58 protein-coding genes (2 of these 58 cut by a window edge) are annotated in these 55,561 nt (G+C 57.1%); 33 read left to right on the forward strand and 25 right to left on the reverse strand.

All coding sequences use genetic code 11. The features are described 5' to 3' along the window. Both JAO77_RS14085 and JAO77_RS14090 read right to left on the reverse strand, forming a co-directional pair. Positions 1–101: the start of a sensor histidine kinase gene (locus JAO77_RS14085; RefSeq protein ID WP_198990986.1), read on the reverse strand. The gene continues 1,288 nt to the left of window position 1, outside the view; only the first 101 of its 1,389 coding nucleotides appear in the window; its start codon is at positions 99–101; its stop codon lies off the left edge, out of view. Between the two features lie 30 nt (positions 102–131). Continuing rightward, positions 132–806 carry a response regulator transcription factor gene (locus JAO77_RS14090; protein WP_198990987.1) on the reverse strand — a complete coding sequence of 225 codons (675 nt, stop codon included), beginning with the start codon at positions 804–806 and terminating at the stop codon, positions 132–134. 323 nt (positions 807–1,129) lie between these two features. Here JAO77_RS14090 and rpsH point away from each other — a divergent pair, with 323 nt between their 5' ends. From rpsH to JAO77_RS14205, 23 genes are all read left to right on the forward strand, one after another. Next, on the forward strand, positions 1,130–1,528 hold the full coding sequence (gene rpsH, locus JAO77_RS14095; RefSeq protein WP_144846899.1) for a 30S ribosomal protein S8: 399 nt from the start codon (positions 1,130–1,132) through the stop codon (positions 1,526–1,528). A 23-nt stretch (positions 1,529–1,551) separates the two neighbouring features. After that, positions 1,552–2,109: a 50S ribosomal protein L6 gene (rplF, locus tag JAO77_RS14100; RefSeq protein ID WP_198990988.1), complete on the forward strand. Its 558-nt coding sequence runs from the start codon at positions 1,552–1,554 to the stop codon at positions 2,107–2,109. Between the two features lie 9 nt (positions 2,110–2,118). Continuing rightward, a complete protein-coding gene (rplR, locus tag JAO77_RS14105; RefSeq protein WP_144846905.1) occupies positions 2,119–2,469 on the forward strand; it encodes a 50S ribosomal protein L18 in 351 nt (116 codons plus the stop codon). A 6-nt stretch (positions 2,470–2,475) separates the two neighbouring features. Next, entirely contained in the window at positions 2,476–3,093 is a 618-nt protein-coding gene (gene rpsE, locus JAO77_RS14110; RefSeq protein ID WP_144846908.1) for a 30S ribosomal protein S5, read from the forward strand. Positions 3,094–3,099: 6 nt separating this feature from the next. Further along, the gene (gene rpmD / locus JAO77_RS14115; RefSeq protein WP_144846911.1) at positions 3,100–3,279 is read left to right on the forward strand and encodes a 50S ribosomal protein L30; all 180 of its coding nucleotides are present in this window, start codon (positions 3,100–3,102) and stop codon (positions 3,277–3,279) included. Between the two features lie 15 nt (positions 3,280–3,294). Beyond that, entirely contained in the window at positions 3,295–3,741 is a 447-nt protein-coding gene (gene rplO / locus JAO77_RS14120; protein ID WP_198990989.1) for a 50S ribosomal protein L15, read from the forward strand. A gap of 22 nt (positions 3,742–3,763) precedes the next feature. Next, positions 3,764–5,080, forward strand: coding sequence for a preprotein translocase subunit SecY (gene secY, locus JAO77_RS14125; protein WP_198990990.1), 1,317 nt, complete (start codon positions 3,764–3,766; stop codon positions 5,078–5,080). Between the two features lie 9 nt (positions 5,081–5,089). Beyond that, positions 5,090–5,872 (forward strand): type I methionyl aminopeptidase, encoded by a 783-nt coding sequence (map, locus tag JAO77_RS14130; protein ID WP_198990991.1) that lies wholly within the window; start codon positions 5,090–5,092, stop codon positions 5,870–5,872. Between the two features lie 5 nt (positions 5,873–5,877). After that, entirely contained in the window at positions 5,878–6,096 is a 219-nt protein-coding gene (infA, locus tag JAO77_RS14135) for a translation initiation factor IF-1 (RefSeq protein WP_035567874.1), read from the forward strand. 23 nt (positions 6,097–6,119) lie between these two features. Then, entirely contained in the window at positions 6,120–6,236 is a 117-nt protein-coding gene (gene rpmJ / locus JAO77_RS14140; protein WP_068340511.1) for a 50S ribosomal protein L36, read from the forward strand. 113 nt (positions 6,237–6,349) lie between these two features. After that, positions 6,350–6,727, forward strand: coding sequence for a 30S ribosomal protein S13 (gene rpsM, locus JAO77_RS14145; protein ID WP_144846922.1), 378 nt, complete (start codon positions 6,350–6,352; stop codon positions 6,725–6,727). An 84-nt stretch (positions 6,728–6,811) separates the two neighbouring features. Beyond that, the gene (gene rpsK / locus JAO77_RS14150) at positions 6,812–7,204 is read left to right on the forward strand and encodes a 30S ribosomal protein S11 (RefSeq protein ID WP_144846925.1); all 393 of its coding nucleotides are present in this window, start codon (positions 6,812–6,814) and stop codon (positions 7,202–7,204) included. Positions 7,205–7,230: 26 nt separating this feature from the next. After that, positions 7,231–7,836 carry a 30S ribosomal protein S4 gene (gene rpsD / locus JAO77_RS14155; protein ID WP_198990992.1) on the forward strand — a complete coding sequence of 202 codons (606 nt, stop codon included), beginning with the start codon at positions 7,231–7,233 and terminating at the stop codon, positions 7,834–7,836. A 183-nt stretch (positions 7,837–8,019) separates the two neighbouring features. Further along, positions 8,020–9,009 (forward strand): DNA-directed RNA polymerase subunit alpha, encoded by a 990-nt coding sequence (locus JAO77_RS14160; RefSeq protein WP_144846931.1) that lies wholly within the window; start codon positions 8,020–8,022, stop codon positions 9,007–9,009. A gap of 183 nt (positions 9,010–9,192) precedes the next feature. Further along, complete coding sequence (gene rplQ, locus JAO77_RS14165; RefSeq protein ID WP_198990993.1) at positions 9,193–9,771, forward strand: 50S ribosomal protein L17; 579 nt, start codon at positions 9,193–9,195, stop codon at positions 9,769–9,771. Positions 9,772–9,962: 191 nt separating this feature from the next. Continuing rightward, positions 9,963–10,538, forward strand: a complete 576-nt coding sequence (locus JAO77_RS14170) for an RNA polymerase sigma factor (protein WP_198990994.1) — start codon at positions 9,963–9,965, stop codon at positions 10,536–10,538. A gap of 141 nt (positions 10,539–10,679) precedes the next feature. Continuing rightward, the gene (locus JAO77_RS14175) at positions 10,680–11,480 is read left to right on the forward strand and encodes a hypothetical protein (RefSeq protein ID WP_198990995.1); all 801 of its coding nucleotides are present in this window, start codon (positions 10,680–10,682) and stop codon (positions 11,478–11,480) included. Next, positions 11,470–12,693: a hypothetical protein gene (locus JAO77_RS14180; protein ID WP_198990996.1), complete on the forward strand. Its 1,224-nt coding sequence runs from the start codon at positions 11,470–11,472 to the stop codon at positions 12,691–12,693. The genes JAO77_RS14175 and JAO77_RS14180 overlap by 11 nt, the downstream gene beginning before the upstream one ends. Positions 12,694–12,803: 110 nt before the next feature. Next, the gene (locus tag JAO77_RS14185) at positions 12,804–16,118 is read left to right on the forward strand and encodes a tetratricopeptide repeat protein (RefSeq protein WP_198990997.1); all 3,315 of its coding nucleotides are present in this window, start codon (positions 12,804–12,806) and stop codon (positions 16,116–16,118) included. 92 nt (positions 16,119–16,210) lie between these two features. Further along, positions 16,211–18,160 (forward strand): DUF3857 domain-containing protein, encoded by a 1,950-nt coding sequence (locus JAO77_RS14190; RefSeq protein ID WP_198990998.1) that lies wholly within the window; start codon positions 16,211–16,213, stop codon positions 18,158–18,160. Positions 18,161–18,210: 50 nt separating this feature from the next. Continuing rightward, on the forward strand, positions 18,211–20,217 hold the full coding sequence (locus JAO77_RS14195) for a DUF3857 domain-containing protein (protein WP_198990999.1): 2,007 nt from the start codon (positions 18,211–18,213) through the stop codon (positions 20,215–20,217). A gap of 65 nt (positions 20,218–20,282) precedes the next feature. Continuing rightward, positions 20,283–20,726 (forward strand): PPC domain-containing DNA-binding protein, encoded by a 444-nt coding sequence (locus JAO77_RS14200; RefSeq protein WP_235998412.1) that lies wholly within the window; start codon positions 20,283–20,285, stop codon positions 20,724–20,726. A gap of 112 nt (positions 20,727–20,838) precedes the next feature. Beyond that, positions 20,839–21,327, forward strand: a complete 489-nt coding sequence (locus tag JAO77_RS14205; protein WP_235998413.1) for a DUF4442 domain-containing protein — start codon at positions 20,839–20,841, stop codon at positions 21,325–21,327. Positions 21,328–21,346: 19 nt separating this feature from the next. On the opposite strand, the gene JAO77_RS14210 is transcribed toward JAO77_RS14205, so the two are convergent. Both JAO77_RS14210 and JAO77_RS14215 read right to left on the reverse strand, forming a co-directional pair. Then, entirely contained in the window at positions 21,347–22,924 is a 1,578-nt protein-coding gene (locus JAO77_RS14210) for a diadenylate cyclase (RefSeq protein ID WP_198991000.1), read from the reverse strand. Positions 22,925–23,017: 93 nt separating this feature from the next. Next, positions 23,018–23,869, reverse strand: a complete 852-nt coding sequence (locus JAO77_RS14215) for an energy transducer TonB (RefSeq protein ID WP_198991001.1) — start codon at positions 23,867–23,869, stop codon at positions 23,018–23,020. Positions 23,870–24,064: 195 nt separating this feature from the next. Here JAO77_RS14215 and JAO77_RS14220 point away from each other — a divergent pair, with 195 nt between their 5' ends. Next, entirely contained in the window at positions 24,065–25,027 is a 963-nt protein-coding gene (locus tag JAO77_RS14220; protein ID WP_198991002.1) for a bestrophin family protein, read from the forward strand. Between the two features lie 130 nt (positions 25,028–25,157). Then, the gene (locus JAO77_RS14225; RefSeq protein ID WP_198991003.1) at positions 25,158–25,907 is read left to right on the forward strand and encodes an MlaE family ABC transporter permease; all 750 of its coding nucleotides are present in this window, start codon (positions 25,158–25,160) and stop codon (positions 25,905–25,907) included. A 104-nt stretch (positions 25,908–26,011) separates the two neighbouring features. On the opposite strand, the gene JAO77_RS14230 is transcribed toward JAO77_RS14225, so the two are convergent. Genes JAO77_RS14230 through JAO77_RS14240 form a run of 3 tightly spaced genes read right to left on the reverse strand, consistent with a single transcriptional unit; the run spans position 26,012 to position 29,258 of the window. After that, the gene (locus JAO77_RS14230) at positions 26,012–27,406 is read right to left on the reverse strand and encodes an ammonium transporter (RefSeq protein WP_198991004.1); all 1,395 of its coding nucleotides are present in this window, start codon (positions 27,404–27,406) and stop codon (positions 26,012–26,014) included. 58 nt (positions 27,407–27,464) lie between these two features. Continuing rightward, positions 27,465–28,028 carry a DUF4468 domain-containing protein gene (locus JAO77_RS14235; RefSeq protein ID WP_198991005.1) on the reverse strand — a complete coding sequence of 188 codons (564 nt, stop codon included), beginning with the start codon at positions 28,026–28,028 and terminating at the stop codon, positions 27,465–27,467. Between the two features lie 30 nt (positions 28,029–28,058). Beyond that, positions 28,059–29,258, reverse strand: coding sequence for an outer membrane beta-barrel protein (locus tag JAO77_RS14240; RefSeq protein WP_198991006.1), 1,200 nt, complete (start codon positions 29,256–29,258; stop codon positions 28,059–28,061). A 682-nt stretch (positions 29,259–29,940) separates the two neighbouring features. On the opposite strand from JAO77_RS14240, the gene JAO77_RS14245 reads away from it, so the two are divergent. The 3 genes from JAO77_RS14245 to JAO77_RS14255 all read left to right on the forward strand — a co-directional run bounded on the left by JAO77_RS14245 (position 29,941) and on the right by JAO77_RS14255 (position 35,870). After that, complete coding sequence (locus JAO77_RS14245; RefSeq protein WP_198991007.1) at positions 29,941–32,130, forward strand: glutamine synthetase III family protein; 2,190 nt, start codon at positions 29,941–29,943, stop codon at positions 32,128–32,130. Positions 32,131–32,262: 132 nt separating this feature from the next. Next, on the forward strand, positions 32,263–34,431 hold the full coding sequence (locus JAO77_RS14250; protein ID WP_198991008.1) for an FUSC family protein: 2,169 nt from the start codon (positions 32,263–32,265) through the stop codon (positions 34,429–34,431). Between the two features lie 119 nt (positions 34,432–34,550). Further along, positions 34,551–35,870 (forward strand): MFS transporter, encoded by a 1,320-nt coding sequence (locus tag JAO77_RS14255; protein ID WP_235998414.1) that lies wholly within the window; start codon positions 34,551–34,553, stop codon positions 35,868–35,870. Positions 35,871–35,888: 18 nt separating this feature from the next. Here the strand turns inward: JAO77_RS14255 and JAO77_RS14260 are convergent, their stop codons facing one another. Continuing rightward, a complete protein-coding gene (locus JAO77_RS14260; protein ID WP_198991009.1) occupies positions 35,889–36,068 on the reverse strand; it encodes a hypothetical protein in 180 nt (59 codons plus the stop codon). A 173-nt stretch (positions 36,069–36,241) separates the two neighbouring features. Here JAO77_RS14260 and JAO77_RS14265 point away from each other — a divergent pair, with 173 nt between their 5' ends. The 3 genes from JAO77_RS14265 to JAO77_RS14275 are packed head-to-tail and all read left to right on the forward strand — an operon-like array spanning position 36,242 to position 38,014. Next, positions 36,242–36,502 carry a hypothetical protein gene (locus JAO77_RS14265; RefSeq protein WP_198991010.1) on the forward strand — a complete coding sequence of 87 codons (261 nt, stop codon included), beginning with the start codon at positions 36,242–36,244 and terminating at the stop codon, positions 36,500–36,502. Between the two features lie 43 nt (positions 36,503–36,545). After that, a complete protein-coding gene (locus tag JAO77_RS14270; protein ID WP_198991011.1) occupies positions 36,546–37,277 on the forward strand; it encodes a hypothetical protein in 732 nt (243 codons plus the stop codon). A 29-nt stretch (positions 37,278–37,306) separates the two neighbouring features. Beyond that, positions 37,307–38,014: an SHOCT domain-containing protein gene (locus JAO77_RS14275; protein WP_198991012.1), complete on the forward strand. Its 708-nt coding sequence runs from the start codon at positions 37,307–37,309 to the stop codon at positions 38,012–38,014. Between the two features lie 98 nt (positions 38,015–38,112). On the opposite strand, the gene tsf is transcribed toward JAO77_RS14275, so the two are convergent. The 9 genes from tsf to recA form a co-directional block, all read right to left on the reverse strand. Next, on the reverse strand, positions 38,113–38,949 hold the full coding sequence (gene tsf, locus JAO77_RS14280) for a translation elongation factor Ts (protein ID WP_144846981.1): 837 nt from the start codon (positions 38,947–38,949) through the stop codon (positions 38,113–38,115). A 158-nt stretch (positions 38,950–39,107) separates the two neighbouring features. Next, positions 39,108–39,881, reverse strand: coding sequence for a 30S ribosomal protein S2 (rpsB, locus tag JAO77_RS14285; RefSeq protein ID WP_144846983.1), 774 nt, complete (start codon positions 39,879–39,881; stop codon positions 39,108–39,110). A gap of 21 nt (positions 39,882–39,902) precedes the next feature. After that, positions 39,903–40,289, reverse strand: a complete 387-nt coding sequence (gene rpsI / locus JAO77_RS14290) for a 30S ribosomal protein S9 (protein WP_198991013.1) — start codon at positions 40,287–40,289, stop codon at positions 39,903–39,905. 45 nt (positions 40,290–40,334) lie between these two features. Beyond that, positions 40,335–40,787, reverse strand: a complete 453-nt coding sequence (gene rplM, locus JAO77_RS14295) for a 50S ribosomal protein L13 (RefSeq protein WP_144846987.1) — start codon at positions 40,785–40,787, stop codon at positions 40,335–40,337. A 130-nt stretch (positions 40,788–40,917) separates the two neighbouring features. Then, positions 40,918–41,631 carry an RluA family pseudouridine synthase gene (locus JAO77_RS14300; RefSeq protein ID WP_198991014.1) on the reverse strand — a complete coding sequence of 238 codons (714 nt, stop codon included), beginning with the start codon at positions 41,629–41,631 and terminating at the stop codon, positions 40,918–40,920. A gap of 36 nt (positions 41,632–41,667) precedes the next feature. Continuing rightward, positions 41,668–42,735, reverse strand: coding sequence for a sensor histidine kinase (locus tag JAO77_RS14305; protein ID WP_198991015.1), 1,068 nt, complete (start codon positions 42,733–42,735; stop codon positions 41,668–41,670). 126 nt (positions 42,736–42,861) lie between these two features. Next, entirely contained in the window at positions 42,862–43,581 is a 720-nt protein-coding gene (locus tag JAO77_RS14310) for a response regulator (protein WP_198991016.1), read from the reverse strand. Positions 43,582–43,692: 111 nt separating this feature from the next. After that, positions 43,693–44,514, reverse strand: coding sequence for a DUF3108 domain-containing protein (locus tag JAO77_RS14315; RefSeq protein WP_198991017.1), 822 nt, complete (start codon positions 44,512–44,514; stop codon positions 43,693–43,695). Positions 44,515–44,665: 151 nt separating this feature from the next. Then, positions 44,666–45,754: a recombinase RecA gene (gene recA / locus JAO77_RS14320; RefSeq protein ID WP_198991018.1), complete on the reverse strand. Its 1,089-nt coding sequence runs from the start codon at positions 45,752–45,754 to the stop codon at positions 44,666–44,668. A gap of 293 nt (positions 45,755–46,047) precedes the next feature. On the opposite strand from recA, the gene JAO77_RS14325 reads away from it, so the two are divergent. Further along, positions 46,048–47,166 carry a lipid A deacylase gene (locus JAO77_RS14325; protein WP_502213820.1) on the forward strand — a complete coding sequence of 373 codons (1,119 nt, stop codon included), beginning with the start codon at positions 46,048–46,050 and terminating at the stop codon, positions 47,164–47,166. Positions 47,167–47,175: 9 nt separating this feature from the next. Here the strand turns inward: JAO77_RS14325 and JAO77_RS14330 are convergent, their stop codons facing one another. Continuing rightward, positions 47,176–47,778 (reverse strand): GNAT family N-acetyltransferase, encoded by a 603-nt coding sequence (locus JAO77_RS14330; protein WP_198991020.1) that lies wholly within the window; start codon positions 47,776–47,778, stop codon positions 47,176–47,178. A 70-nt stretch (positions 47,779–47,848) separates the two neighbouring features. Here JAO77_RS14330 and JAO77_RS14335 point away from each other — a divergent pair, with 70 nt between their 5' ends. Next, positions 47,849–48,736, forward strand: a complete 888-nt coding sequence (locus JAO77_RS14335) for an SDR family NAD(P)-dependent oxidoreductase (RefSeq protein ID WP_198991021.1) — start codon at positions 47,849–47,851, stop codon at positions 48,734–48,736. A 115-nt stretch (positions 48,737–48,851) separates the two neighbouring features. Here the strand turns inward: JAO77_RS14335 and JAO77_RS14340 are convergent, their stop codons facing one another. The 7 genes from JAO77_RS14340 to JAO77_RS14370 all read right to left on the reverse strand — a co-directional run. Further along, on the reverse strand, positions 48,852–49,268 hold the full coding sequence (locus JAO77_RS14340; RefSeq protein WP_144847003.1) for a hypothetical protein: 417 nt from the start codon (positions 49,266–49,268) through the stop codon (positions 48,852–48,854). 82 nt (positions 49,269–49,350) lie between these two features. Continuing rightward, the gene (locus JAO77_RS14345) at positions 49,351–50,316 is read right to left on the reverse strand and encodes an AAA family ATPase (protein WP_198991022.1); all 966 of its coding nucleotides are present in this window, start codon (positions 50,314–50,316) and stop codon (positions 49,351–49,353) included. Between the two features lie 85 nt (positions 50,317–50,401). Beyond that, positions 50,402–51,772 (reverse strand): peptidylprolyl isomerase, encoded by a 1,371-nt coding sequence (locus tag JAO77_RS14350; RefSeq protein ID WP_235998415.1) that lies wholly within the window; start codon positions 51,770–51,772, stop codon positions 50,402–50,404. Positions 51,773–51,915: 143 nt separating this feature from the next. Further along, positions 51,916–54,291 carry a peptidylprolyl isomerase gene (locus JAO77_RS14355; RefSeq protein WP_198991024.1) on the reverse strand — a complete coding sequence of 792 codons (2,376 nt, stop codon included), beginning with the start codon at positions 54,289–54,291 and terminating at the stop codon, positions 51,916–51,918. A 192-nt stretch (positions 54,292–54,483) separates the two neighbouring features. Beyond that, entirely contained in the window at positions 54,484–54,900 is a 417-nt protein-coding gene (locus tag JAO77_RS14360; RefSeq protein WP_198991025.1) for an ATP-binding protein, read from the reverse strand. A gap of 89 nt (positions 54,901–54,989) precedes the next feature. Further along, positions 54,990–55,319 carry an STAS domain-containing protein gene (locus tag JAO77_RS14365; protein ID WP_198991026.1) on the reverse strand — a complete coding sequence of 110 codons (330 nt, stop codon included), beginning with the start codon at positions 55,317–55,319 and terminating at the stop codon, positions 54,990–54,992. A 21-nt stretch (positions 55,320–55,340) separates the two neighbouring features. Continuing rightward, positions 55,341–55,561, reverse strand: partial view of a PP2C family protein-serine/threonine phosphatase gene (locus JAO77_RS14370; RefSeq protein WP_198991027.1) — the end only. The gene runs 1,888 nt beyond the window's last position; 221 of the gene's 2,109 nt are visible here — the last part of the coding sequence; its start codon lies off the right edge, out of view — the gene reads right to left on this strand; it ends in the stop codon at positions 55,341–55,343.

Consider the following 55,561-nt stretch of genomic DNA (forward strand, 5'->3'; position numbering starts at 1 on the left):
CGAAACTCAGCATAGCTTACATACACGTAGGCTGAAAACGCCAGCAGCAGCACGCTCACCAACCCCGCAAACCAAAGAAGTAGCTTATGGCGAATCTGCATGGTAAGTCACTGTAAGATTTGAGCAGTCGTCTAGCCTTGTAGCATATAGCCCCGCCCCACTATAGTATGCAGCAGCTTAGGCTCAAATTTTTTGTCAATCTTATTGCGTAGATAGTTGATGTACACGTCGATAACATTAGTATTCGTGTCAAAGTGCAAGTCCCAAACCTTCTCAGCAATGTCAATCCGGCTGACGCTTCGGCCCTTATTAACCAATAAGTACTCTAGTAGCGCGTATTCGCGGGTAGTCAACTCGATGCGTTGGCCTGCCCGGTGCACCAGCCGCGTATCAGTATCCATCTCTAAGTCGGCCGCACGTAGCACAGTATGTTGGCCTGCGTAGGCATTGCTACGCCGGGCCAGCGCCCGAATCCGCAGCAGCAATTCTCGAAACTCGAACGGCTTAACTAAGTAATCATCAGCCCCCGCTCCAAAGCCGCTTTCCTTGTCCTGCAGGCCATCAAGCGCTGTCAGTAGCAGCACCGCTTGGTGTGCCGAATGCTGCTTAATGTAGCGGCACAATTCAAAGCCGTTCATGCCAGGCAGGTTTACATCGAGCACCACCACATCAAAGGGCTGCTGGTCAAATAGTCGCTGTCCCATCGTGCCGTCGTAGGCCACGCGCAGCTCGTAGCCCTCAGCCGCCATGCCTTTTTGAATAAATGAGGCTAAGCTAGCCTCATCCTCTACCAATAGAATCTTCATGTGAAAGGTGAAATAACAGCGCACTGGTTGGTAGCAGCTGAGTTAATTACGGACTGCGGAATACTAATTGTTTACTACGTCTATAAAATTTTACGTTTGGTCAGTTGCATAAGTCTCAGACCTCGACGTACCTTTGCAGCCCGAAACAGAATACCTGTGGGCTTGCCCACCCGATATTTGGCAGGTTGCCGAAAGAAACCATGGGCCGCGCTCTGAAAGCCGAGCCCAGTAGTCTTAACTGAAATTTCGCTGTAGGGCTGCTAGCTACTGCTGCGAAATTTTCTTGTCTTTGCGGCCCCAAGTTGTGGGCCAATTACAACCAAATGAATACTGACCCGATTGCTGATTACCTGACCCGGTTGCGCAACGCCATCAAGGCGAACCACCGGGTGGTGGAAATCCCGGCCAGCAACATCAAAAAGGAAATCACGAAAGTGCTCTATCACAAGGGCTACATTCAGAGCTACCGTTTTGATGATACCTCGGCACAAGGCGTGATTAAAATCGCCCTTAAGTACAACCCCACCACCAAAGCCCCGGCTATCACTAAGCTGGAGCGGGTGAGCACTCCCGGCCTGCGCCAGTATCGGCACGTCGAGAACCTGCCCCGCGTGCTGAGCGGCCTAGGTGTTGCCATCCTGTCGACTTCGAAAGGGGTAATGACCGAAAAGGAGGCTAAAAACGAGAACGTGGGCGGCGAGGTGCTGTGCTACGTGTACTAACCTGCTAAGCACTAGTATTCTATATGTCCCGCATTGGTAAACTGCCGATTAGCCTGCCCAGCGGTGTGCAGGTTTCGGTTGACAACGACAACACCGTAACGGTGAAAGGCCCCAAGGGCACGCTGACCCAGCAAGTAGACCGTGACATCACGGTAGCTACCGAAGATGGCAGCGTAGTAGTAACCCGCCCCACCGAGCAGAAGCGCCACAAGGCCATGCACGGCCTCTATCGCGCCCTCATCAACAACATGATTACCGGCGTAAGCGCTGGCTACGAGCACAAGCTCGAGCTAGTAGGCGTAGGTTACAAAGCTGCCCTCAACGGCAAGGCTTTGGAACTGTCGCTTGGCTACTCGCACAACGTGTACCTGGCCATGCCGCCCGAAGTATCGGCTACTGCCGTTACCGAAAAAGGTAAGAACCCCATCGTTACCCTAACCAGCATCGATAAGCAGCTTATCGGCCAGGTAGCAGCCAAAATCCGCTCGTTGCGGAAAGTAGAGCCCTACAAAGGCAAAGGTGTTCGCTTCGTGGGTGAAATCGTTCGTCGTAAAGCCGGCAAGACTGCCGCTAAAAAGTAATCTAGTATCATGGCTTTCGATAAAGCATCTCGCCGGAAGCGCATTCAGCGCATCATCCGCACGAAAGTGTCCGGCACGCCGGAGCGCCCGCGCCTGTCGGTGTTCCGCTCCAACACGGGCATCTACGCCCAGATTATCGACGACACGGCTGGCCGCACGCTGGCTGCCGCTTCGTCGAAGAAGGTAACTGCCGAAGGTGGTAACGGTGTGGCCCTGGCTGCTGCCGTAGGCCGCGAAATTGCTGCTAAGGCACAAGAGGCTGGCATTACCAAAGTAGTGTTCGACCGCTCGGGTTATCTCTATCACGGTCGCGTTAAATCATTGGCAGAAGGAGCCCGCGAAGGCGGCCTCAATTTCTAAGGCATCATGGCAGAGTATAACAACAACAACCGTGGTGGCGGTGCCGGTGGCAACGACCGTGGGGGTAACAACCGGGGCGGCAACGACCGTCGCGGTAACGACCGCGGTGGCCGCGGCAACAACGATAACGCTGTACAAGGCGATTCGGATTTCAAAGAGAAAGTAGTAGCCATCAACCGTGTAGCCAAAGTGGTGAAAGGTGGTCGTCGCTTCAGCTTCTCGGCTATCGTAGTAGTAGGCGACGGCAAAGGCAACGTAGGCTACGGCCTGGGCAAAGCCAATGAGGTAACCGACGCTATTGCCAAGGGCATTGACGACGCTCGCAAAAACGTAGTGAAAGTGCCGCTGTACAAGCACACTGTTCCCCACGTAATGGAAGGCCGCTACGGTGGAGGTTTCGTACTCGTGCAGCCTGCTGCTGCTGGTACGGGCGTAATTGCCGGCGGCGCTATGCGCGCCGTGTTCGAATCTGCTGGTATCAAAGACGTACTGGCTAAATCGAAAGGCTCTTCGAACCCCCACAACGTAGTAAAGGCTACCTTTGCTGCCCTCGCCAAAATGCGCGACCCGATGCAAATCGCTCAGGCGCGTGGCATTTCTCTCGCTCGCGTTTTTAACGGTTAATTGACCATGCCACAGATTCAAGTAAAGCTCGTGCGCAGCGCCATCGACCGCCCCGAGCGTCAGAAGCGCACCGTACAGGCCCTCGGCCTGAATAAATTGAACAGCACCGCTACTCACGAAGCCAACCCCAGCGTATTGGGAATGGTGAACGCAGTGAAGCACCTGCTGGAAGTAACCGAACTGTAAGCGTTTATCCCAGTCATGAATCTCTCTAATCTCAGACCCGCCGCTGGCTCCACGCGCAATAACAAGCGCCTAGGTCGTGGTGAAGGTTCGGGCGGCGGTGGTACCGCTACCCGTGGCCACAAGGGTGCCAAGTCGCGCTCGGGCTACTCGCGCAAGTCGGGCTTCGAAGGCGGTCAAATGCCGCTTCAGCGCCGCGTGCCTAAATTTGGTTTCAAGAACATCAACCGCATTGAGTACAAAGGCATCAACCTAGACGTACTTCAAGGTCTGTTCGAAGCCAACAACTCAGCTACGATGGCTGCTGGCTACTTTACTGAAGCCGGTTTGGTGTCGAAGAATGCTAAAATCAAAGTGCTCGGCCGTGGCGAACTCAGCGCTGCTATCGAGGTACACGCTCACGCTTTCTCGAAATCGGCCGTTGAGGCTATCGAAAAAGCTGGTGGCAAAGTAGTTACGCTGTAGCTTATATTGTTATCAATTAGCAATGAATAAGTTTATCAACACGATAAAGAATATTTTTGCGATTGAGGATTTGCGTACGCGAATCCTCAATACGCTATTTTTCATTGCTATCTACCGGCTGGGCTGCTATGTAGTCCTGCCCGGTGTAGACCCTACCCAACTAAAGCAAGGTACTGGCGGCGTATTCGGTATTCTGGATACGCTGCTCGGTGGGGCTTTCAGCCACGCGTCGATTTTCGCGCTGGGTATTATGCCCTACATTTCGGCTTCTATCGTGTTGCAGCTGCTCACGATTGCCGTGCCTTACTTCCAGAAGCTGCAAAAAGAGGGAGAGTCGGGTCGGAAAAAAATCAACCAGTATACCCGCGTGCTCACCATTCCAATTGTGATGGCGCAGTCCGTGGGCTTTCTGGCAACAATTAATGCCGAGGCCATCGTGACTCCCGGCACGTTTTTCACCATCTCCACGATGCTCATCATCACGGCTGGAACGCTGTTTTGCATGTGGCTAGGGGAGAAAATCACCGATAAAGGCATCGGCAACGGTATCTCCATGATTATCATGATTGGTATCGTATCGCGCCTTCCTGGTGCTCTCATTGGCGAAGCTGCTGCGAAGGGCGTCAATAAGTCGCTGATTTTCTTGCTAGAATTGGTGGTGCTGTTCCTAGTAGTAATGGCCGTTATCGTGCTTACACAAGCTGTTCGCCGCATTCCGGTGCAGTATGCTAAGCAGGTAGGTGGTGCTACGCAACTTGACGCCCAGCGTCAATTTATTCCCCTAAAAGTTAACGCTGCTGGCGTTATGCCCATCATCTTCGCTCAGTCGCTGATGTTCGTTCCGAGCATCGCTGCTTCGGCTTGGGATAAGAACAGCGACCTAGCAGCTACTATCGCGGCATATTTCTCACCCGAGCACTGGGTGTACAACACGGTATTTGCACTACTGATTGTCGTCTTTACGTACTTCTACACCGCTATCAGCGTCAACCCCAATCAGATTGCGGACGACCTGAAGCGCAGTGGTGGTTTCGTGCCGGGCGTGAAGCCAGGCCGCGATACATCGGAGTTTATAGATGAAATATTGACCCGTGTAACCCTGCCAGGTGCCGTGGCGCTGGCTCTAATTGCCATCTTCCCGACACTTGCTCTGCTACTCGGTGTTACCCGTCCGTTGTCGCTGTTCTACGGTGGTACTTCGCTCATCATTATGGTAGGCGTGGTGCTGGATACGCTCAACCAAGTAGAGAGCTACTTGCTGATGCGCCACTACGACGGCATGATGAAATCGGGCAAATTGCGCGGTCGGCCTTCGCAGCCGATTGCTATTGCCTCCTAAGTAGCACGAATGGCAACTGGTGTTATTCAGTATAAAACTGAAGAAGAAATAGACTTAATGCGCGCCGCTGGGCAACTGTTGGCGCGCGCACACGGCGAGGTAGCTGCGCTGGTGCGCGAGGGAGTCACGACGCGAGAGCTAGATCGCCGCGCCGAGGAATTCATCCGCGACCACGGAGCTACCCCTTCGTTCAAAGGATTGTACGGTTTTCCGCACAGCTGCTGTCTGAGCCCAAACTCGGTAGTAGTGCACGGGTTCGCCACTGATGAGCCGCTCAAAAGCGGCGATATTCTAACGGTAGACTGTGGGGTTTTCCTTAATGGCTACCATGCTGACAGCGCTTATACTTACCCAATAGGGGAAGTAGCGCCGGAAGTGCAGAGACTGCTGGATGAAACCAAAACATCGCTGTATAAAGGTATCGAGCAGGCTGTAGCAGGCAACCGCGTGGGTGATATTAGCTACGCCATCCAAAACTATGTGTCGCCAAAAGGCTACGGCGTAGTGCGCGAGCTGGTTGGCCATGGGGTAGGGGCCAAGCTACACGAGAAGCCCGAAGTACCGAACTATGGCAAACGGGGCTCGGGACCGCTGCTGCAAACTGGCATGACCCTCGCTATCGAGCCGATGATTACCCTCGGCAAGAAGGATGTGGTGCAGGAGAAGGACGGCTGGACCATCCGAACCCGTGATAAAAAGCCAGCAGCGCACTTTGAGCACACAGTTGTTGTTCGGAAAGACAAGGCAGAAATTCTGACCTCCTTTGACTACATAGAAAAAGCACTGCAATAGCCCTTATGGCAAAACAAGCCTCCATCGAGCAGGACGGTACCATCCTCGAAGCCCTTTCCAACGCCATGTTTCGCGTGGAATTGGAAAATGGCCACCAGCTGATTGCCCACATCTCGGGCAAGATGCGGATGCACTATATCAAGATTCTGCCCGGCGACAAGGTAAAGCTCGAAATGTCGCCCTACGACTTGTCGAAAGGTCGCATTAAGTATCGTTACAAGTAAATTTTTTCGTTCTTTTCAAGGTCATGAAAGTAAAAACCTCGGTGAAGAAACGTAGCGTTGATTGCAAAATCATCCGTCGCAACGGCAAGCTCTACGTTATCAACAAGAAGAACCCCCGCTTCAAACAGCGTCAGGGCTAAATCAATTTTCAGAAACCCGGAGCCTTGGGTACTGGCAGTTTGAACTTTTCTTCAGCTAGCCGCCTTCCAAGCCGCTGCCGGGCTTTCTGGTCCGCAAACATCTCACAACCACTATGGCTCGTATCGCAGGGGTAGACATCCCGGACAACAAGCGCGGCGAAATCGCCCTGACTTACATTTTCGGCATTGGCCGGAGCAACTCGGTTAAAATCCTCACCAAAGCTGGCATCGATGTCAACAAAAAGGTGAAAGACTGGACCGAGGCTGAAGCTGGCGAAATCCGCGCCATTATCGCCGCTGAGCATAAGACTGAAGGCGTACTGCGCTCTGAAATTCAGCTCAACATTAAGCGTCTGATGGACATTGGCTGCTACCGTGGCCTCCGTCACCGCAAAGGTCTTCCCGTTCGTGGTCAGCGCACCAAGAACAACTCGCGCACCCGCAAGGGCAAGCGTAAGACCGTGGCCGGCAAGAAGAAAGCAACGAAATAACCCGTAGCGGCAATCGGCTCTGCTTGATGCTCCTTGTGAGTGTGAGGCGGAGCCAACACCTGCCGCGTTTATAGCGATAACCAAATGGCACAAAAAAGAAAAGACAAAGCCAAGAAGCGGCTTGTCGTGGTGGAGCAGGTGGGCCAAGTCCACATCCGCGCCTCCTTCAACAACATCATCATCTCGGTAACCAACTCGAACGGCCAAGTTATTTCCTGGGCTTCGGCGGGTAAAATGGGTTTCCGTGGTTCGAAGAAAAACACGCCTTATGCTGCCCAAATGGCAGCTAGCGACTGCGGCAAAGTAGCCCACGACCTGGGTATGCGCAAAGCCGAAGTGTTCGTGAAAGGCCCAGGTGCTGGCCGTGAGTCGGCCATCCGTGCCCTCGGCAACATTGGTATCGAAGTGACGACCATCCGCGACGTGACGCCGCTGCCGCACAACGGCTGCCGCCCGCCTAAGCGTCGCCGCGTTTGATTTTTTACTTCTGATATTTTTCTAAAATGGCACGTTATACTGGCCCTACCGCCAAAATCGCCCGTCGCTTTTCGGAGCCGATTTTCGGCCCGAGCAAAGCGCTCAATAAAAAGAACTACCCCCCCGGTCAACACGGCCGTGGCCGCCGCAAGAAGCAGTCGGAATATGCTGTCCAGCTGATGGAAAAGCAAAAGGTGAAATACCTGTACGGCGTGCTTGAGAAGCAGTTCGAAAACCTGTTCCACAAGGCTGCAGTACTGCCCGGCATCACCGGCGACAACCTGCTCGGTCTGTTGGAGTCGCGCCTCGACAACGTGGTTTACCGCCTTGGTATCGCCGGCACGCGCCGCGCTGCTCGCCAGCTGGTGTCGCACAAGCACATCACGGTAAACGGTGAGGTAGTAAACATCCCTTCGTACAAACTGCGTCCCGGCGACCTCGTTGGTGTGCGTGAGAAATCTAAGTCGCTCGAAGCTATCACCACTTCGCTAACTGTACGCAACTCGCGTCAGTTCTCGTGGCTGGAGTGGGACGGCAAAGAGATGGTGGGTAAATTCACCAACATGCCGTCGCGTGACCTGATTCCGGAGAAAATCACGGAGCAGCTCATCGTCGAACTGTATTCGAAGTAATAGTGGCACTTAGTGCGGCCCGGACGCTGTTCGGGCCGCACTTATGCTAAGCCGGTGCTACTATCCTGCTGCTATTGAGCGCGGAAGGGCACCAAAACTACTAAATGGTGGTTTTGGGTGGCTACCCAAAATTGAGCAAGCCTAGGCTTGCTTTTCCTGTTACATAAATTAACTGCCCCACATATGTCAATCTTAGCTTTTCAGATGCCGGAGAAAGTGGTAATGGAGAAATCCGACGACTTCACCGGGACGTTTGAATTCAAGCCTCTGGAGAAGGGCTACGGCGTAACGATTGGGAACGCGCTGCGGCGTATTCTGCTCTCGTCGCTGGAGGGCTTCGCCATTACGTCGGTGCGTACAACTTCGGTGCTGCACGAGTTTTCGACGATTGAGGGGGTGATTGAGGACATGTCCGAAATCATCCTGAACCTCAAGCAGGTGCGTTTCAAGAAAATTAGCGACGCCATTGAGGACAAGATTACGGTGCGCGTGAGCGGGCAGGATTCCTTCACTGCTGGCGACATTGGCAAGTTTGCCGTAGGCTTCCAGATTTTGAATCCGAAGCTGGTTATCTGCAACCTCGACCCGGCAAAAGAACTCGAGTTTGAGTTAACGGTAGCACGTGGCCGCGGCTACGTGCCCGCTGATGAAAACAAGCCTGCCGACCAAGTGTTCGGTCAGATTGCTATCGATGCTATTTACACGCCTATCAAGAACGTGAAATACAGCATCGAGAACACGCGCGTAGAGCAGAAAACTGACTACGAGCGTTTGCTGATTGAAATCTCGACTGACGGCTCTATTCACCCGGAGGAGGCTCTGAAAGGTGCTGCTAACATCCTTATTCAGCACTTCATGTTGTTCTCGGACAGCACGATGCAGCTAAGCGGTAACCGCCCTGCGGCGGCTGAGCCTATCGATGAGGAAACCCTCGCTATGCGCAAAGTCCTGAAGACTTCGCTTGGCGAGATGGACCTTTCGGTGCGGGCATACAACTGCTTGAAAGCAGCTGACATCAAGACCCTAGGCGAGCTAGTACAGCTTGATATGGCCGACATGATGAAGTTCCGCAACTTCGGCAAGAAGAGCCTCACCGAGTTGGAAAATCTGGTAGAAGAAAAGGGCCTGCACTTTGGCATGGACCTAAGCAAATACCGCCTAGACGAAGACTAGTATAGCGTGCTTAGTTGTTAGTACTTAGTGCATAGGTTTTAAATAGCCGGGCACAAAGCACTAACAACTAAGCACTATTTTTTTATTCACCCGCTACGCCCTAGGGATTAGGGTTCTAATGAGGTTCCTCGTGACCCGCCGTGGTCCTGGTCCGCAAGTGTAGCATTTACCCAAAACTGTCCGATGCGACACGGTAAAAAAATCAACCACTTGGGCCGCACTGCCGCCCACCGCAACGCGATGCTGTCGAACATGGCTTCGTCGCTCATCATCTCGAAGCGCGTAACTACTACTGTTGCTAAGGCTAAGGCTCTGCGTCAGTTTGTAGAGCCGCTGCTGACCAAAGCTAAGGATGATACCACGCACTCGCGCCGTACCGTATTTGCTACCCTGCAAAACAAGGAAAGCGTGAAAGAGTTGTATGGCTCGATAGCTGAGAAAATTGCTAACCGCCCCGGTGGCTATACCCGCATTCTGAAGCTGAGCGCTAGCCGCGCCGGTGACAATGCTGATATGTGCATCATCGAGCTAGTTGACTTCAACGAAACGCTGCTCGAAGCCAAAAACGCTTCGGAGGCCAAAGCCACTACTACCCGTCGTTCGCGTCGCCGCGGTGGCAAGGGCGGTGCCGAGGCTACTGGCAACGAGGCCGGCACGTCGGCTGCTGTAGTAGCTGAAGATGCTCCGGCTACTTCGGCTACCGAAGCTGAAGCTACTACGCTGGATGCTCCGGCTGACGAAAAGCAGACGCCTGAGGCTTAGTTGTTCTAGGCACTCTTAAAGGGGGCTGCACCTATTGGTGCGGCCCCCTTTTTTTGTGTTCACGGTATCTTGACCTAATGGTAAAGAAGCTTTCCTAGTAGGGAGTGCAACCTAGGTAGCTCAGGTGTTGTCTGTTGGGTTGTAAGCGGAAAGCTATTGACCTTTGCGTCTTATCCCAGCTGTGTGAGCCTATGGAAGCCGTTGCGTATATCGATATCAATGCCCCGCTAGTAGAGCGGTGTCGCCTCAACGACCGGCAAGCGCAGGCCGAGCTATACCGACGCTATTCGAAGGCCATGTTTAATGCGGCCCTGCGTATTACGGGCGACTATGCTGAAGCCGAGGACGTGCTGCAAGAATCTTTTCTGAGTGCGTTTCGGGAGCTGAGTGGCTACAAGGGGGATTCTTCTTTTGGGGCCTGGCTCAAGCGTATTGTGATTAATAAGAGTATCAATTGCTTGCGGCAGCGGCGATTGGCGCTTGTGCCATTGGAGGATTTTCATCACGAGGCCGCACCGACGGAATCCGCTACGCAGCCTACTGAGGAGGAAGCAGAGGAACTTCAATACCGAGCCGACGTATTGCGGCGTTGTATTCAGGAGTTGCCCGATGGCTACAGAGTAGTGTTATCGTTGTACTTGCTGGAGGGCTACGACCATCTGGAGATAGCTGGCATCCTAGGTATTACCGAATCAACATCTAAGTCGCAATACAGTCGCGCGCGGCAACGGCTACGTGAGCTGGCGATGCAGCGAGGCCTCAGCTAGCTGAGCGCACATTGCTGATTACCACAGGTTTTCTCTTTATATTCTTCTTTTCCCGCACATTTCTGCTGGCTTTCGCTATTCAGCACCGTATTAGCAACGGGTAGCGGCATTAGGGCCAACAGCTTTTTAGAGCTATTTACCATGAACTATAGTAAGCAAGACCAGCTTGAGGCGTGCATAGAGCGGCACCGGGCTGATTTCGACCTGCACGAACCCCGCCCCGAGCTATGGGCGGCCTTGGAAAAGCAATTGCATGACTCAGGCACCGGCCTAGCGGAGCCAGTAATGAGCGTAGTAGCAGATACTGCGGCTACTACCAGCCAAGCAGCTCCGACTGCGCCAGTTATGGCGCAGCTCGCTCCCCGCAAGCGCTGGGCTTGGGCCGAGCACTACAGCATCGCGGCTGCGCTTGCGGTGCTGATACTAGCTGCTGGCCTAGGGGAAGCCTGGAAGTCGGGCCAAGTAACAAAAGAGCGCACAGCTGCCAATGTAGCTACCGAGATGCCGGCGAGCAACGTAGCCGATGCGGCACTCTACCTAGGTGCATCGGGCGAGCTGATGGCCAGCGAAGTGAGCCACAGCACGAATGCCCGGCTAGATACAGCCGTGCGCGGCATGGAAACCTATTATGTTGGCCAGCTTGCCGACCGCAAAGCGGAGCTTGGCCAGCTGTCGCCCGAAGCGGTGGCTGAATGTAGCCGCGAGCTGGCAGACCTAGACTCACTTTACCGGCAACTTAAGCGTGAACTACCTAGCCACCCGCAGCCGGAGGTAGTGCTCACGGCTATGAACCGCAACCTGCAGTACCGGCTCGATATTCTGAATCGGCAGCTAGAGCTTCGCAATCCGACAGAGTCAGCGCTGCCCAATGAAACGCGTGGCGAATACGCCCTAGCCGATAGCCGGCGGTCTTCTCCCAGCATTCTGCACCATGGCCACTAATCGAGCCTTGCTGAGTGGGCTGCTAGCGCTGGTGGCGTGGCTAGGGCTGCCTGCACTAGTACAAGCCACTGCTATCGGCGCAGAGCTGCCTAGGGCAGTGAGTAGCGCACTAAGCGGGCAAGATGGACCAGCGCAGTCGGGCGCGTCTCAGCAGGGGCCAGTTGAGCAAGTCGATAACGACCAAAGCTTGCCCCCCGTTGAGCAGCGTCGTCACCTGAGTCGCCGGTTTCCGGTAAGCAAAGTAGGACAATCGTTTGCGTTAGATACGCGCTACGGCCGGGTACAAATCAGTGCCTGGAACAAGCAAGAAATAAAAGTAGAAACCGACCTAGTGGCGCGGGCCGAGACCCCCGTAGCAGCCGCTCAAATACTCGACGCGCTTAGCGTGCAGTACCTGGCCTACGATGCTAACACCGGGGGCATTAGCGTCAGCTCGCAGTTTGGCTCCACCTTGCGGGGTAAGTGTGGGGGCGGGCGCCGCTACGAGGTAAATTATACCATCTGGCTGCCGCGTACCCTAGCGCTGCGCGTGGCGGCCTCGTTTGCTGATGTAACGATAGCCAGCGACTGGCAGGGCCCAACCCAGCTCAGCGTGGACTACGGCAACCTGCATACGGGCCGGCTGGCGGGTAAGCGCAACGTAGTGCGCATTGCCAACGGTGAGGCAACGATGCCCTACGTAAAGCAGGCTAGCCTCGAGGCAAACTACGCCCGCCTGCGCCTCACGGAGGGCGAGCAGGTAGAGCTGCGCACCAATTACGCCGATGTGGATATGGCCACCGTGCAAGACCTCACCATGCACAGCAAATACGGTGACGTTGCCCTCGGGAAGGTGCGTAATCTGCGCGGCTCGTCAGGCTACTCGCGCTTTAGCGTCGACAAGCTGAGCGAGGGGCTGGATATGGCCGTGCGCTACTGCCCCGATTTTGAGGTGCGCGACATGGGCGCCAACTTCCGGCAAATCAACCTTGATGGTGGCTACAGCACCATTCGATTGGGGTTTGCTGAAGAAACGCCTAGCTTTCAGTTCGACGTTAGCACCGAGCAGGGCCAACTGCTGGTAGATAAAAAACTGGTGCGGGTGCTGTCGGCAGACGAGCATAGCAAAGGTATTGCCGATGTCCTAGGAGTATATGGGGGTGGAGTGCCGGCTCGCGGGGCGGGCAGCGTAAATATCAAGGTGCGGTACGGGACGGTACGGTTCAGCAAATAAAAAATTGTAGGCTACCTAGAATTGCTGAAAACCTGCTAGATGAGTCCTTATACTTGCAGGCTTATTTAAAATAGGCTGCGCGCCGCGGCTGGAATAAGCTTCTTTCCAGTATGCATTTGCGACACTACGGGGCGGCCGCTGCCCTGCTGGCACTGCCCACTCTGAGCCGTGCCCAAACCACCCCCGCGCCCGCTTATACGGAGGCAGCAGCCCTAATTAAAGAAGGTGTTGCTTTGCACGATGCCGACAAGTATGACGAGGCCGCAGCGCGCTACCAACTAGTAACGCCCGGCGACAGTGCCTACGCGCAGGCCCAGGCCGAACTGGCCTTGAGCCTCATGGCGGCCGAAAAATACCAGGCCAGCATTGAGGCTGCCCGGCGCTCGCTGGCCGTCGAGCCCTTCGAGCCTGAGCTGTACAGTACCCTAGGTAGTGCCCACGAGGGCCTGAAGCAGCTAGCCGAAGCTCGCCAAGCCTACGCGGCAGGGCTCAAGCTATTTCCTTACAACGAAAATCTGTGGGTTAACCAAGGGGTTTTTGAGCTGAACCAGCGCGAGACCGCCGCGGCCCTGGCTAGCCTGCAGCGCTCAATAGAGCTGCGGCCGGCCAAAGCGAGTGGGCATCGACTCTTAGGTATACTGGCGGCGCGGCAGGGCCAGACGGCCCACGCTATGCTAAGCCTGTTGCTATACCTGGCTATCGAGCCCGAAGGGCCGCGCAGCAACGCCGTGCTAGTCGACCTAGAGCGGTTGTCGCAGGGTATTACTATTATTGACAAAGAAGACCAGGCCACTCCGGTAGCGCCCAATGCGGCGTTTGAGGAACTGGACCAGCTGCTGACCAGCAAGGTGGCGCTGAATGCAGGCTACACATCAAAGGTGAAGTTTAAGGCGGCCATCGTGAAGCAGTTGCAACTGCTGGTAGAGAAGTTTCCGCTCGAGGCTGACCCGGCCAGCGACTTTTGGCTGCGAGCCTATGGCCCGGTAGTAAAAGCGCTCAGGCAAGACGACAACCTGACAACTTTTACGTACCTGATTCTAAGCTCGGCCGATGATAAAAGCGCTCAGCAGTGGCTTAAGGGCAATAAAAGCCGCCTCGAAAAGCTAACTACCGCCGTAAGCCAGCCGCTGCTGACGCTACGTAGCCAGCAGCCCCGGCCTGCAGGCGCTGGTCCAGTGGCAGCGTGGTACGATGGGGTGTATCTCGATGGCCTAGGTGCCGGCCAGCGCGACGCCAAGGGCGAAGTGCAGCCCACCGGCGACTGGCTGCTGATAGCGCAGAATGGTAACGTGAGGCAGCGCGGTGCGTTTTCGGCGGCCAGCGAGCGCACGGGCAAGTGGCAGGTTTTGCGCCCCGATGGCAGTATCGAAGTGGAACAGTACTACGGCGCTAAGGGTGAGCTCGATGGCCCCTCGCGCTATTACTATCCGGGTGGGCAACTACGCAGTGAGGCCACCTATCGGCAAGGCAAGCTGGAGGGCGGCAGCAAGACCTACACCGAAAACGGGCAGGTAAGCGAAACCCGGCAATTTATCGGCGATGACTACGAAGGCGACGCCGTGGACTACACGCCGGGCGGCGTGGTTAGCTTCCGGGCCAAGATGCACGCCGACAAGCGCGATGGGCTACTAGAGCGGTTTTATGCCGACGGTACGCCCGAAGTACGCTCGCTCTATGCACAAGGCAAGGCGCAAGGCGAGATGGTGGTGTATTACCCCGATAAGACGGTGGAGAAGAAGGCCACTTTTGACCAGGATGAGCTGCACGGCCCTTATGCCACTTATTTCCCTAATGGCAAGGTGCGCGAAACCGGGCAATACACCCGCGGCAAGCGAACGGGCCCTTGGAAGGAATACTTCGCCACCGGCAAGCTCAGCTCTGAAGAAACCTACGATGCGGCTGGCGAACTGCACGGGCCCTACCTCGACTACGATGCCCAGGGCCGCCACTACGCAACTACCCTATACGAGCACGGCCGCTTGGTGCGCCTGACCAACCTCAATGTGCAGGGCAAGCAACTTGCTGACGTGCCCCTGAAAAAAAGCCGTACGGCCGTAAAGACGTATAACTCGGCAGGCCAGTTAGCGCGTAGCGGCGAAGTAGAAAACGGACACCTAGTGGGCGAGTGGAAAACCTACTACCCCGATGGTACCCTGCACGAGGTGCAGCATTACGATGCCGCTGGCGTGCTCACGGGCGTGGGCGAGGTGTACTACACCAATGGCCAACTGCGCCAGCGCCGCCACTACGGGCCGGGCGGCGTAGCTGAAGGAGCTTTTGAGCAGTACTACGCCAATGGCAAACCCTTGCAAACCGGCTGGCAGCGGCAAGGCGAGGAGCAAGGCGTGTGGAAATCGTACTACCCCAGTGGGCAGCTAAGCCAGGAGCGGGAATACTTTCGGGGTGAGCCAAGCGGCTTGACGCGGACGTATGAGCCGGGCGGTAAGCTAACGGAGGAGCGGCTCTTCGCCTTCGGTAAGATGCGCCAACTCACGGCGTATGATTCCACGGGCAAGGTGATTGACCGCTATGAGCTCACGCCGGCAGTTAAAGAGCTAGTGCTGCACTACACCGGCACAAGTAAAAAGGTGCTAAACCGAGCCGCCGTTGCCAATGGTGGCTACGAAGGCACCACCACCTGGCTGCGGCCCAATGGCCAGCCCGAGTCGGTGGCGACCCTGCGCGGTGGCCAGCGCTACGGTGCCTACCGCAGCCAGCACGCCAACGGCCAGACCCAAACCGAGGGCCAATACTTAGGCGGCAAGCTCTACGGACAGTTTAGTACCTATTACCCCGATGGTACGCTGCGCAGCCGTGGCCGCTACCTCAACGACGAGCCGGTGGGGGAGTGGGTGCACAATTTCCCCAACGGCAAGCCCCAGCGTGTGCAGGCCTACAACGACGAGGGCGAGCTCGATGGCCCGAGCCGCTACTATAATCCTGCCGGCGAACTGCTGCTGGAGCGGCACTATGACCAAGACCGGCTAGTAGGCTTTGCCGGGCCGGGTGCGCAGGGTGCTGCGGGCACCAGCCAAATGCTGCCTGTGGCGGGAGGCCCTCTCAAAACGACGTTTGCTAATGGCAAGCCCGCGGCGGAAGAGTCCTTCGCGCATGATTACCCAAACAGCAACTTCACTTATTACTACGCTTCGGGGCAGATATTTCGGCGGGTGGCGCACCAGCAGGGCCTGCGCCACGGGCAGCAAGTGAGCTACTGGCCCAGCGGGAAGCTTATGGAGGAAGAATCTTACCAAAATGGCGAGCTGCACGGCCGCTGCCGCTACTACCGCCCCGATGGCACCCTAGAGCGGGAGGAAAACTATCGGGCCGGCGAGCACTCGGGCCCGAGCATTGCCTACGACGCCCAGGGCCGCCCACAGTTCACCGAGCATTACTGGAACAACTCAGTCTACAATCCGCGCTAAGATGGGCCCTAGGGCCGCTCAAAAGCTGATAGCTGGGGGCTGCTAGTTTGAGCGTATCTTTTCGAATCTAATCTGCTTATCTACTTATTGCTATGAAATTATTCACTGCCATTGCCCTGCTACTCGTTGGCTTGGCGGCTACTGCGCAAGGCCAGGCACTGCCGCCGCTGGCCGAGTTGCAGCACCAGTACCCAGGCCAGCAGGCGGCCTACGTAACGCTGCGGGCCGACCTCACGGTTGAGATTCGCCACGACTCGGTGCAGGTGCTCGCGCACCATTTGCACGATATGGCGCACCTAGGCGACCACTCGGCGCCCTATGCGCTCGACCAAGTATATAGCTCGCACTTCAACAAGCTGCAAAAGCTGGAGGCGCGCACGCTGGTGCCCGTGCCAGGCGCGGCCGATAAGTACAAGCCCCTGCGCGTGACAGCCTTCAAGGATAAGTTTGACATGCAGGATGGCGTGTTTTATGACGATACGCGCGCTACGTCGTTCAGCTTTCCGGCCGTGGCGCCGGGTGCCCGTACCATCACCGACTATACCGTGCGCCACCCCGACGGGCGGTTTCTGATGCCGTTCTATTTTGGCTCCTACGTGCCCGTGCGGCACGCCGAGGTCACCATCACGGCTCCCAAGAGTGTGCAGCTCAACTACAAGCTATTCAATGCCGAGCAACTGCCAATTAAGTTTTCCAAGCAGGAGCAGGGCAGTAATGTGGTGTACCGCTGGACGGCCGACAATCTGCCCGCCGCTCCGCGCGATGCTGATGCCCCCAAAGCCGCGTACTACCTGCCTCACTTGGTGTACTACATCGAGCAGGCTACGGTGGGCGGCCGCCAGCAGCAGCTCCTAGGTGGCGTGCCGCAGCTTTATAACATGTACGCCGATTTTGTGCGGCGCATTCAGCCTCACGATAGCCCGGCTCTAAAGCACCGCGTCGATTCGCTCATGGTCGGCGCTGCTACGCCCGAGGAGAAGGCCCGCCGCATTTATTACTGGGTGCAGGACAACGTGCGCTACATCGCCTTCGAGCAAGGCATGCGTGGCTTTGTACCCCACGCCGCTGGGCTGGTATACGAGCGCCGCTACGGCGACTGCAAGGACATGGCCAACCTCACTACCGAAATGCTGCGCCTAGCGGGTCTTAAGTCGTACCTCACCTGGGTGGGCACCCGCGACCTGCCCTATAAGTATGGCGAGCTAGCCACGCCGGGCGTGGACAACCACATGATTTCGACCTGCGAACTCAGTCCTGGCCAATACACCTTCCTCGACGCCACCAGCAACCACACGCCTTTCGGCATGCCATCGGCCTTTATTCAGGGCAAGGAAGGCCTGTTGGCCCTTGATGGGCAGCAGAGCAAGGTGGTGCCCATTCCGGTGGTGGCGCCGGCCCGCAACGGGGCCACCGACCGCTCAGTAGTGACCCTCGACGGTACTGGCCTGCGTGGCACTGGCGAGCTGGCCTTCACAGGCTATGCCAAGGTAAACCAGAGCTACGCCCTAGGTGGCCTCGACCGGGTGCAGGAGCCTAAGTACGTGAAGGCCCTGCTGGAGCGCGGCAGTAATAAATTCTTCGTAGATAAGTACGCCGTGCAAAACCTCGCGGCCCGCGACCAGCCCCTGCGCCTTACCTACGACTACCGCCTGCAAGACTACGTGCAGAAGCTCGACGACGAGCTTTACATAAACCTCAACCTAGAGCGCCCGCTGGCCCATGACCGGCTCGACTCGCTGACGCGTCGCCTGCCCCGCGCCAATGAATTTGCCCACACCGACCGCGCCCGTACCGAGCTAGTGGTGCCCGCTGGCTACGAGGTAAGCTACCTGCCGCCCGCTGCCCAGGCTGGCGACGCGGCTGGCCCGCTGGCCTTCCACATTAGCTACGAGCGCCAGGGTGACCGCATCATCCAGAACCGCGAGTTGACAGTGAATTACTTGCTGCTGCCCACCAAGCAGTTTAAGCAGTGGAACGGTGTAGTAGACAAGCTGGGCGCCGCCTATCGCGAGATGGTTATTCTAAAAAAGAAGAAGACCTAGAAAAGAAAATAATCGACTGATTAATAAGTTATATACATACTATCTGCTTCGTGCTTACTTCTACCTATTTCCGCAGCGCGCTGCTGCTTACTGCCCTTATGCCGGCCCGCTTTGCGCTGGCGCAAAAGAAAACCAGCCAGGCGCTGCCCAGCCAGCTGCACTACGCCGCCTACCACTGGGATGAGAAGCGCCACCAGCGCCTACCCGTGTCGGCCGAGGAGGCCACGCTGCCTGCCGTGGTGCTCAAAGATTTTACGGCCACCGAGTTTTACTTTGACCCAGTTCGCAAGGGCATGCGCGAGTTCACGACCGAGCACCGCATCGTGCGCGTGAATACGGCCGATGGCATCGAGCAATACAATAAGCTGGCCGTGCCCGTGCTGCCGGGCGGCGCCACGGTGGCAGTACGTGCGCGCACCATCAGCCCCAAGGGGGTAGTGGTAGAGGTGCAGCCCGAAAGCATGAAGGAGCTCAAAAACGAGGCGGGCGCGGGCGACTACCGAATTTTTGCCCTCGAAGGCGTTGAGAACGGCAGCGAGGTCGAATACTACTACACCCGCGAGCGCGGCATGAACCACTTCGGCCGCGAGATTTTGCAAGGTGGCACGCCCGAACACGATGTGGCGTTTGAGCTTATTGCACCCTCCACGCTCACTTTCGAGGCTAAGGTCTATAACTCGACGGCCAAGGTGCAAACCGATACCCTAACGGCCGGCAAGCGCATTTTGCGCGTGCAGGTGCCCGCGCTGGAAGCCCTGCACAATGAGGCTTTTGCCGAGCCCAAGGCGCACCGTGCCCGCGTTGAGTACAAGCTGGCCTACGCAGCCAATAAGGGTGATGTACGCCAGTTTACGTGGGCCGATGCTAGCCAGACGATGCACCAGGTGGTGTATACCCTGAGCAAGGACGAAGCCAAGGCCGTGAGCACCGTGCTGAAAGCCGCCAACGTGCCCGGCGGAGCCAGCCTCCCCGAGCGCATTGCGGCGGTGGAGAGCTACGTGAAGCTTAACTATAACCTAGACCCCAGCGCGGAGCCCGCCCTCACTCGCGTAGTGGCTACGCACAATGCGCCCGAGCTGGGGTTTGTACGCCTGCTGGGGGCCTTGTACAAAGCCCTAGGGGTAGAGCACGAGCTGGTAGTGAATACCGACCGGAGCGAGGTGCCCTTCGATGGCAGCTTCGACACCTGGGGCTATCTCGACAACTTCTTCTTCTATTTTCCGGCTACCAAGCAATACCTGGCGCCGAGCCGGCCCGATTTCCGCCTTGGCATGGTACCGCCCGGCTGGACGGGCACGCCCGCGCTGTTTATCAAAACCATCACCCTAGGTAGCATAGAGTCGGCCGTGGGCACGGTGCGTGAGGTAGCAGCCCTGCCCGCCAACGCCAGCCCGCACAATATGGCCGTTCAAGTGAGCTTTGCGCCTACGCTAGACAAGGCCACCGTGCACCTGCACCAGGAGTTTGGTGGCTACCACGGCGTCCAGCTGCAAGCTATTTACCCGCAGGTGCCCGCCGACAAGCAACCCGAGGTTTTGCTGGAGCTGCAAAAGCCCGTGGTGCCCGATGGCACCTTCCTCAAGACCACGGCCAAGAATGGTGAGCGAGGCCTCAACATCCTCGCCAAGCCCTTTATGGTCGATTCGGACCTCGAAAGTGCTAGCCTGCTTGATAAGGCGGGGCCACGATACCTATTCAAAATTGGCACACTCATCGGGCCCCAGACCGAGTTGTACCAGCAGGAAACGCGGCAGTTTGATGTGGAGAACGACTTTAACCGCGAGTATAGCCGCCAGCTAGTAGTGGAGCTGCCCGCGGGTTACTCGGTGCGCAACCTGCAAGACCTGAACATGGAGGTAAAAGCTGGCCCCGACCCGGCAAAGCCCATTTATTTCTTCCGCTCGGCCTACACACAGCAGGGGCAAAAGCTAACGGTAACTTCTACGGAGGCTTACCAGCAGATTTATTGGCCCAAGAAAGACTTTGAGGCCTACCGCTCCGTCGTCAACGCCTCGGCCAATTTTAACAAGATAGTGCTGGTGCTGGAGAAGAAATGAGCGGCAACTATACCACCCGCTGGCCGCTACTTTTGTTCCTAGGGCTACTAAATAGCCTCCCCACCATGGCTCAGTCCGCCAAGCCCTTACCAGCTCATACGTCGCCTATGCAGGCCCATGCGCTACGGCTGCGCCCCGGCGACGACCTGCGCGAGGCGCTGCTGGCTTATGTGGCGCAGCACCACCTAGGGGCGGGAGCGGTACTCACGTGCGTGGGCAGCCTCACTGTAGCCACCCTGCGGCTCGCCAACCAGGAAGGGCCGACCGAGTATCGGGGGCACTTTGAGATAGTATCGCTGGTAGGTACGGTTTCGGCTACGGGCGGCTCGCACCTGCACCTGTCGGTGGCCGATAGCACGGGGCGCACCCTAGGTGGGCACCTGCTGGCCGGCTGCCGGGTGTACACCACCGCCGAGATTGTGTTGGCGGCCCTGCCGGGGCTAGAGTTCACGCGCGAAACTGACCCCACGTTCGGGTATAAGGAGCTGGTAGTGAAACCTAAAAAATAGAGATTTCGAAAGGCAAGGCGCAGCGTTGCGTGGGGTTATATTCCATAAACACCCTGCGCGACGCTGCGCTTTACTTTGCGAAATTCTACGGAAAACTTTACCAGCCAGCGCCATGCCCACCGACACACTCGCCATGCAGGCGTTTCGCCGCCAAGTGCTCAGCCCGCACAAGCTGCGGCTATTTATGCTGCGCAAGCTGCCGCTGGCGTGGCTGGCTGGGCTACGCCTGACGGCCCTTACACCCGAGGCCGCTACGGTTACGATTCGCTACAAGTACCTTACGCAGAATCCGTTTCGTAGCATCTATTTCGCGGCGCTAGCCATGGCGGCCGAGCTAGCTTCGGGTATTCAGGCGATGATGCACACGCAGGGCGGCGGGCCGGTGTCGATGCTGGTGGTGGGCTTGCAAGCGGAGTTCAGCAAAAAAGCCGTGGGGCTCATCACCTTCACTTGCCCCGACGGTGCGGCCATTGCGGCTGCCATAGCTGAAAGCCGCGCCACGGGCCAGGGGCGCACGGTAACCTGCACCAGCACCGGCCGCGACGAGGTCGGCGACATGGTGGCCGTGTTTCAGATAAGGTGGTCGTTTAAAGCTAAGTAAGGCGGTGGTGCCTGCGCCCCTAGGTCCGGCTTTCGGCCAAGTTTTCCTTGGTAATCACGTCTACCATGCCGTCTTCGCTTACTACCACTACTAGGGTAGGGAAGGCCGAGCTTTCGACGTAGCGGATGGCCGAGTTGTAGCGGGCACCGCGGGTGCTGTTGCCCCGGCCGCTGGCCTTGCCATCCAGAATAACGCCAATGGAGTAGCAGTAGCCCTGCGGGTCGAGCATCACGGCCCCGTCGATGGCCGTTACGAGCTGTGTAATGGTAGGCGTGAGTATCACCGGCTCGATGAGCGTGCATTGCAGCTTGAGGCGGTCGGCTTCGGCTAGGGCTTCGGTCGTGATGACCAGCAATGTTCCTTTGGGCTGGTGGCTGGCTTCAAGCACCACCTGCCACAGCCGTTCTAGCTGCTCGGTCTTAGGCAGGCCAAAGGTGCGCTTGTACTCGCGCTTAAAAGCTAGGCGGTTGAGGCGCGGGCGGGCCAGCCCCGGCAGGCCGTAGCGGCAGCGCAGCAGCGTGTCGCCGGCGTGGCTCAGCTCCCACGTGTAGTAAGTCACGAAGTGGAAGGCGAACAGGTCTTCGCGGCTGGCATCGTACTGGCCTACTTCGCGACCTAGGGCATACACCTTGTCGGCATCGGCCAGCAGGTGGATGTTAGAATTGGTCATTTCCAGGAGCTTGCGCACGGCCCGGTAGTCGGTGAGGTCTACCGGGCAGGTCAGGGCAAAGACTTCCTCTAGGTTGGGGTGGCCGCGGCGAGCTAGCAGCAGGCAGCCCACGCCCTCGGCCCCCTCATAGCGCAGGCTCGAAATAGTATTGATGATGTAAAACAGCCGCTCGGCGCCAGGGCCGGTGCTGCTACCGCGGTCGAGGCGCTCGCCGCTGCTCCAGTCGGCCGAGCCCACGGCCAGGGCGGGCGCATCGAGTAGGCTGCGGCCAGCGGCGCGCAGCAGCTCTTCGGTATCGCGGGGGCGGTAGAGCAGGCCCGCGCCCGGCTCGGGCTCGGTGAGAGTCTTCACCGTTTCCTCGTTGAAGCGCGCCATCGCCGCCGTCAATAGCGAGTTGGGCAGCGGGCGGCCGTCAGTATAAGCGCGGTGGGGCTGCAGGGCCGGATAAGCCTGTATGGGCTTGCGCTGCATGCGCAGGATGGTGCAGACGTAATAGTTGTTGAGCACGACCGGCCAGGTCGAGAAGTGGGCGTAGTCGGTGCCCTCCGCTAGGTCGTCCAGTATCGGCTGCAGCGCCAGGCGTACCCCTTTGCGCTCTAGGCGGTCGCGCACATCGGCCGGGTCAAGCAGTGTGTCGATGGGCGTGGTGCCCACGGGTACCTGGCCAGCCAGGGCCAGGGTCCGGCCCCGCTCGGCTACATCGGCCAGCAGTTCGTCGGGCAGCTCGGTGCTATCGGGGCCTAATTCCTGCACAATGGGCTGGCTGGCGTCTTGGGGCAGGCACAGCACCTGCACCTGCGGCAGCAGCTCATCGTCGAGCGCATCGAACAGCGCCTGTGCAATAGCTTGGGCAGCATTGCGGTAGCGCCGCTCGTGCGGCCAGATGCGAAACGTGACGGGAACGGTAGCAACTTCGACGTAAGACATGGGGCAGGAAAAAGGGCTCTAGATAAGTAGACGCATAAGCCCGCTAGATACTCAACGCACCAGCTTAAAGAAAGTGCGCCCGCCCAGCATAGCCTACAACTGAAATAAAACCGGCAAAGCCATCTTTTGCTTTATTGGCTTGCCTTGGTACACGGCCGGCTCCCACTTGGGGGCCGCTTTGATGAGGCGCACGGCCTCTTCATCGAGGCCCGAGCCGTGCTTTTTCGGCACGCGGACATCGGTGAGCGAGCCGTCGGGCTGCACCATAAACTCTACTAGCACCTTGCCTTGAATCTTGCGCTTGCGGGCCAGGTCGGGGTATTTCTGGTTGGCCGCAATCCAGGAGAAGAAAGCGGCGTTGCCGCCCACCGGCTGGGCACCTTTCTCGGGCCGGATGATGGCCGCCCCGTTCGGTGCAGTACCCACTACCGAGGTAGTGCCCGGTTCGGCGGCTACGGCGCCGGGGGGTAGTGGCTGGCCGGGCTTAGCAGCGCCCGCGGCCGGTACCTCTACTACTTCGCCCGAGCCTTCGGCCAGTACAAAGCTCACGGGTACTGTCACGCGCTGGCGCACCACCTTGCCTTTTTGGTGGGCTGGCGTCCACTTTGGGGCGCTTTTAATTACGCGAATGGCTTCGGCATCGAGCAGCGGCGCTACGGGCTGCTTCACCTCTACTTCGCCAATGCTACCGCTTTTCTCTACCACAAACGTCACCATCACGGTGCCTTCTTGCTTGGCCTGCATGGCGGCCGTGGGGTACTTCTGGTGGCTGGCCAGGTAGTCGGCGTAGCCCTGGGGGCCGCCCTTAGGCACAGCGGGCTGCTCCACGGCATCATAGATGCGGCTGTTGTCGTCAGTTGGATACTTTAGCTTGGCTGGCTTTTGAGCTAAAACCGGAGTTGCGGCCGCCAGCAAGAAGATAATAGGGAGCTTAGAGAACCTCATGAAGTAAAAATGAATGTAAGTTGATAGTGACTATGTGCGCATTAGCACCGTAAAGAACGAAAAGCCGCGGCAAAACCGTGCCACCTACCTCTCGGCTGGCCCTTATTTTGTAGCGCTGCTGGCAGCCGGCACCCTCGCGTTTGCGTTGGCTGGCTGCTGCTTAGCTCCTCGGAAGACTCTAAAAATCCTATTCTTATGCATATAGAACGAAACCTGCGGCCCAGCTTTATCTGGCGGAAATATGGCTGGCGTCCGCTGCTGGTCTTCATGGTTTATGACGCCCTGATTGGCTTCATGTATGGGCCGCTCGATTTTCACTGGCTCGATATTCCGTGGCAGCCGGTGGCTACCCTAGGTACGGCCGTGGCGTTTTACATCGGCTTCAAGAGCAATGCTTCGTACTCGCGCTTTTGGGAAGCGCGCCAACTGTGGGGCTCGGTCGTGAACTCCTCGCGCACCTGGACTGGGCGGGTGCTAGACTTTGTGCGAACCCCCGACGATAATTTTGGCTACGACAGTGTCGAGGCCGAGGCCCACCGGCGATTGGTGTACCGCCACATTGCCTGGGTCAATGCCCTGCGCCTGCACCTGCGCCGCCAAACGGCCGAGCTGTGGCAAACGGAGGTCGTGCCCTTCTTGCTCGACCCCGCCGACCACGCCCTAGGTCAGACTAACAATCCGCCTGCTCAACTAGTAGTGCGCCAAGGGAACGACATGCGCCAGCTCAGTTTCAATGGTATGCTGACGGAATTCCGGGAGGTGTCGATGGCCGAGACCTTGCGTGAGCTCAACAACCACCAGGGCGCTTGCGAGCGCATCAAGAATACGCCATTTCCGCGGCAGTATGCCTTTTTTAGCTACGTCTTCGTCATTGTGTTTGCGGTGTTGCTGCCCCTAGGTCTGGTTGAGGAGTTTGATAGCCGCGTGGCCCTAGGTCCTTACCACGTATGGCTCATGGTGCCCTTCGCTACGCTGGTGAGCTGGGTGTTTCATACTATAGAGAAGGTGGGGCACAACAGCGAAAACCCCTTCGAAAATGGGGAAAACGACGTGTCAATGTCCTCCATCTGCCGTAGCATTGAGATAGACCTGCGCCAGATGCTAGCCGAAACCAGCGTGCCCGCCCCGTTGCAGCCCGTCAACGACATTCTATACTAAGCTTAAAATATTCTGCTGCCTCATCCGTCTTACTGGTAAGGTTCAGCTAGGCGCGCGTGCCTAGCTGACCTAGGGCGGCCTTCCCTCAGAGGAGGGCCGTACCTTTGTAGTGTAGTATATAGCTAGTGAGATGTATCGTTATCCCCGGCCGGTTTCGGCTTTTGGTCGCTTTGTGTTGCTGATGAGTGAGATGGTAGTGCGGCCCGAGCGGCTCGCCGTTATTTGGCGGCGCACGCTCGAGGAGGCCGTACTCATCGGCACCGACTCGGTATTTATTGTGGGATTAGTGTCCACGTTTATCGGCGCGGTCACGTGCGTCCAAATCGCTTACAACCTTGTCAGCCCGCTCATTCCGCAGTCGATGGTGGGGTACATGGTGCGCGAGATGACCATTCTGGAGCTTGCCCCCACTATTATCTCAATAGTGCTGGCGGGCAAGGTGGGCTCCTCCATTGCGGGGGTGCTGGGTACCATGCGTATTACCGAGCAGATTTCGGCGCTCGATGCCATGGGCATCAATTCGGCTTCCTACTTGGTGCTGCCGCGTATTCTGGCGGCTATGTTCGTGTTTCCGATGCTGGTCATTCTGGCCATGAACCTGAGCATCCTAGGGGGCTTCGTGGCCTCGCAGGTGTCGGGCATCATGTCAGCTGCCGATTATATCGAGGGTATTCGCTTTGATTTTAAGCCCTACACCGTGCTGTTTGCACTAATAAAATCAGTTGTGTTTGCCTTCTTGGTGACGGCCACTTCGGCCTACAAGGGTTACTCGGTGCACGGCGGCGCCCTTGAAGTAGGCGCTGCCGGTACTGCCGCCGTTACCAATTCCATCATCGCCATTCTGCTCGCCGATTATGCGCTAGCCGCCGTGCTACTATAGCCCGCAGAAGCAACCACCTAGGAGCTTACAAACCAACAAAAAAGGCCTGCGCACTAGCGCAGGCCTTTTTTGTCTATAATCTGAGGGGTACGCCAGGCTGTGACCTAGGCGTTAGCAAATACTTGCTCCTCGTGCTGGCTGGTGGCTGGGGCTTGCGCAGCCCGAGCCGACTGCTCAGCGGCAAACAGCTGCTCCTCGTGCTGGCTCATGTCGAGGCCCAGCATTTCCTCCTCGGCCGATACGCGCAGCGGAATGATGAGGTCAGTCAGCTTCAGTAGGGCAAACGAGCCGACGAAGGCAAAGGCTGATACCAGTACCAGCGCCATCAAGTGGGTTACGAACAGGTGCGTGCCACCATATGCTAGGCCATCTACCGCAGCCGAATTAACGGCCTTGCTGGCGAAAATGCCCGTCATTATCATGCCGACCATGCCCCCGATGCCGTGGCACGGGAATACGTCGAGCGTGTCGTCGATGCGCGACTTCGAGCGCAGGTGAGCGAAGAAGTTGCTGGTAGCCCCGGCCACGATGCCGATGAAAATGCTCACGGGCACCGTAACGAAGCCCGACGCTGGTGTAATCGCCACCAGCCCTACCACGGCCCCGATGCAGAAGCCCAGCGCCGACAGCTTGCGGCCCCGCGCTACATCAAACAAAATCCAGGAAATGCCGGCGGCGGCAGCCGCGATGTTGGTCGTGGCAAAGGCGCTCACGGCAAGCGGGTTGGCGCCCACTGCCGATCCGGCGTTGAATCCAAACCAGCCAAACCACAGCAGACCCGTACCTAGGAGTACAAACGGAATGTTGGCGGGCGGCAGCACCTCCGTGGTGCCATAGGTTTTGCGCGGCTTCAGGTACAAGGCTGAGGCCAGAGCAGCCCAGCCGGCCGACATGTGCACCACCGTGCCGCCTGCAAAATCAAGCACACCCATCTTGAACAAGAAGCCATCGGGGTGCCAGGTCCAGTGGGCCAGGGGCGTATACACGATAAGGCTAAAGAGCACAATAAAAAGCACATACGACTTAAAGTTGATGCGCTCGGCAAACGAGCCCGTGATGAGGGCCGGCGTGATGATGGCAAACTTCATCTGGAAGAAAGCGAACAGCGCCAGCGGAATAGTAGCGGCCAATGACCAGGGCTTGCCATCGAGCACGCCTTTAAATAGGAAGAACGTGCGCGGGTCGCCAATAAAGCCGCCGATAGAGTCGCCGAAAGCTAGGCTAAAGCCCACTACTACCCACAGCAAGCTCACGATGCCCATGGCTACGAAGCTTTGCAGCATGGTCGAAATCACGTTCTTAGAGTTTACCATGCCACCGTAGAAAAAGGCCAGCCCGGGCGTCATAAACAGCACGAGGGCCGTGGCGCACAGCATCCAGGCGGTATCGCCGGTGTTAATGCCTTCGGTCACTATTTTGGTAGGCAAGGCGGGCATGAAGACGGCCAGAAGCCCCAGTGCCAGCAGCAGGAGGAGGGGAACAACGTTAGGTTTCTGCATGGTTGGTAAAAAGTAAGGGTTTGATTATAAAGAATTTATTAAAGTGAAGCAGCTAGGCCTACCAATTGGCCGAGCGAGTGGGCGAGGGGAGAGCGGTGGGCTTGGGCACTGTGAGCATGGCTGTTTTGAGCTCGGCTTGCAGGGCCGTGATGCCGACCAGCGTGTCGTGGCGGTGGTGCTGCCAGAGCTTTTGCCAGCCCGCAGCCAGCGATTCTTCTAGTGGCTTGGCTTTGCCGGTGGGCACTAGGCGATAGGCGCGGTCTTCGTGGTAGTAGTCAAACACGAAGTCGTCGTACTGCACTCGGTAGCGGCCGTCTTTTACTTCCAGCGTGAGCTGGTAGCGCACTTTGCCGTGCAGCTTCTTAGTGAGGTAGCCGCGGTCGTACATGGCGAGCGCTTGGGTCGCCACCAGCCGGCCGGCCGCCGAGTCGGCCGTGCTCAGGGTGTAGCCGTATCGGTGCAGCCAGTGCTTGGCATGCGCGTAGAGCGTGCCCGCCCGCAGCGAATCGGCCCGCACTACTTCGTAGAAACTTACTTTGCCTTGGCTATCAAGCGGTAGCTCCTGGCTGCGGCCCGGGAGGGCGGCCAGCAACACACAAAGAAGGGCTAGGAGCAGGCGCATAAAGTGCAGGTAGGCCGCAAAACCAGCCAGCTAGTATTTGTAGATAAAAGCGACGCCTAGGGTAGACTGACGGTCGGTGCCCACGCCAAGCGAGTTTTCGTAATAAGCGCCGGGCGCTACGTCGAGCCGAAACTCGGGCTTGACCTGAAGCTTGCCTGCAGCCAGCGTAACGGGTGCCGTGATAGTCAGCGAGTTGTTGGACGTGTGCAGGTAGCGCACCCCGTGCTTGTCATTGAAATACTCGTAGCGCACCCCTAGGCCAAATACATCGGTAAAAGCGTAGTTGGAGTAGAGCGCCGCGCCGCCCCAGCTAGGCGAAGTGCTGTCAAACAGCGTTGAAATGGCCTGCTCGGCGCCGGCGTCTTTGAAGTTGTACCACCCATAGGCCGCATTGAGCCCTAGGTAGAACTTAGGCGTGACCTGATAGGTGGTAGTCAGGTCGAATAGGTTGCGCTGGTAGTTATTGCATGCGGCGGGCAGCGTGCCCGCGTCTACTAGGTTCGAGAGGTAAGCGTCGTCGCCGTGGCCGCCTATCCAGTTCAGATATACTGCCCAGGTATTGAGAGGCTTAAAGGAGAACTGCCCAACCAGCGACTTCTGCTTGTTGTTGTCTGTGAGGTTGTCCCAGTTGTTCACCACGCCCAGCATTAGCGTGGTTTTGTCATTGAAGGCGTAGGCAGCCTTGAGGCCGATGTGGTAGAAGGGGCCGTTATTAAATAGGTTAGACAGCGAGTAATTGTAGTTGAGTGGCGCATCAATGACCTCGTAGCCGATGTGCGTACCAAACTGCCCAATCGTTACACTCAGCTTAGGTACAATGCGATATGTGAAATACGCCTGCTTAATAGCCGCTGACGTGCCATAGAGAGCTGCCACGTAGGGCGAAGCCGGCCGGTAGAGGTTAAGAGCTCCGCTAGTGTTGCCAAAGTTGCCTAGGTCGGCATTGGGCCCGAAAGTGAGGTCAATGACTAAGTCAGACTTTCGGCTGGAATACCCCAGCTTGGCCTGCACTAGCCCAAGGGAAAATTGGTCGGGCAGGCGGTCGAAAGCGCGCCCAGCGAGCTGGTCGGTGCCTAGCAGGTTGCCCGACTTGGGCTGGTTGAAGGCTGTGAGGTAGTAGGAGTCGATGTAACCTGAAACCGTGAGCTTGCCGGTATCAGTAGAATCCGTTTGCGCATGCGCCGCGAAGCAGAGGGCTGTTAGCGCGAGCGAAAGTAGAAGTTTGGTCATGGGTATTCCGATAAATGAAGAGACAGTAATAAGCGAGGCTACAAAGGCAGAAAGACAACCTGAAACTGTAAAAACCTTGGCCTCTATTATTAGAGGCATGTTTGCTATAGAAACTATCTTTTAAATCGGAAGGCCCATACAAAATTGGGTGTATACTACTTAATAAGCTATTATATCTTGTTATGTACCCTACTAAAAAGGGTGTATTTAAAGGGATATGAATTTTTTCAAAAGTAGCAACAGCTAACTTATTTGCAAATGGCCTCTTACTCTTTTAAATATTTTTAGAACTGTTTTTAGAGTTGGTTGGGCTTTTGCAGGCCAGTAAGAGAGATAACTGGCCTGCTGAACTAACTGAGACATTGAAACTGGCAGCAGCTAGTTGCTAGCCTTCAGAAGCACTTTTAAAAGCAGGGTTAGAATGGCCCTAGGTTATCATTAAAGGGAAAAGATGATGATTTAGGAACTGTAAGTCCTGCTAATCGAAGGTTTGGTATGGGGAGGGTATAAGCTATAAAGTCTATGATATCAACTGCTACTAGGTGTTGACGCAAGGGGTATTGGTGATTAAAAAATATTTTTTAGAAATGAAGGCATATTTTTTTGAGGTGCATAGAAAATATATTTTTACTTCTACATTTACCCAGCCTAAAAAGTATCGCTTCATCATTTTACCAGTACCATGGCCATTTTACGCTTCAATGCGCTCGAACTTGTAGACCACCGTCAGCCCCTGCCAGTAGCACCTGCGAAGGGCCGCCGCGCCGATACGTTCGGGCAGAATGTGTTTAACCAAGAAGCAATGCGGGCTAACATGTCCGGCGAATATTTCAAGAAGCTACAGGCTGCTATTAAGCATGGCACGCCGGTCGAGCGCTCGGTGGCCGACGCGGTAGCTTCGGCCATGAAAACGTGGGCCATGGCCAAGGGGGCTACCCACTACACGCACTGGTTCCAGCCCCTGACCGGGGCCACGGCTGAGAAGCACGACTCGTTCTTCGACCTCAACTCGGACGGGCGTCCGATTGAGAACTTCAAGGGCTCGGCGCTGGTGCAGCAGGAGCCCGATGCCTCGTCTTTCCCTAACGGCGGCATCCGCAACACGTTTGAGGCCCGCGGCTACACGGCCTGGGACCCCACCTCGCCCGCCTTCATCATCGAGACGGTAGGCGCCAAGACTTTGTGTATCCCCACCATCTTTGTGGCTTACACCGGCGAGGCGCTGGACTACAAGGCCCCGCTGCTCAAGTCGCTGGCCGTGCTCGAGAAGGCTGCCGTGGATGTGTGTCAGTACTTCGATAAAGATGTGCAGCGCGTCAACACGACCCTAGGTATCGAGCAGGAGTACTTCCTGGTTGATAAGGCTCTTTTCGACGCCCGCCCCGACCTGGTGATGACCGGCCGTACCCTGTTTGGCCATGCCTCGGCTAAGGGCCAGCAGCTCGAAGACCACTACTTCGGCTCGATTCCGCCCCGCGTGCACGCGTTCATGCTCGAGTTTGAGGAGGAAGCCAACGCCCTCGGTATCCCGCTGCGCACGCGCCACAACGAAGTGGCCCCCAACCAGTTTGAGTGCGCCCCCACCTTCGAGGACGCCAACCTGGCCATCGACCACAACCAGCTGCTGATGGATGTGATGGACCGCGTAGGCCTCAAGCACAACTTCAAGGTGCTGCTGCACGAGAAGCCCTTTGCCGGCGTCAATGGCTCGGGCAAGCATAACAACTGGGCCATGAGCACGGATACGGGCGTGAACCTGCTCGCCCCCGGCCGCCGGCCCAAGGAGAACCTGCAATTCCTGGCCTTCTTCATTACGACGGTGAAGGCCGTGCACCGCTACGGCGACTTGCTGCGCGCCAGCATTGCCTCGGCCAGCAACGACCACCGCCTCGGGGCCAACGAAGCCCCGCCGGCCATCATGTCTGTGTTCCTGGGTTCGATGCTCGATAGCGTGCTCGACGAACTTGAGCGCACGGCCAAGCTGCCGCTCGACAAGGGCGACAACATCTACCTCAAGCTCGGCATCGACAAGATTCCGGCCATCCTGCTCGATAACACCGACCGCAACCGCACCTCACCCTTCGCCTTCACGGGCAACAAGTTTGAGCTGCGCGCCGTGGGCTCCTCGGCCAACTGCTCGTCGGCCATGACCACGCTCAACGCCATCGTGGCCGACCAGTTGATTGCCTTCAAAGAGCAGGTCGACGCGCTCATTAACCAAGGCAAGAAGAAAGAAGTGGCCATTGTAGACGTGCTGCGCGAGTACGTTATCTCGTCCAAGAACATCCGCTTCGAAGGCAACGGCTACTCGGACGAGTGGCGCGACGAGGCAGCCCGTCGCGGCCTGGCCAACGTGCCCACCACGCCCCAGGCCCTCGATGCGCTAGTGCGCGACGACGCGGCCGAGCTTTTCAGCCGCCACGGCATCTTCTCCGAAACGGAACTGCACGCCCGTCACGAGATTCTGCTCGACGAATACATCAAGAAAATTCAGATTGAAAGCCGCGTGCTCGGTGACCTCGCCGTCAACCATGTTATCCCGACCGCTTTAGCGTATCAAACCAAGCTAATCGAGAACGTATGTGGCTTGCGCGAGCTGGGCCTCGACGACGAGAACAGCCAGGTAACGGTAGAAATGATTAAGTCGATTTCGGGCTACGTGTCTACTATCAAGAGCACGGTCGATGCCATGACGGAGGCCCGCAAAGTGGCCAACCGTCTCGAGGACGCCCGCGAGCGTGCCGTGGCCTACTGCGACACGGTGAAAGAGAAATTTGCGGCTATCCGCCGCGCCACCGACAAGCTCGAACTGCTGGTGGCGGATGAGGACTGGCCCCTGGTGAAATACCGCGAATTGTTGTTCCGACGCTAGGTGCGCCGCGCGCCCGTAGCTGCTACCTAGGGTAGCAGTTCCACTAAAATGGCCAAGCGTGAGTAATATCACGCTTGGCCATTTGCTTGTGGCCTAAACTCAACCGGATGCAGACCGTATTTGCCGGTACCCATGTTGCCCTCGCTCCCGCACGTATCTCGCCGCGACTTATCGTATTTCTTCTTTAGCCAGCACTTCTCCGATGGGCTGCGCACCACGCTGGCTATCCTGCTGCCGGCGCTGGTAGGGGCGCAGTGGGGCAATTTTGAGGCGGGTATCACCATCTCGACCGGGGCGGTGTGCGTGAGCGCTACCGACACACCGGGCCCCGCCAAGCACAAGCGCAATGGAATGCTAGCTGGCCTAGGGCTGGTATTTGTAGTATCTATCCTGACGGGAGTGGTGGCGCCCTACCGCTGGCTGCTGGGCTTAGAGGTGGTGGGGCTGGCGTTTGCCCTCACCATGCTGCTTGTCTGGGGCGCGCGGGCAGGCTCGGTGGGCTCGGCCACGCTGCTGGCCATGGTACTAATGCTGGCCCACCCGCCCACGTTGCCTCAGGTGCTGCCCCACGCGCTGCTACTGCTGCTGGGCGGTGGCTGGTACCTGGTGCTGGCGCTGCTGCAACAGCAGCTGCAGCCCTACCGGCCCGCTCAGCAGGCTTTAGGCGAGTGCCTGCACGCTATGGCTGGTTTTCTGCAATTGAAAGCCGATTTCTACCAGGAATCGACTGACCTAGAAGAAGATTACCGCCGGCTGGTAGCTCAGCAGGTAACGGTAAACGAGAAGCAAGAGGCTGTGCGCGAAGTGATATTCCGCTCGCGCCAACTCGTAAATGAGAGCACCAGCACTAGCCGGCGCCTCGTGCTCACGTTTGTAGAAGCGGTGGACTTGTACGAGCACATTACGGCGGGCTACTACGACTACGCTGCTCTGCGCCGCGACTTTGGCCGCACCGGCCTGCTGGTAGATATTGCGGCCCTCATAAACCGCCTGGCCACTGACCTCGACTACCTAGGTAGCGCCATTCAGGCCAACCGCGCCTACGGTAGCCCAGCCCCCGACCGCACCGCCGAGTGGAGCCGGCTGCAGGCCCGCATTGCGGCCACCCCCGCCGATGCTACCGGCAGCAGCCCTAGGGTGCTGCTGAAGATACTAGTAAACTTACGCGACCTCATCCGGCGCATTGCCAACCTGCGCCGCTACTTCGACGAAAGCTTACTCGAAACAGCTCCGCCCGAGCCCAGCCGCGCCGCCACGCACCTGCAGTTCGTGGCCCGGCAAGAGCTGCATTTCTCCGCATTTACCCAAAACCTGACGCTAAGCTCGTCGGTATTCCGGCACGCCATCCGGATGGCCGTGGCCTGCGCCATAGCCTATGTGCTGGCCGAAAGCCTGTGGCACGGTCAGCACAACTACTGGGTGCTCATGACGGTGACCATCATGCTTAAGCCGGGCTTTAGTCTCACGCGCCAACGCAACATCGAGCGCATCATCGGCACGCTGGTGGGCGGGGTACTGGGGGCTGTTATCCTCAAAACAGTAGCTAGCGGCGATGTGCGCTTTGCGTTTCTGGTGGTGTTTATGGTGGTGGCCTACAGCTTTCAGCGCACCAAGTACATCGTGACGGTGATATTCTTGACGGCCTACCTGCTCATCATGTTCACCTTCTTGGGGGCGGGCTACCTAGGTATCATTGAGGAGCGGGTGACCGATACACTGCTGGGTTGCGCCATTGCATTCAGTGCGGGCTACCTGCTGTTTCCGAGCTGGGAAAGCGACCAGTTGCGCGACCTGATGGCTGCCACGCTACGTGCCAACCTTGCGTATTTGCGCCAGCTGGCCGACCGCCTGGCGGGCCGCGAAGTAACAGCCACGTCCTACCGGCTGCGGCGTAAAGACGTGTACGTGGCATCGGCCAACCTCGCGGCGGCTTTCCAGCGCATGCTCTCCGAGCCCAAAAGCAAGCGCCGTCATCCTACCGAGATTCATCAGTTTGTGGTGCTCAATCACATTCTGTCGTCCAACATCGCCGCGCTCACGGCCACGTTGCAAGACACCGCCACGCCCACGCCGCCCCCCTCGCCCGAGAGCCGTCGCACACTTACCAGTGCCCAGGCTGCCCTCACGCGCAGCCTCACGCGCCTAGCCCCCGACACCCTGCCTGAGGAGAGCGCCCCCGTCCCTGAGGTGCGCTCCGAAGTGCCTGCCTCGCCTGCCGACCGGCCCTTGCTGGAGCAGCTAGGGTTCTTGCAAAAAGTGAGTGCCGACCTCAGCAAAGTAACCGAGGTATTGACCACCTAGGGCACGGGGCTGGTCAGGGTCAGGAGAAAGCTAGGCGGCAGTTGCTGAGCTGGTAGCAGTTACATTTGGTAGGGGCTCTTAATTACCCCGTTAGCTTATCTCTCCTTTTCCCGCCCGCTTTGAAAAGCCTCGTACTGCGCGATAGTGCCCGCCTGCGCTATTTTACGTTTTTCTACCTGTACGTGATGCAGGGTATTCCCTCTGGGTTCGCTCTCACGGCGGTTTACAATTACCTGATAGGGCAGGGGCTTTCGGCGCGGGCGGTGGGTTCGTTTGCCGCCACGGTGGGTCTACCCTGGACGTTTCAGTTTGTATGGGGGCCGCTCATTGACAAGTACCAATACTCCATTATTGGCCACCGCAAGCAATGGGTGGTGCTTACGCAGCTGGTGGCGGTGGCGGCTTCGCTGTCGTTGCTGCTCGTGCACGACCCCGTGCGCGAGCTAACGCTACTAGGGGTAGTATTTTTTGTGCACAGCGTGTTCGCCTCTATTCAAGATGCTAGCGTCGATGCCATTGCTATTTCGGTAGTGCCGGTGGCCGAGCGCGGGCGCGTCAATGCGTTTATGCGGGCAGGCTCATTGGCGGGCTGGGCAGTGGGCGGGGCGGCACTTTCGTACCTGCTGCACCACGGCGGCTTTGGGCGGGCGGCCTGGGTGCAGTCGCTGGTGCTGCTGGCGTTCACGGTGCTCACGTTTTTTATCAAGCTTGAGCGCACCGACCGCTTGCTGCCGCAGTTTGGAGCCGCTCAGCGGACCGACCGCCCTGTGCTCACGGAAGAAGAAAACCCTTCCCTAGGGTGGCTTTTTCGCGAGCTGTGGCACAGTATAGTCGAAAAGCACAGTCTGCGAGCGTTTGGCATTATCGTGCTCGGCTACATGTCGGCTTCGCTATTTGGCAATGCCTTCAACTTCCACCTTATTCATACTATAGGCTGGGCCGATACTTTTCTATCAACCTTACAGGGAACATGGGGAAGTATACTATCATTCGGCGTGCTAATGGTTGGTGGGGTGCTGGCCGACCGCCTAGGCGCAAGTCAGCTTCAGCGCTGGGTGCTACTAGCACTTGCTACATTCCTACTACTGTTCAGTAGCTTGTCATCTTTGTGGGTGGTGCCAGCTATGGGTATAGCAGGAGTTATGATGGGTAGTCTCGCTGACCCGTTGCTAAGTGTGTCGGCCATGCCGTTACTGATGGCCTATTGCCGCCCCAAGATTGAGGGCTCACAGTTCACCACCTATATGGCCCTGGTCAATCTGTGTACTGTGACAGCTAGCTACCTCAATGGCTGGCTACTAGAGGTTACCACGGCACCTCGCATCGGGCTGGGGTGCGGAGTGTTGCTCATGGGTTTGCTGCTAGCCCTCTACCGCCTCGACCCCAATAGCAAGGCCGCGGCGCAGGCGCAGCTTACTGCACCAGCGGCCGCGGCCTAGGGTAAGAAAGAAGGTGCGCTAGTGCTTGCGGCCCGAGCCGCCCGGCTTCTTGCCCCCGCCATCTTGTTTGTTGACGGTGGCCCAGGCGCGGGCCTCGGCCTCGTCTTCGGGTACACCCTTTTTCTCGTAGCTCTCCTCGATATGCTCGGCTTGGCGTTTTTGCTTGTCCGTGTACTTGGACTTATCTCCCTGTGACATAGTAGTAGAGGTTAAAGGTGAGCAAGGGCCACATCGCGGGCGAGTGGCTTGGTTTTGGTACGGCGAGGGCCAAGCTGCGGTTAACGCGCAGCTTACCTAGGCCCGCCACGTGGCCTTATCTTCGCCCCGCTATTACTTGCCGCTATAGTAAGGTTTTTTCTTCGCAAGATGCCATGCGCCACGTTGCCGATATCCCATATCCTCAGGTCAAAATCACGCTGCTTGCCTGGAATGGCAAGTACTTGCTCAAGCTAGAGCAAGGCCCCATCGAGCAAACCTATAAGGTAGCCGAGCTCGACCTGAGCGGCATCGAGCCACCCGATGTTGAAATTCGGCAGCTACTCGATGACGAGTTTCTGGCGGCCGCTGTAGCCCGCTTTCAAGCTATGCAGCAGGACATGCGCGCTGCCTTCGCGCGCCACGACCTGCGCTAAGATTCTGCGTATACCACCTTTCTGCTCTTTTACTTCTGCCTTTATGCCTAAAATTTTCTTTGCCTTACTAGTCAGTTTACTAGCGTTGTCGGCGCCTGTGCAGGCGCAGCTTTACCAAGTGAGTAGCGGCGTGACCGCCCACGACAAGCGCGACCGCGACGCGCTCCTGCTACAAGTAGATGGCTCGGTTGAAACTACTCGCACGTTTTGGCAAGACTACATGAAGGACACCTATGGCATTCGCTTCAAGAGCGGCGCGCTGGCCACCCTAGGTATCAAGGGCAAGAAAGATGAGCTAGCAGCCCAGGAAGTGTCAAACGTCGGCATTTCGAGCCGGCCCGTCACACTGTATGTTAATCTGAGTGCGGTGAATGATTCGACTACTGAAATTGCCTTTTTCGGCGGCTTCGGCGATAAAACGTACTTTGAGCCCACGCGCACGGTGTCCGAGTTTAAAGGCCTGCGCAAGATTATGGACAAGTTTGCCGTAGCTGCCCGTGCCAACGCCTACCAGGTGCAAGTGAAAGAAGCTGAGCGCGACGTGACGGCTGCCGATAAAGAGCAAGACAAATTAACCCGCAGCATTCAAGCCGCTCAGAGCAATACCGCCGCCAACCTCAAGCGCATTGACGAGCTCACCAATAAAAATCGCTCTAACGCGCTGCAAATGCATCAGGATAGCCTCCAGCTTACCAATAATGCCCAATTGCGCGAGCTTACGCGCGCTCGCTTGCAGCGCCGCCGCGAGCGCCTAGCCACCATCGACAAAAAATAACGGGCTGCCCCGCCGCTAGCTTTCTCCGCATGAATCCGTCCGATGCCAATTCAGCGCTTGCTACCCTGCGCCAGCTCAAAGAAATGCTCGACGCTGGCACGCTTACGCCCCAAGAGTTTGAGGCGCTAAAGCAGAAGCTAGTGTTTGGCCAAGAGGCTAGGCCAGCTCCCGACTCGGCTCCCACTCCCGCCCTAGGTCCGCCGCTGTCAAGCCCCGTGCCTGCTGCCGAACCCATAGCGTCGGCTCAGGTAGAGCTACCTCCAGCGTCTGCTACGCCCCAGGGCACCGATTGGCTTACGGCCGCCGCCCCCGTGCTGATAGAAGATACGCCAGCCAATCCCTCTATTGAGGCACCCGAGGAGCGCCGCAATCCGCTCACACTAGTCTTTATCATCGGTGGGGCGCTCGTGTTGCTAGCCACGGTCCTTTATCTGACCCTAGGTAGTAGCGCTCCCGACGAGCACCTCACTAGCACCAGCCAAACCGCTGCCGACTCGGCGCGTGTGACCCCCGAAGTTGGCCCTCAGGCCGAGCAACTCACGCTACCACTCGCCGTCCCCGAAACCATACGTGTGGCGCCCGTGGTCGTGCCCGCCCCAGTAGCTAAGCCCGCTGCTACACAATTTCAGGCAGATTCGTCTGCGGCGTCGGCTACTACCAGCCCAACGGTAGCACCTGCCAAACCAGTTACTAAGCCTGTCCCAGCCACGACTATAGCCGCAGATACCGCTATCTAAAGCACAGCTTAAGCAGAGGAAAGCGTCTGCTCAATAAGTAAAAAGCCCGCTGGCGCATTGCCAGCGGGCTTTTTGGTAAAGCAACCTAGGGGCGCTAATTAAGCACCGATTGCTACACGCTTGAAGTCCGATACCGTCATGCCTTTCGACTCTTTGTCGAGCAGTTGGGCGATGGTCAGCGAGTTGTCTTTTACAAATTCCTGGTTCAGGAGGGTGTTCTCCTTGTAGAATTTGTTGAGTTTGCCTTGAGCGATTTTCTCCAGCATCGCTTCGGGCTTGCCTTCGGCGCGCGCCTGCTCTTTGCCGATTTCGATTTCGCGCTCTACCGTAGCCGAGTCCACACCATCTTTGTCAACAGCAACGGGCTTCATGGCCACGATTTGCATAGCCACGTCGCGGCCGATGGCGGCTACGTCGGCGCTGCCCACGTTTTTCAGGCCCACGAGTACGCCCTTCTTGTTGTCCGAGTGGATGTACGAAGCCACTTTCTCGGCGCTCAGGGTGGTGTAGGTGAGGTCGAGTTTCTCGCCGATTTTGCCGGTCAGCTCGGTGATGTGCTCTTGCACGGTGCGGCCATCTTCTTCTTTAGCAGCCAGCAGGTCTTCCTTGGTGCCTACGTTCGTTTTCACGGCCGTGTCCAGGATTTGCTGCACCAGCGTGCGGAAGTCAGCTACTTTGGCTACCGATTCGGTTTCGCAAGCGAGAGCTACCAGTTTGCCCTGAGTGCCGTCGGCGCTCACGTTCACGAGCACGAGGCCTTCTGAAGTGGCGTTGTCAGCGCGCTTGTCAGCGATTTTCTGGCCCTGCTTGCGCAGGATGTCGCGGGCGGCTTCGAAGTCGCCATCGGCTTCGGTCAGAGCCTTTTTGCAATCCATCATGCCCGCGCCGGTCATGGTGCGGAGCTTGTTTACGTCTGCGGCGGTGATAGCGGCCATAGTTGTAGCGCGGACTTTCAGTCCGCGAGTTGGGGGTGAATGGAGTGTTATTCCTAGGTCGTGAGCTGCAAAGCCCACGCAACTGCAAAATAAAAAAGGGAACCGCCAAGCAATTGCCTCGACCGTTCCCTTTTTGTCAAGCTATAAAAGCGAGCGGCTTAGCCTTCGTTGTCAGCTTCGGTTTTCTCCGCAATGGCAGCCTCATCGGCTTCTTTGCGGTCGGCATCCTCTTTGTCAACTTTACGCTCCGACAAGCCATCTTCGATAGCCTTACCCATTACATTCATAATGAGTTGGATAGACTTCGAGGCGTCATCGTTAGCCGGAATGGGGAACTGCACCAGCTCGGGGTTCGAGTTCGTATCAACGATAGCGAAAACAGGGATACCCAGCTTTTGAGCTTCCTTCACCGCGATGTGCTCGCGCTTCACGTCTACCACGAAGAGGGCAGCGGGCAGGCGGCTCAGGTCAGCGATACCACCCATTACACGCTCGAGTTTCTCGCGCTCACGGGTCAGCATCAGCTTCTCACGCTTAGCGAGGGCAGCGTAGGCAGTGTTTTCTTTCACCATCTTGTCGATGGTGCTCATTTTCTTCAAGCTCTTGCGGATGGTGGCGAAGTTCGTCAGCATCCCACCCAGCCAGCGGTCCGTTACATAGGGCATTTTGAGGCGCTGAGCCTCCGTCTGCACAATTTCTTGGGCCTGCTTTTTGGTAGCTACGAACATGATTTTACGGCCGCTCTTCGCGATGTTGCGAATAGCATTGGCAGCGTAGTCAAGCGAAGCCAGCGTTTTGTTAAGGTCGATGATATGGATGCCGTTCTTCTCCATGAAGATGTACGGCGCCATTTTCGGGTCCCACTTGCGCGTGAGGTGGCCAAAGTGGGCACCTGCGTCAAGCAGCTCTTTATAAGTGGTGGACTGAGCCATGATATTCCTACGGTTAAACGATTAGCGCTTAGAGAACTGGAACGAGCGACGAGCTTTGCGCTTGCCGAACTTCTTCCGCTCGACCATGCGGGGGTCGCGGGTTACGAAACCTTCCTTGCGGAGGGCCGACTTCACTTCCGCATTGTCGCTTACCAGGGCTTTCGCGATGGCGAGGCGGATAGCCTCGGCCTGGCCGGCGATGCCGCCGCCGCTCACGTTCACCTGGATGTCGTACTGGCCCACCTGCTCGAGGGTAGCCAACGGCTGGTTCACGATGTTCTCCAACAATTCGTTGGCGAAGTAGGACTTCATGTCCCGGTTGTTGATAGTGATATTCCCTTGCCCGGCTTGCATGTACACGCGAGCCACCGAGGTTTTTCTTCTACCAGAGGTGTTAGTAGCTGCCATTTAGTGGAAAATAATGCGGCCAAAGTCGGCCGTAAAAGCAATGATTTACAGGTTTTTCAGCTCGTATACTTTGGGCTGCTGCGCCTCGTGGGGGTGCTCGCTGCCAGCGTATACGTACAGGTTGCGGAACTGCTCGGCACCTAGGCGGTTGCCTTGCAGCATGCCTTTTACAGCGTGCTCAATAGCCTTGCGCGAATCGCGGTTCATCTGCTCGCGCAAGGTGCGCTGCTTCTGGCCACCGGGGTAGCCCGAGTGCGAGATGTATACCTTCTCGGTCATCTTTTTGCCCGTTACACGCAGCTTGTCAGCGTTGATAACAATCACGTTATCGCCGCAGTCCGAGTTGGGGGTGAACGAAGGCTTGTGCTTGCCACGCAGTACGTTGGCAATTTGGCTGCACACGCGGCCCAGCGGGGCCACGCTGGCGTCGATGATAACCCAGCTTTTCTGGGCGTTGGCCTTGTTGACGTGGGTCGTCTTGAAGCTCAGGTGGTCCATGAGGATTGGTAAATATTACCTGCTAAACAATTGACAATAAACCCCAAGCCGAACAGGCTTGGGGAAAAACGGTCACAAAGGTACGGGTTTTAGGGGAGAATAGCAAGGGTGCGTCAGCTAATTGGCTGAATTAGCGATACTGCCGTAGCGTCTCGACCAGCACGCGGAAGTCCTTGGGGTAGGGGGCATCTACCTTAATCGCCTCGCCAGCTAGCCCCGTAAAGCCTAGCTCCACAGCGTGCAGTGCAAAGCGCTTGATAAACGGCTGCTCCGTCTCACCCTCCTTCAAGTTAAATTTCTTCTTGAGCGACGACAGGTAAAAATCCTCGCCGCCGTAGAGGTGGTCGCTTACGATAGGGGTTTGCACATACGCTAAGTGCAGGCGAATCTGGTGCATGCGGCCCGTTACAGGTTCGCACTGCACCAGGGCATGCTGGGCGTAGGTTTCGAGGGTAGTGAAACGCGTTTCGGCGGGCTTGCCTTTGAAAGCTAGGCGTGCTTTGCCGCTCTTAGTAGTTTCGATATTGCGGTCTACCACAAACTTTTCCAGTGGCGGGGCGCCATTGGTTACGGCGTGGTAGATTTTACTTACCTCGCGGTTTTCGAACTGCATAGCAAGGCTGCGGTAGGCCTCGGGGTGCTTGGCCAGGGCTAGTGCGCCGCTAGTGTCGCGGTCAAGGCGGTGGCCCACCTGGGCATCGTCGGCGTATTCGCGAGCTAGGCGCAGGAGGCTAGGCGCTACGCCAATGCGCTCGTCGAGCGTGGCCAGGAAGGGCGGCTTGTTGACGACGATATAATCGTCGTTCTCAAACAAGATAAGGTCTTTGAACTTAGGTGGCTTCATGCGAAGCACAAAGGTACGACTACTTCAGGGGTGCCGTTATTTTACTTCCTTCGGCCTAGGTAGCTTAAATTCCATCGCGGTGCCCTCACCCACAACGCTCTTGATGCGAATGCTGGACTTGTGGGCTTCCACAATATGCTTGCTGATAGCTAGCCCTAGGCCCGTGCCACCCGCGGCCCGCGTGCGGCTTTTCTCGACGCGGTAAAACCGCTCAAACACGCGCGCCTGGTGCTCGGGGGCAATGCCGGCGCCATTGTCGCGCACCGTCACGCGCACGCTCTCGCGGCCCGCCACGAGCGATACCACCACCTGGCCGCCTGCTTCACGGCCGTATTTTATCGCATTGTCAATCAGGTTGATAAGCACCTGACGAATACGGTTTCGGTCGGCCACTACGGGCAGCCCGGTTTCGGGTAGCTGGGCTGGGTAGAGCGTGAGGCTGGCACCCCGCTGTTGGGCCTGCTGCTCTAGTAGCTCAAATATTTCCTGGACCAGGGCCGCGAGGTCGAAGCGCTGGCGCCGCATGCGCACCACTCCTTTTTCGAGCTGCGAAATTGTGACTAGGTCCTGCACCAGCGTGTCGAGGGCATCGAGGCTGCTAGCGGCTTTCTGCAAAAACTTGCGCCGGGTGGCGGGGTCCATGCCATCCTCGTCGTCTACTTCTTCATCCAGAATAGTATGCACAAAGCCCTGCGCAGCGAAAAGCGGCGTCTTTAGCTCGTGCGACACGTCGGCCAAAAACTCGCGGCGTAGCACTTGCAGTCGCTTTAGCTCTTCAAACTCTTGCTGGCGGCGCTCGGCCGTTTCCAGAATCTCATCGCGCAGACGCTTGAGGGGCTCGGGACGAAATAAAAATCGATTGCTTAGCTTCCTAAATTCTTTGCGCTTAATATGCTCAAGGCCAGCGTAGATGCCGTTTATTTCGCGAAAAATAAGCGCTTCAAAAGCTAAGTATACCAGCAGGAAACAGGCGGCTATCGTAATGCCGCCCGCCAAAAAGGCCTGCCGAACCGGCAGGCCTGGCCCTAGGTAGGCAAACGTCGTGAGGACGCTTGCCACCAGCAGGGCAATAAGCAAGGCAATCGTGCGTGAGGATATCTCCACCGTTTTGTACCGGGCCGAATGGGTGAAATAGGCTAGGCGAGACAGCCAGGAAGTACTCCGCCGCAATCCTCGTACTATCCAGCGCCATTGGCTCATAGGGGCCGCCGCGAGCTGGCAAATAGCTCGCTAGTCGGCGTTAAATTTATAGCCTACGCCCTTAATAGTCTGGATGTGGTGGTCACCCACCTTTTCGCGCACCTTGCGCACGTGCACGTCCACGGTGCGAGCCAACACGAAGACATCGTTGCCCCAGATATTTTGGAGTAGCTCGTCGCGGCTGAATACCTTATGGGGCGCGGCGGCTAGGAAAGCCAGCAGCTCAAACTCTTTCTTGGGCAAGGTGATTTTGCGACCCTCTTGGTACACTGCAAATGCCGTGCGGTCGATGCGCAAGCCGTTGATGTCAATGGCTTCTACACCGGCGTGGGGGTCCTGGTCGCGGCGTACTACGGCGGCCAGGCGGCTCAGTAGCGCCCTAGGCTTAATGGGCTTGGCGATAAAGTCATCGGCGCCTGCCTCAAACGCAGCTACTTCCGAAAACTCTTCTGACCGGGCCGTGAGCACCATGATGTAGGTATCCTTTAGGCGGGGCTGCTCGCGGAGCAGGCGGCACGTGGCAATGCCATCGAGCTGCGGCATCATCACGTCGAGCAAAATGATGTCGGGTACAAAATCTTGGGCTACGGCCAGAGCCCGGCGGCCATCGCCGGCCGAAGCAGTGAGGTAGCCTTCCTTTTTGAGATTAAATTCGAGCAGCTCGACAATGTCAGGGTCGTCGTCGACTACCAGAATTTTGTAGGTTATCGTTTTTGCTGATGCAGCCCGTGGGGCGACGGAAGCAGCCATGGCAACTGGGCGAAAGGGAGAAGGACTTTCGCAGTGCAAAAATACCCGCTAGCTACCTAGCCGTATGTTACGGTTATGTGACGAGTTGCCCAGTGGCGTGATGCTAGCTACTTATTGGGCAGTTACGAGGTTAAGCTTGCTCCTTAGGCCGTCATATTTATACATATCAACCTTTACTGACCCCACAAACATCTCAGCCTGAAAGAGTACTGGAATCTTATTGCGGTCGTCGGACAAGTAAACTTTGATGGCATCTTCACCCCGGAATATCTTATTATTCGGCATTTTGGGTACCAGCTTCAGTGCGCGTACAGTGCCAGCCTTGGTTTCTACTAATTCGCGGCCCTTGAAGGTAACTTCCAGATTGAAGGCCGATTCGTCGAAAAAGCCGGGCATTTTGATGACATCGCCGGGCTTCATATGCTCGTAATGTAGCGTGCGCAAATAATAAAAGCCGCTCACGAGTTCCTGCGCGTTATTAGGAATCTTATAAGCGGTACGGGTAGGATTTTCCCGGTCATGAACTTGCACATCGGCAATGTCGCGCCGATGGTCGAAGTCAACGGTTTCCTTCTTGTGGTAGCCCTTCTCGGTAATGTCGCGCGTGGCTCGCAGCGGCAGAATGCTGGTGGTATCGATGTAGGAGCGCCACTGGTCGCGGATGTGCAGGAAGAAATCGAAGGAGCCCGTCGTGTGGCCACTCACGGTAGCACGGTAGCAGGGCCGCTCGGCCACGCGGTCGAGCGCACCCGAGGTCTCGACTACTGCCTCAGCAGCGTTGATTAACCCGTAGTGCACTTTATAACGAATAGTCTCGCCGGCCTGAAAGCTTGGGTTGGGCCACACGCGCACTGGCTCGGCCGAGCCAGTGCGCTGCACCCAGGCCGTGCAGGCCAGCAAAAACGGAAGAGAGAGTAACCAGCGACGGGTCATAAAGCGGATAGATGTAACGCGATACCTAGGAAATAATTACAAACAGAATGCCAAGACAAAAATAGGATAGAAGTAATAAGTAGGCTGGCCCTAGGCCATAAAAAAGCCCGCTACTGAGTAGTAGCGGGCTTTACTAGCATAGCGCCTTGATTTACAGCGTGTCGTCGCCGTCTTCAGGGCCGCTCATGTCTACGGGAATGACGTCGGCATCGCCCTTAGCAAGCGTACGGATTTTGGCTTCGATTTGCTCGGCTAGCTCGGGGTTGTCAAGCAGCAGAGTCTTCACGGCCTCGCGGCCCTGGCCAATCTTGCTGTCGCCGTAGCTGAACCACGAGCCCGACTTGGCAATGATGCCCATGTCAACGCCTAGGTCCACAATCTCACCTACCTTCGAGATGCCTTGGCCGTAGATGATATCGAACTCAACTACTTTGAAGGGAGGCGCAACCTTGTTTTTCACCACTTTTACTTTGGTGCGGTTACCGGTTACGTTGTCTTTATCCTCCTTAATCTGGCCAATGCGGCGGATGTCAAGGCGCACCGAAGCGTAGAACTTCAGGGCGTTACCACCAGTCGTGGTTTCGGGCGAGCCGAACATCACACCAATTTTCTCACGCAGCTGGTTGATGAAGATGCAGAGGCAGTTCGTCTTATTGATAGTGCCGGTGAGCTTACGCAGGGCTTGGCTCATAAGGCGGGCGTGCAGACCCACTTTCGAGTCGCCCATGTCGCCTTCGAGTTCGCCTTTGGGCACGAGAGCTGCTACCGAGTCAATAACGATGATGTCGATAGCGCCCGAGCTGATGAGCTGGTCGGCAATCTCTAAGGCTTGCTCGCCGTTGTCGGGCTGCGCAATGAGGAGGTTGTTGGTATCAATACCCAGCTTCTGGGCATAAATCGGGTCGAAAGCGTGCTCGGCGTCAATGAACGCAGCTACACCACCAGCCTTCTGAGCTTCGGCGATAGCATGCATCGTCAGAGTGGTCTTACCGCTCGATTCCGGGCCGTAAATCTCAATCACACGGCCGCGGGGCAGGCCACCAATGCCAAGGGCAATGTCTAGCGAGAGTGAGCCCGTGCTGATAGCCGGAATGTCGTTGACCTTTTGGTCCGACAGCTTCATCACGGTGCCTTTGCCAAAGGCTTTGTCGAGCTTGTCCATCGTCAGCTGAAGCGCTTTGGCTTTCTCAGCTGCGGGGTTGGTGGCGTTTTTCTCGGCTTTGTCAGTTGCAACTGCCATGTCGGGGAAATTAGGGGAAAAAGTAGTTACGTTTGGTGCTTTTATCGGTTGGCCGCTAATTGTCGGGCGCAAAGCACCGGCGAATGAGCGGCGCTTTGGCCGTTCTCAGGCGGCTTTTTCTAACACAGCGACCCTAGGTTTTGTGCCGTTGAGAGCGGAAATATATGAGGAATTTTCTAAAATTTTTGGGATGGCTTGGGGCTGTGCTAATTACGGCCGGGCCGGTGCACGCACAACTAGATAATCGAGCATTTATATCATCTAGGCCTGGCGCTGATTTAGTAAATCAACCAATGCTTTGTGGCTTGGGTACCCAAGACGCTAGAAAGACAATTGATTCTTTAGCTCTACCAAATCAACTACCTAGTGGAGGAGACCTTAGGTTTGCAATCAATTCCTTCACCTTCTTCAAAGACAACGAGTATTTCAACGATATCGTGCAGGGTTACACGCTGTTTGGTACGCAGTTAAATCCTCAGCTCGTCTACTATCCTATCAAAGACCTGCGCCTCGAAGCCGGGGTATTTCTCTGGAAAGATTTTGGTAACTCGCAGCTCCGGCAGGTTCGGCCCACTTTCCGAGCTACTTGGACGAAAGGTAACCAACAATTCATCTTCGGTAATATTCGCCCGCACCTCAATCATAACTATATCGAGCCATTGTTTGATTTTGAGCAGGTAATACTAAAACCATTAGAAGAAGGGCTGCAATATCGGCTAAATAGTAAGCGCGTTTTTCTGGATGTGTGGGTCGATTGGCTACGGCAAGAGTACCCCGGCTCTAACTACCAGGAGCAGATAGCCGGCGGCCTCAGCAGCAGCTTCCGGCTGACGGGCGACAACAGCCCAGTAGCTATTTCTATTCCGCTGCAATTCACGGCGCGCCACGCGGGCGGGCAGATTGATACGCTGCACGCGCCCATCCAAACGCTGTTCAACTACGCTACTGGCGTGGTGGCTCGGCTGCCACTGCGGGGCCGGGTGCTACAGGCCGTGCGGCTCAATGCCTATGGCCTGCTTTTCGACGACCACTCGATGGCAAACTACAGGTTGCCATTTCAGAGTGGTAATGGCTTGTACCTGAATGGTACGCTCGAAACGCGCTACGCCGACCTCATGCTGAGCTACTGGCAGGGGCATCGCTTCTACGCTCCCCTAGGTGGCAATTATTACCAGTCGGTGGCCGCGCGCGAGGGCACGCCGGGCTACACCGACCCCGAGCGCCGCCTGCTACTGGTGCGGCTACTGCGCGATTTTCGCATCTCCGATGCGGCAGCCGTGACGGTGCGGGTCGAGCCGGTGTACGACTTCAACGCCAAACTGCTGGATTTCTCGTTTGGCGTGTATTTCAATTTTCGGCAAGAGTGGCTGCTGGGCAACGTAGGCCGCCGCGTGCGGGTGGGGCAGCAATAGGCGGAGCCCCTAGGTGGCTGATTGCCGGCGCTCCCGCACAAAGTGCAGAATGGCTGGCAGCGGCGGGCTGGTGTCCCAAAGATTGAAGTGAAACCACGAGCGGCCTTCAGTGGCGGGCTCCTCGCCCAGCAGCCGGAAGCCGTGCGCACGAGCTACTTGCTGCGCTCGCACGTTATCTATAAAGCAGCGAATGAGCAGGCGCGTCGCACCTACTTGCCCGAACCCGAACCGTACGATGGCACCTAGGGCTTCGCGGGCGTAGCCTTGGCCTTCGGCCTCAGCGGCTAGGTAGTAGCCAATTTCGGCCTGCCCGCCGCGCTGGGGCATTAGGCAAATGTCGCCGAGATAGGCTTGGGTTTGCTGATGCCAAATGCCAAATACGTAGAAGCGGCCGGTGCGCCAGTCTTGGGCGAACGCGGCCAACTGGGTGGGCGCCGCTGCCAACGTTGGCACCGACCGTAGGCGGTCAGGAAAAGATAATTGTAGCCGGGCGCGGCTCTCATCGAGCACCCGGAAGAACACTGCCGCATCGCGGGCTTCATAGGGGCGCAGACGCAGGCGCTCAGTGTCGAGCTGGCACAAATTGGCACCTGGGGGAGGAGTGGCAAACATGGAATATTAAATAACCATCAGACCAGGAAGCCAGTAAAGAAGCAGACTTCTCTCTTTTTCTTTATCTCCTATGAACAGACTGCAAGGTAAGGTAGCCATTGTGACCGGTAGTGGCGCAGGCATTGGCGAGGCCATCGCTAAAAAATTTGCTAAAGAAGGTGCTGCCGTGGTGGTAGCGGGTTTTCCGGAAGACCCCGTGCAGGCCGTAGTAAAAGAAATAACGGCAGCTGGGGGCCGTGCTACGGCCTTCGAGGGCGACTTGTCGAGCCAAGCCGTGGCTGAGGCCTGCGTACAAACCGCCGTGGGGCAGTTTGGGCAGCTCGATATTCTGATAAACAATGCTGGTGCTTTCCCGGCAGCTACCGAGCTTGACGAGTATCCAGTAGAAGCCTTCGAATACATGGTGAAGAACAACATCTACACTACGTTTCATATGAGCCGGGCGGCGCTACCCGAGCTAAAGAAAACCCGCGGCAATATTGTAACGGCCGGCTCGGAAGCCGGGCATATGGGTGAGCCCATGAATACGCCCTACGGCGGTACTAAAGGCTTCAACCACGCCTTTACCAAGGGTATTGCCAGCGAGCAGGCCAAGTACGGCGTGCGAGCCAACTGTGTCGGGCCTGGTCCCATCGACACGGCCTGGACGCACAAAGAAACCGGCCCCATGACCGCCCAAATGGAGAAGCAGACAGTAGAAGGCGTACCCATGGGCCGCCGCGGTACCACCGAAGAGGTAGCCAACGTGTACCTGTTCCTGGCTTCTGATGAGGCGAGCTACGTGACAGGAGCCATCTATTTTGTGGATGGGGGCGTCACCATTTCTAAGAGCAGTTCGGGGGCTCAAGTACCCGCCGACCTCAAAAAAGAACCGGCTGGCGAATTAAATATTCAGCACAGCAAAGACGGCCACACTGAGATACGGCACGATGACGCAGGCAAAATGGTCAGCCATTAAGCGTCCGAACTACGGATTCGTCGGATTTTGTAGATGCAAAAAGGCCACCTCGCAGGTGGCCTTTTTCAATTTTTAGTGATGAGAAAGCGTCTACAAAATTCGACGGGTCTGCAATTCAGACGGCGTACTGGCGCGGGCTACCTAGGGCCTGCTGCGTGCGCATTACGTTCACCTGCCGGGCAGCCTCATTAAAGTACTCTAGGCGGCGAATCAGCATCTCCTTGGTAAGTACGCGGCCTTCGGGCGTGCGCATTATCGCGTGCTTGTCGGCCAGAATCCGTTGCATGGCAGCAAGTGTCTGGTCTTCGTGGCGCATAAACTGCTGCTGAAACTCGGCTAGGCGCGCCACGCCCGTAGCTGACAATGTGAAGTGTTCGCCGGCACCCTGGTTTAGCACCTCGCAGAGCACATATACTTCGAGGGGCAAGCTCGTTTCGAGGGTCGTGGTACGCAGGTCGAGGCCCGCGGCCAATGCATCGAGAATGATGCGCACGTTGCGCTCAAATTGTTGGTAGTAGGCTTGGGCTTCCATGGTTGGGGCTTGGTGTCAAGTACTTGGAGCGTAGGCTGGCAAACTGTTTTGAGCCAAGCGCCGCGCACTAGCTAACACGCACTTACAATAATTCTTTTACGATTTGCTCTATCGTCACGCCTTCGGCTTCGGCCTTGAAGTTGCGCACGAGGCGGTGGCGCAGGATGGGCAAAGCTACGGCGCGCACGTCTTCGATATCGGGCGAGTATTTGCCCGTTAGCAGCGCGTTGCACTTAGCAGCTACGATGAGGTATTGGCTGGCCCTAGGTCCGGCGCCCCACTCTAGCAGCTGCTTGGCGCGCGGCGCAGCGCGCTCGCCGTTGGGGCGCGTTTTGTGCACGAGGCCTACGGCGTACTCCACTACGTTGTCGGCCACGGGCACGCGGCGCACCAGGGCTTGGTATGCCTGAATGTCATCGGAATGCAACACCTTGCTCACTACCGGCTTGCGGTCAGAAGTGGTGTTCTTGACAATGTTTAGCTCCTCTTGGTAGCTTGGGTAGCCCAGCTCAATATTGAACATGAAGCGGTCGAGCTGCGCCTCGGGCAGCGGGTAAGTGCCTTCCTGCTCAATTGGGTTTTGAGTGGCCAGCACAAAGAAGGGGCGCGCCAGCGGATAGCGCTGCCCAGCCACCGTCACGGCGTATTCCTGCATGCTTTCCAGCAGGGCTGCCTGGGTCTTAGGGGGCGTGCGGTTGATTTCGTCGGCCAGGATGATATTAGAGAATATCGGACCCTTTACAAACTGAAAGTCACGCTGCTGCGTCAGCGTTTCTGAGCCCACAATATCAGAGGGCATCAGGTCGGGCGTGAACTGAATCCGGTTGAAAGAAAGGTCGAGCGAGTCGGCAATTGTCTGGATAAGCAGCGTTTTGGCCAGGCCCGGCACCCCCACCAGTAGGCAGTGTCCCTGGGCAAACACAGCCGTGAGTACCAGCCGCACTACTTCTTCCTGGCCCACTATTACCTTCCCAATTTCTTGGCGCAGCTGCTGATAGGCACGAGTGAGCGAGTCGGCAGCTTCTTTATCGTTTTGAAATTGAGCCATTAGCTAAAGTACTTCTGGTAAATAAGGCAGTGCTCCTAGGTCGTTTGGAATGGTACAAACAACCTAGGAGCACAGAAAAGGTTAGTTACTCGGTACTGGCAGTTAATACCTTGCACGAGTCGTATTCGGGGGCTACTTCCAGGTATACGGTGTTGCGGTTCTTATCGTACCACTCATCCAAGGCGCGGCTCTTTTTCTGGGCCAGTGCCGCCTGCGAAATCTTCTGGTAGTCGTCGGTCAGGTTGGCTTGGTGCGGCGGGATGTTCGACTTAAGATAGAGAATGCGCATGGCATCCTTGCCGTCGTCGGTGCGGTAGGGCAGGGGCGGAGTAATGTGGCCCACCTTCATAGTGTCGATGGTGAAGAAGATGGCCGGGTCGAGCTTGTCGAGCGGCAGGCGCGAGCCCCCATCCTGGCGGTTGGCAAGCAAGCCACCATTGGCGCTGCTCATCTTGTCTTCGCTGTATTCTTTAGCCGCTTTGGCAAAGGAGATGCTGTCGCTGAGAATCTGGCGGCGAATCTTAGCCAGCTTCGCCGCAGAGGCGCTTACATCGGTAGTGCCAGTAGCCGGCTTCAGCAGGATGTGGCGCGTTGAATACGACTCGCCTTTGCGCTCGATGAGCTGAATGAGGTGGAAGCCAAACTGCGACTCAACTATCGGCGACAACTGGCCGGGCTCCAGCTTGCGGGCAGCCGCTTCGTAGGGCGGCACCAGTTCGCCGCGCTTGAAGAAGCCTAGGTAGCCACCCTCCACGGCCGAGCCGGGGTCTTGCGAAAACTCTTTGGCCAGCGTTTCAAACTTTTCGCCGGCCAAGATGCGCGCCCGCAGTTCGTTGAGCTTGGCAATGGCTGCCTGCTTAGCCTCGTCATTCACCTGAGCCGGAATAACTATCTGGCCTACTTCAACTTCGGTGGAGAAGTAAGGCACGCTGTCCTTAGGTACCTTCTCAAAGTACTCTTTTACCTCGCGTGGCGTCACGGCTACCTTGCCCGCAATCTTATCCTGCATTTCCTGCTGCACGAGCTGGTCACGCACCTGGGTGCGTAGGTCTTCTTTCAGGGCGCGGATAGACTTGTTGTACAGCTCTTCCAGCTTCTTTTCGGAGCCTATTTGCTGTACGAAGTACGCCATGCGGCGGTCTAGCTCTGAGTTAACGCGCTGGTCAGTAACAGTGACGGAGTCAACCTCGGCGCGCGCTAGCATGAGGCGGTTCAGTACTAGGCTTTGCAGAATCTTGCATTTCAAGTCGGGCGGCAGGGGCTTGCCCTGGGCGCGTGCTACTTCCTGGCCGTAGATATTTTCGACCTCTGAGCGCAGTACTATCTGGTTGTCTACCTTCACAATAATGCCGTCTACCAACTCCTGGCCGCGGGGGCGGCTGATGCCAAGCTGGGCCTGGCTGGTGTGCGGCACGGCTAGCAGGGAGAATAAAGCCAGAATAGCGAGCGCAGGCAAACGCTTAAGGATAAGTTGCATAAACTAAAGAGCCACGGAAGGGACAAATGGTTGCCGGGCGTGCGGCCGTAACGCGAGTGAGCGGTAAGAAAATCCGTTTCGTTCTTGAAATTAAGCAGAAACCAAACGGCAGAACAAAGCTTTTATTTAGTAACCAGTTTGTTTACCTCGGCCTCATTGACTTGCACAGGGTACTGCTGGCGAAGCTGCTCAATCCACTGCTTTTCGAGGTAGTTCTGGTAGTCGCTGGTGGCTTGGCCGCGGGCGTCGCTCAGGGCCTTGGGCCCGGCAGGTAGCGACTGTTTCACCACGATGGCGTAATAGCGGCCATCGCGCTGTGCAGTGTAGGTGCCGGCTGGGCGCGTGAGGTAGTCGTCCATCACCTTGTTATCACCCTTCTGGAACGTGCGCTGCTGAATTTGCACGGCCAGCGGGTTCTGGGCGTTTAGGCTGGCTTCCAATACATTCGTAGCGCTGCTGTGCAGCGCAAGGCGCGTGTCACCATCGGTGGTAGCAACTGCAGCAGGCGCTACGGCTAGGCGGCGGCGCTCTACTTTGCCAGTCTTCACGAGGTAATCGATAGCGGCCGCGGCGCGCTGGCGGGCCAGGGCCGGGCTCTCGCCGCGCTTGATGTGGCCCGCTACTGTGGCCGTAAGGGCCGTGTCCTGGTCCATGCGCTTGGCCAGGTCGCTGAGTACTGCGGTGCCGTTAGCGCTACCTAGGGTGGCGGTGCCGGGCCGGAAGTGCACCAGCGCCGTGCCAGCCCGCCCAGCTACGGGGTAGCGGCGGGCCGCCAGCTCGCGCTGGGCGCGGGCCAGCAGCTTAGGCGTAGCAGCCGAGATAACCGTGCCCCGCGCCCGCTGCCCGAACTGGTAGTTGGCTTGGTTAGCCAGGAAGAACTTGCGTAGCCCGGCCGTGTCTTCAATGGCCTTGCTCCACACTTTCTCATCCATGAGCTGAAACAGCAGAATACCATCGCGGTACTCTTTCACGAGCATGCGGTAGTCTTCGTACTTGGTATCGAGGCTGTTCTTCTCAAACTCGGTCAGGCTCTGGTCTACGTATTGGTCGTAGAGCTGCTGCATGGCAAAGGCCGGCTGCGCCGTGGGGCGCGGGCGCTGGTTTTGCTGCACGTAGGTGAGGAAGTCGCTCACCAAGTATGGCTTGCCCTTGATGGTAAACAGCGGGAGCTTGTCACCGCCCGCTTTCACCGTGCTTTTCGAGGCCTTGGCGCCGCTGGCCGTCATAGTCGCGGGGTTGAACTTGAAGCGCCCTTTTACCAAAGCGGTATCGGCCTGTGCAAAAGCCAGCGCCTTCGCCGCTGGAATCTCCACAAACTGGTCTTCCTGGCGAATGCGCTTCAGAAAGGCCGTGCGGTTGAGCTCCGAGCGCGAGTCCTTGGCTACTTTGCTCTTAAGTGTGGGCTCTAGCACTGCGAAGGAGGGCACCGGCTGCTTTTCGAGCAGTTTGATAACGTGCCAGCCGTAAGGCGTTTGCACCGGAGCCGAAATATCGCCAGGTTTCTGCAGCTTAAACGCTACTTCCTCAAAGGCTGGAATCATGCGACCCGTGCCGAAAGGCGGCAGCTCGCCGCCATTGGCCGCCGAGCCCGCATCTTCCGAAAACTGCGCCACAAGCTTGTTCCAGTTCTCGCCCTTGCGTAGGCGGCCGTAAAGCTCGTTTATTTTCTTGTGGGCAATAGTCGAGTCGGTCCTAGGTGCTTGCGGCGTCACGCGCACCATGAGGTGCGCCACCTTTATTTCGCCCTGGGCCGCCCGGCGGTCGTTGACCCTGATGATGTGGTAGCCAAAGCGCGTGCGAATGGGCTGGCTCACTTGGCCCACCGGCGTCAGGTAGGCAGCCGTTTCAAACGGATACACCATTTGCATGGCCGTGAAGTAGCCAAGCTTGCCGCCGTTCTCCTTGGCCGACGGGTCTTCGCTGGTGCTGCTCGCTACAGTGCTGAAGTCTTCGCCACCACTCGTAACGCGTTGGCGCAGAGACGTGATTTTTTGATGCGCGATAGCCGTGTCGGCGGGGCTGGCATCGGGCGCAACCCGAATGAGAATGTGCGAGGCATTTACCTCCTGGCTCATGCGGCTATACGCCTCGCGCACCAGTTGGTCGGTCACGCCCTTTTCGGTGAGATAGGGCTGAGCTAGCTGCTGGCGGTAGCCATCGAGCTCGCGGCGAAAGGCCTGCGTGGTATCGAGGCCGCGCTTTTCCGCATCCAGCACCTTCAGCCGGAAATTGGTATAGAGCGTGAGGTAATCGGTCACGCTCTGGCGGGTGCCGAAGTCGGGCGCGGTTCCGTTATTTTTCTTATAAACGTACCCAAACTCGCTGGCTGGCACCTGGTACGTGCCAAGCGTTTCGATGGCAGGGCCGCTGCTCTGGGGGGCAGCGGTGGGGCTGGTGAGTGCCGTAGTCGCAGCAGCGGTAGGTTTGCTGGTCTGGCAAGCAGCCAGCTGCAACAGCGTGGCGGCAGCAGCACCGGCCAACGGAAGGCGTAAATGCATAGAAAGAGTAAGCGGAATCAGCCCAATAAGGTCAGAAGTTTGCTCCCAACGCAATGGACACAATGCTGGTGCAATTTTACGAAGAAAAAAGCGGGGATAGGCTGAAGCGAAGAACCGAATAAAAAATGGGGAGAATAAGGGAAAGATTTTCCTCTTCCCTTATTCTCCCCACCTAGGTGGCCGCTGCTGAAGCTAGCCGAGTTTTTTGCTCAGGTGGCAGACGGTGTGGGCATTACGCTCAAAAAACTCTACCTGGTCCATGATGCGCGATACCAGGGCCATCCCCATCCCCCCTTTGCGCCCCTGCCGAATGTATTCGCGCATATCGGGGTTGGGCGCCACCGAGGAAGGAATAAAGATGGTATGGCCCTGGTCTTCGATTTCGATGTCGAGGCGGTGCTCGGTGAGGGCCAACATCAAATCCAGAAACTGACTGGCATCCTCCCCATTGGCGTGGATGATAAAATTGGCAACTACCTCGTCTACGGCCAATACTACCTGGTTGACAATTACCTCACTGCGATGGCCAGCCATAAGAAAACCGCGCACGAAGTCGCGCACCTGCTGGAGGTTTTGGCGCGAACAAGCAATGCGAAGGTGGCTGGTCATGAGAGATAAGGATGAACTATAGATTAAAAATTGTGAGGTGGAAAAGCGGGTAGCAGATTCAGTATTCACAATTTTTAATCCATAATTTTTCAGGCGGCTTGAGCTTCCTGCTCAGTGGGGACAATATGCATCAGCGAATCGAGACCGAGAATCTCAAATACGTTGAATACCTTCTCCTGCATGTTGAAAAACACTAGTTTCACGTCGGAGTCTTGCAAGCGCTGCAGGTGCGAGATAAAGACCCCTAGGCCCGCCGAAGAGATGTAGCTCAGGCGCTGGCAGTCAACGAGTACCTTGCGGTAGTTTAGTATCTCCGGCTTGTTGAGCTCGGCATCGAGCACAACAGCAGAAGAAGCATCTAGCTCACCGTCAAGAACGAGGGTGAGGGTGTCGGTGGAGGTGTGCGTCGTTACTTTCATAATAGTGCCCCATACGTAGGGTTAGGTGTGGGGTTGGGCCGCTTTAAACTTGATGACGAGCAGGGTCTGGTCGTCGTGTAGGGGCTGGCCACGGCTAAATTCCTGCACGTCGTGGCGCAGGTGCTCGTTGATTTCCTCGGCCGACTGGTAGAAGCACGTTTCCAGCATTTGGCGCAGGCGCTCCTCCCCGTATTCATTGCCGTCGCCATCGCGCGCCTCCACAATGCCATCGGTATAGATAA

This window comes from Hymenobacter sp. BT559 (assembly GCF_016427535.1).
In the GTDB taxonomy this organism is placed as follows: domain Bacteria; phylum Bacteroidota; class Bacteroidia; order Cytophagales; family Hymenobacteraceae; genus Hymenobacter.

Bases quoted from the DNA above. Each gene is read 5' to 3' on its own strand.
- JAO77_RS14090 (WP_198990987.1), bottom strand. From the start codon at position 806: ATGAAGATTCTATTGGTAGAGGATGAGGCTAGCTTAGCCTCATTTATT.
- rpsH (WP_144846899.1), top strand. From the start codon at position 1,130: ATGAATACTGACCCGATTGCTGATTACCTGACCCGGTTGCGCAACGCC.
- rplF (WP_198990988.1), top strand. From the start codon at position 1,552: ATGTCCCGCATTGGTAAACTGCCGATTAGCCTGCCCAGCGGTGTGCAG.
- rplR (WP_144846905.1), top strand. From the start codon at position 2,119: ATGGCTTTCGATAAAGCATCTCGCCGGAAGCGCATTCAGCGCATCATC.
- rpsE (WP_144846908.1), top strand. From the start codon at position 2,476: ATGGCAGAGTATAACAACAACAACCGTGGTGGCGGTGCCGGTGGCAAC.
- rpmD (WP_144846911.1), top strand. From the start codon at position 3,100: ATGCCACAGATTCAAGTAAAGCTCGTGCGCAGCGCCATCGACCGCCCC.
- rplO (WP_198990989.1), top strand. From the start codon at position 3,295: ATGAATCTCTCTAATCTCAGACCCGCCGCTGGCTCCACGCGCAATAAC.
- secY (WP_198990990.1), top strand. From the start codon at position 3,764: ATGAATAAGTTTATCAACACGATAAAGAATATTTTTGCGATTGAGGAT.
- map (WP_198990991.1), top strand. From the start codon at position 5,090: ATGGCAACTGGTGTTATTCAGTATAAAACTGAAGAAGAAATAGACTTA.
- infA (WP_035567874.1), top strand. From the start codon at position 5,878: ATGGCAAAACAAGCCTCCATCGAGCAGGACGGTACCATCCTCGAAGCC.
- rpmJ (WP_068340511.1), top strand. From the start codon at position 6,120: ATGAAAGTAAAAACCTCGGTGAAGAAACGTAGCGTTGATTGCAAAATC.
- rpsM (WP_144846922.1), top strand. From the start codon at position 6,350: ATGGCTCGTATCGCAGGGGTAGACATCCCGGACAACAAGCGCGGCGAA.
- rpsK (WP_144846925.1), top strand. From the start codon at position 6,812: ATGGCACAAAAAAGAAAAGACAAAGCCAAGAAGCGGCTTGTCGTGGTG.
- rpsD (WP_198990992.1), top strand. From the start codon at position 7,231: ATGGCACGTTATACTGGCCCTACCGCCAAAATCGCCCGTCGCTTTTCG.
- JAO77_RS14160 (WP_144846931.1), top strand. From the start codon at position 8,020: ATGTCAATCTTAGCTTTTCAGATGCCGGAGAAAGTGGTAATGGAGAAA.
- rplQ (WP_198990993.1), top strand. From the start codon at position 9,193: ATGCGACACGGTAAAAAAATCAACCACTTGGGCCGCACTGCCGCCCAC.
- JAO77_RS14170 (WP_198990994.1), top strand. From the start codon at position 9,963: ATGGAAGCCGTTGCGTATATCGATATCAATGCCCCGCTAGTAGAGCGG.
- JAO77_RS14175 (WP_198990995.1), top strand. From the start codon at position 10,680: ATGAACTATAGTAAGCAAGACCAGCTTGAGGCGTGCATAGAGCGGCAC.
- JAO77_RS14180 (WP_198990996.1), top strand. From the start codon at position 11,470: ATGGCCACTAATCGAGCCTTGCTGAGTGGGCTGCTAGCGCTGGTGGCG.
- JAO77_RS14185 (WP_198990997.1), top strand. From the start codon at position 12,804: ATGCATTTGCGACACTACGGGGCGGCCGCTGCCCTGCTGGCACTGCCC.
- JAO77_RS14190 (WP_198990998.1), top strand. From the start codon at position 16,211: ATGAAATTATTCACTGCCATTGCCCTGCTACTCGTTGGCTTGGCGGCT.
- JAO77_RS14200 (WP_235998412.1), top strand. From the start codon at position 20,283: ATGGCTCAGTCCGCCAAGCCCTTACCAGCTCATACGTCGCCTATGCAG.
- JAO77_RS14205 (WP_235998413.1), top strand. From the start codon at position 20,839: ATGCCCACCGACACACTCGCCATGCAGGCGTTTCGCCGCCAAGTGCTC.
- JAO77_RS14210 (WP_198991000.1), bottom strand. From the start codon at position 22,924: ATGTCTTACGTCGAAGTTGCTACCGTTCCCGTCACGTTTCGCATCTGG.
- JAO77_RS14215 (WP_198991001.1), bottom strand. From the start codon at position 23,869: ATGAGGTTCTCTAAGCTCCCTATTATCTTCTTGCTGGCGGCCGCAACT.
- JAO77_RS14220 (WP_198991002.1), top strand. From the start codon at position 24,065: ATGCATATAGAACGAAACCTGCGGCCCAGCTTTATCTGGCGGAAATAT.
- JAO77_RS14225 (WP_198991003.1), top strand. From the start codon at position 25,158: ATGTATCGTTATCCCCGGCCGGTTTCGGCTTTTGGTCGCTTTGTGTTG.
- JAO77_RS14230 (WP_198991004.1), bottom strand. From the start codon at position 27,406: ATGCAGAAACCTAACGTTGTTCCCCTCCTCCTGCTGCTGGCACTGGGG.
- JAO77_RS14235 (WP_198991005.1), bottom strand. From the start codon at position 28,028: ATGCGCCTGCTCCTAGCCCTTCTTTGTGTGTTGCTGGCCGCCCTCCCG.
- JAO77_RS14240 (WP_198991006.1), bottom strand. From the start codon at position 29,258: ATGACCAAACTTCTACTTTCGCTCGCGCTAACAGCCCTCTGCTTCGCG.
- JAO77_RS14245 (WP_198991007.1), top strand. From the start codon at position 29,941: ATGGCCATTTTACGCTTCAATGCGCTCGAACTTGTAGACCACCGTCAG.
- JAO77_RS14250 (WP_198991008.1), top strand. From the start codon at position 32,263: ATGTTGCCCTCGCTCCCGCACGTATCTCGCCGCGACTTATCGTATTTC.
- JAO77_RS14260 (WP_198991009.1), bottom strand. From the start codon at position 36,068: ATGTCACAGGGAGATAAGTCCAAGTACACGGACAAGCAAAAACGCCAA.
- JAO77_RS14265 (WP_198991010.1), top strand. From the start codon at position 36,242: ATGCGCCACGTTGCCGATATCCCATATCCTCAGGTCAAAATCACGCTG.
- JAO77_RS14270 (WP_198991011.1), top strand. From the start codon at position 36,546: ATGCCTAAAATTTTCTTTGCCTTACTAGTCAGTTTACTAGCGTTGTCG.
- JAO77_RS14275 (WP_198991012.1), top strand. From the start codon at position 37,307: ATGAATCCGTCCGATGCCAATTCAGCGCTTGCTACCCTGCGCCAGCTC.
- tsf (WP_144846981.1), bottom strand. From the start codon at position 38,949: ATGGCCGCTATCACCGCCGCAGACGTAAACAAGCTCCGCACCATGACC.
- rpsB (WP_144846983.1), bottom strand. From the start codon at position 39,881: ATGGCTCAGTCCACCACTTATAAAGAGCTGCTTGACGCAGGTGCCCAC.
- rpsI (WP_198991013.1), bottom strand. From the start codon at position 40,289: ATGGCAGCTACTAACACCTCTGGTAGAAGAAAAACCTCGGTGGCTCGC.
- rplM (WP_144846987.1), bottom strand. From the start codon at position 40,787: ATGGACCACCTGAGCTTCAAGACGACCCACGTCAACAAGGCCAACGCC.
- JAO77_RS14300 (WP_198991014.1), bottom strand. From the start codon at position 41,631: ATGAAGCCACCTAAGTTCAAAGACCTTATCTTGTTTGAGAACGACGAT.
- JAO77_RS14310 (WP_198991016.1), bottom strand. From the start codon at position 43,581: ATGGCTGCTTCCGTCGCCCCACGGGCTGCATCAGCAAAAACGATAACC.
- JAO77_RS14315 (WP_198991017.1), bottom strand. From the start codon at position 44,514: ATGACCCGTCGCTGGTTACTCTCTCTTCCGTTTTTGCTGGCCTGCACG.
- recA (WP_198991018.1), bottom strand. From the start codon at position 45,754: ATGGCAGTTGCAACTGACAAAGCCGAGAAAAACGCCACCAACCCCGCA.
- JAO77_RS14325 (WP_502213820.1), top strand. From the start codon at position 46,048: ATGCTTTGTGGCTTGGGTACCCAAGACGCTAGAAAGACAATTGATTCT.
- JAO77_RS14330 (WP_198991020.1), bottom strand. From the start codon at position 47,778: ATGTTTGCCACTCCTCCCCCAGGTGCCAATTTGTGCCAGCTCGACACT.
- JAO77_RS14335 (WP_198991021.1), top strand. From the start codon at position 47,849: ATGAACAGACTGCAAGGTAAGGTAGCCATTGTGACCGGTAGTGGCGCA.
- JAO77_RS14340 (WP_144847003.1), bottom strand. From the start codon at position 49,268: ATGGAAGCCCAAGCCTACTACCAACAATTTGAGCGCAACGTGCGCATC.
- JAO77_RS14345 (WP_198991022.1), bottom strand. From the start codon at position 50,316: ATGGCTCAATTTCAAAACGATAAAGAAGCTGCCGACTCGCTCACTCGT.
- JAO77_RS14355 (WP_198991024.1), bottom strand. From the start codon at position 54,291: ATGCATTTACGCCTTCCGTTGGCCGGTGCTGCTGCCGCCACGCTGTTG.
- JAO77_RS14360 (WP_198991025.1), bottom strand. From the start codon at position 54,900: ATGACCAGCCACCTTCGCATTGCTTGTTCGCGCCAAAACCTCCAGCAG.
- JAO77_RS14365 (WP_198991026.1), bottom strand. From the start codon at position 55,319: ATGAAAGTAACGACGCACACCTCCACCGACACCCTCACCCTCGTTCTT.